The 40,705-nt window shown below is 58.5% G+C and carries 44 protein-coding genes (1 of these 44 running past the window's edge); 27 read left to right on the top strand and 17 right to left on the bottom strand.

The window, feature by feature from the left end; genetic code table 11:
• Positions 1–91 precede the first annotated feature (91 nt).
• A complete protein-coding gene (locus GOW16_RS17580) occupies positions 92–1,375 on the bottom strand; it encodes a cytochrome-c peroxidase (protein ID WP_170417457.1) in 1,284 nt (427 codons plus the stop codon).
• A gap of 3 nt (positions 1,376–1,378) precedes the next feature.
• Between GOW16_RS17580 and GOW16_RS17575 the strand changes: the two genes are divergently transcribed.
• Positions 1,379–1,849 carry a tetratricopeptide repeat protein gene (locus GOW16_RS17575; RefSeq protein WP_170417454.1) on the top strand — a complete coding sequence of 157 codons (471 nt, stop codon included), beginning with the start codon at positions 1,379–1,381 and terminating at the stop codon, positions 1,847–1,849.
• Between the two features lie 34 nt (positions 1,850–1,883).
• Here the strand turns inward: GOW16_RS17575 and GOW16_RS17570 are convergent, their stop codons facing one another.
• The 6 genes from GOW16_RS17570 to GOW16_RS17545 are packed head-to-tail and all read right to left on the bottom strand — an operon-like array spanning position 1,884 to position 7,459.
• Entirely contained in the window at positions 1,884–2,945 is a 1,062-nt protein-coding gene (locus GOW16_RS17570) for a TRAP transporter substrate-binding protein (RefSeq protein ID WP_170417451.1), read from the bottom strand.
• Between the two features lie 24 nt (positions 2,946–2,969).
• The gene (locus GOW16_RS17565; RefSeq protein ID WP_170417449.1) at positions 2,970–4,259 is read right to left on the bottom strand and encodes a TRAP transporter large permease; all 1,290 of its coding nucleotides are present in this window, start codon (positions 4,257–4,259) and stop codon (positions 2,970–2,972) included.
• Positions 4,260–4,847 carry a TRAP transporter small permease gene (locus tag GOW16_RS17560; RefSeq protein ID WP_170417447.1) on the bottom strand — a complete coding sequence of 196 codons (588 nt, stop codon included), beginning with the start codon at positions 4,845–4,847 and terminating at the stop codon, positions 4,260–4,262.
• Positions 4,848–4,899: 52 nt separating this feature from the next.
• A complete protein-coding gene (locus GOW16_RS17555; protein WP_170417445.1) occupies positions 4,900–5,415 on the bottom strand; it encodes a flavin reductase family protein in 516 nt (171 codons plus the stop codon).
• Positions 5,415–6,305: an aldo/keto reductase gene (locus GOW16_RS17550; protein WP_170417443.1), complete on the bottom strand. Its 891-nt coding sequence runs from the start codon at positions 6,303–6,305 to the stop codon at positions 5,415–5,417. Before GOW16_RS17550 ends, GOW16_RS17555 begins: the two co-directional genes overlap by 1 nt.
• The gene (locus GOW16_RS17545) at positions 6,305–7,459 is read right to left on the bottom strand and encodes an LLM class flavin-dependent oxidoreductase (RefSeq protein ID WP_170417441.1); all 1,155 of its coding nucleotides are present in this window, start codon (positions 7,457–7,459) and stop codon (positions 6,305–6,307) included. The genes GOW16_RS17550 and GOW16_RS17545 overlap by 1 nt, the downstream gene beginning before the upstream one ends.
• A gap of 106 nt (positions 7,460–7,565) precedes the next feature.
• Between GOW16_RS17545 and GOW16_RS17540 the strand changes: the two genes are divergently transcribed.
• The 5 genes from GOW16_RS17540 (at position 7,566) to GOW16_RS17520 (ending at position 13,209) form a co-directional block, all read left to right on the top strand.
• On the top strand, positions 7,566–8,276 hold the full coding sequence (locus tag GOW16_RS17540) for a GntR family transcriptional regulator (protein ID WP_170417439.1): 711 nt from the start codon (positions 7,566–7,568) through the stop codon (positions 8,274–8,276).
• 12 nt (positions 8,277–8,288) lie between these two features.
• On the top strand, positions 8,289–9,386 hold the full coding sequence (locus GOW16_RS17535; RefSeq protein ID WP_170417437.1) for a Gfo/Idh/MocA family protein: 1,098 nt from the start codon (positions 8,289–8,291) through the stop codon (positions 9,384–9,386).
• A gap of 159 nt (positions 9,387–9,545) precedes the next feature.
• Positions 9,546–10,700 (top strand): phosphoserine transaminase, encoded by a 1,155-nt coding sequence (locus tag GOW16_RS17530; protein WP_170417435.1) that lies wholly within the window; start codon positions 9,546–9,548, stop codon positions 10,698–10,700.
• 57 nt (positions 10,701–10,757) lie between these two features.
• Entirely contained in the window at positions 10,758–12,353 is a 1,596-nt protein-coding gene (gene serA / locus GOW16_RS17525) for a phosphoglycerate dehydrogenase (RefSeq protein ID WP_170417431.1), read from the top strand.
• Between the two features lie 118 nt (positions 12,354–12,471).
• The gene (locus tag GOW16_RS17520; protein ID WP_170417428.1) at positions 12,472–13,209 is read left to right on the top strand and encodes a metallophosphoesterase family protein; all 738 of its coding nucleotides are present in this window, start codon (positions 12,472–12,474) and stop codon (positions 13,207–13,209) included.
• On the opposite strand, the gene GOW16_RS17515 is transcribed toward GOW16_RS17520, so the two are convergent.
• From GOW16_RS17515 to GOW16_RS17505, 3 genes are all read right to left on the bottom strand, one after another.
• The gene (locus tag GOW16_RS17515; RefSeq protein WP_170417425.1) at positions 13,196–14,713 is read right to left on the bottom strand and encodes a malonate--CoA ligase; all 1,518 of its coding nucleotides are present in this window, start codon (positions 14,711–14,713) and stop codon (positions 13,196–13,198) included. The two genes, GOW16_RS17520 and GOW16_RS17515, sit on opposite strands and share 14 nt — an antisense overlap.
• Before the next feature lie 83 nt (positions 14,714–14,796).
• Positions 14,797–15,501 (bottom strand): GntR family transcriptional regulator, encoded by a 705-nt coding sequence (locus tag GOW16_RS17510; protein ID WP_170417421.1) that lies wholly within the window; start codon positions 15,499–15,501, stop codon positions 14,797–14,799.
• A gap of 27 nt (positions 15,502–15,528) precedes the next feature.
• The gene (locus GOW16_RS17505) at positions 15,529–16,884 is read right to left on the bottom strand and encodes a formimidoylglutamate deiminase (protein WP_170417418.1); all 1,356 of its coding nucleotides are present in this window, start codon (positions 16,882–16,884) and stop codon (positions 15,529–15,531) included.
• Positions 16,885–16,965: 81 nt separating this feature from the next.
• Here GOW16_RS17505 and hutI point away from each other — a divergent pair, with 81 nt between their 5' ends.
• From hutI to GOW16_RS17465, 8 genes are all read left to right on the top strand, one after another.
• Entirely contained in the window at positions 16,966–18,171 is a 1,206-nt protein-coding gene (gene hutI, locus GOW16_RS17500; RefSeq protein ID WP_170417415.1) for an imidazolonepropionase, read from the top strand.
• A complete protein-coding gene (gene hutH, locus GOW16_RS17495) occupies positions 18,171–19,706 on the top strand; it encodes a histidine ammonia-lyase (protein WP_170417412.1) in 1,536 nt (511 codons plus the stop codon). The genes hutI and hutH overlap by 1 nt, the downstream gene beginning before the upstream one ends.
• Positions 19,706–20,524 carry an N-formylglutamate deformylase gene (gene hutG, locus GOW16_RS17490; RefSeq protein WP_170417409.1) on the top strand — a complete coding sequence of 273 codons (819 nt, stop codon included), beginning with the start codon at positions 19,706–19,708 and terminating at the stop codon, positions 20,522–20,524. The genes hutH and hutG overlap by 1 nt, the downstream gene beginning before the upstream one ends.
• Positions 20,521–22,203 carry a urocanate hydratase gene (gene hutU, locus GOW16_RS17485; RefSeq protein ID WP_170417406.1) on the top strand — a complete coding sequence of 561 codons (1,683 nt, stop codon included), beginning with the start codon at positions 20,521–20,523 and terminating at the stop codon, positions 22,201–22,203. The genes hutG and hutU overlap by 4 nt, the downstream gene beginning before the upstream one ends.
• Positions 22,204–22,271: 68 nt before the next feature.
• On the top strand, positions 22,272–23,150 hold the full coding sequence (gene serB / locus GOW16_RS17480) for a phosphoserine phosphatase SerB (RefSeq protein WP_170417403.1): 879 nt from the start codon (positions 22,272–22,274) through the stop codon (positions 23,148–23,150).
• A gap of 40 nt (positions 23,151–23,190) precedes the next feature.
• On the top strand, positions 23,191–23,520 hold the full coding sequence (locus GOW16_RS17475; protein ID WP_170417400.1) for an ArsR/SmtB family transcription factor: 330 nt from the start codon (positions 23,191–23,193) through the stop codon (positions 23,518–23,520).
• A complete protein-coding gene (locus GOW16_RS17470) occupies positions 23,508–23,936 on the top strand; it encodes an SRPBCC family protein (protein WP_170417397.1) in 429 nt (142 codons plus the stop codon). The genes GOW16_RS17475 and GOW16_RS17470 overlap by 13 nt, the downstream gene beginning before the upstream one ends.
• A 23-nt stretch (positions 23,937–23,959) precedes the next feature.
• Entirely contained in the window at positions 23,960–24,280 is a 321-nt protein-coding gene (locus GOW16_RS17465) for a YciI family protein (protein WP_170417392.1), read from the top strand.
• 2 nt (positions 24,281–24,282) lie between these two features.
• Here the strand turns inward: GOW16_RS17465 and GOW16_RS17460 are convergent, their stop codons facing one another.
• On the bottom strand, positions 24,283–25,281 hold the full coding sequence (locus tag GOW16_RS17460; protein ID WP_170417389.1) for an asparaginase: 999 nt from the start codon (positions 25,279–25,281) through the stop codon (positions 24,283–24,285).
• Between the two features lie 178 nt (positions 25,282–25,459).
• Here GOW16_RS17460 and GOW16_RS17455 point away from each other — a divergent pair, with 178 nt between their 5' ends.
• The 5 genes from GOW16_RS17455 (at position 25,460) to GOW16_RS17435 (ending at position 28,982) form a co-directional block, all read left to right on the top strand.
• Positions 25,460–25,993, top strand: coding sequence for an invasion associated locus B family protein (locus GOW16_RS17455; RefSeq protein WP_170417386.1), 534 nt, complete (start codon positions 25,460–25,462; stop codon positions 25,991–25,993).
• 170 nt (positions 25,994–26,163) lie between these two features.
• Entirely contained in the window at positions 26,164–26,331 is a 168-nt protein-coding gene (locus GOW16_RS17450; protein ID WP_170417383.1) for a hypothetical protein, read from the top strand.
• Positions 26,332–26,478: 147 nt separating this feature from the next.
• Complete coding sequence (locus tag GOW16_RS17445; protein ID WP_170417379.1) at positions 26,479–26,856, top strand: lysozyme inhibitor LprI family protein; 378 nt, start codon at positions 26,479–26,481, stop codon at positions 26,854–26,856.
• Positions 26,857–26,935: 79 nt separating this feature from the next.
• A complete protein-coding gene (rlmN, locus tag GOW16_RS17440; protein WP_170417376.1) occupies positions 26,936–28,123 on the top strand; it encodes a 23S rRNA (adenine(2503)-C(2))-methyltransferase RlmN in 1,188 nt (395 codons plus the stop codon).
• 232 nt (positions 28,124–28,355) lie between these two features.
• Positions 28,356–28,982 (top strand): cytochrome P460 family protein, encoded by a 627-nt coding sequence (locus GOW16_RS17435; RefSeq protein WP_170417373.1) that lies wholly within the window; start codon positions 28,356–28,358, stop codon positions 28,980–28,982.
• A gap of 7 nt (positions 28,983–28,989) precedes the next feature.
• On the opposite strand, the gene GOW16_RS17430 is transcribed toward GOW16_RS17435, so the two are convergent.
• Both GOW16_RS17430 and GOW16_RS17425 read right to left on the bottom strand, forming a co-directional pair.
• Positions 28,990–29,334, bottom strand: a complete 345-nt coding sequence (locus tag GOW16_RS17430; RefSeq protein WP_170417370.1) for a hypothetical protein — start codon at positions 29,332–29,334, stop codon at positions 28,990–28,992.
• On the bottom strand, positions 29,331–30,248 hold the full coding sequence (locus tag GOW16_RS17425; protein WP_170417367.1) for a DnaJ C-terminal domain-containing protein: 918 nt from the start codon (positions 30,246–30,248) through the stop codon (positions 29,331–29,333). Before GOW16_RS17425 ends, GOW16_RS17430 begins: the two co-directional genes overlap by 4 nt.
• A 158-nt stretch (positions 30,249–30,406) precedes the next feature.
• Between GOW16_RS17425 and GOW16_RS17420 the strand changes: the two genes are divergently transcribed.
• Positions 30,407–30,790 (top strand): hypothetical protein, encoded by a 384-nt coding sequence (locus GOW16_RS17420; protein ID WP_170417364.1) that lies wholly within the window; start codon positions 30,407–30,409, stop codon positions 30,788–30,790.
• Here the strand turns inward: GOW16_RS17420 and GOW16_RS17415 are convergent, their stop codons facing one another.
• Complete coding sequence (locus GOW16_RS17415) at positions 30,791–31,888, bottom strand: cystathionine gamma-lyase (RefSeq protein ID WP_170417361.1); 1,098 nt, start codon at positions 31,886–31,888, stop codon at positions 30,791–30,793. It lies immediately after the preceding gene.
• Between the two features lie 3 nt (positions 31,889–31,891).
• Positions 31,892–32,734, bottom strand: coding sequence for a TIGR00730 family Rossman fold protein (locus tag GOW16_RS17410; RefSeq protein ID WP_170417358.1), 843 nt, complete (start codon positions 32,732–32,734; stop codon positions 31,892–31,894).
• 79 nt (positions 32,735–32,813) lie between these two features.
• On the opposite strand from GOW16_RS17410, the gene GOW16_RS17405 reads away from it, so the two are divergent.
• The 3 genes from GOW16_RS17405 to dapD all read left to right on the top strand — a co-directional run bounded on the left by GOW16_RS17405 (position 32,814) and on the right by dapD (position 35,312).
• On the top strand, positions 32,814–33,731 hold the full coding sequence (locus tag GOW16_RS17405; RefSeq protein WP_170417355.1) for a serine/threonine dehydratase: 918 nt from the start codon (positions 32,814–32,816) through the stop codon (positions 33,729–33,731).
• Positions 33,732–33,775: 44 nt separating this feature from the next.
• Positions 33,776–34,375: a GntR family transcriptional regulator gene (locus GOW16_RS17400; protein ID WP_170417352.1), complete on the top strand. Its 600-nt coding sequence runs from the start codon at positions 33,776–33,778 to the stop codon at positions 34,373–34,375.
• A gap of 109 nt (positions 34,376–34,484) precedes the next feature.
• Positions 34,485–35,312: a 2,3,4,5-tetrahydropyridine-2,6-dicarboxylate N-succinyltransferase gene (dapD, locus tag GOW16_RS17395; RefSeq protein ID WP_170417349.1), complete on the top strand. Its 828-nt coding sequence runs from the start codon at positions 34,485–34,487 to the stop codon at positions 35,310–35,312.
• Between the two features lie 52 nt (positions 35,313–35,364).
• Here dapD and GOW16_RS17390 read toward each other — a convergent pair whose 3' ends face one another.
• Complete coding sequence (locus GOW16_RS17390; protein WP_170417346.1) at positions 35,365–35,700, bottom strand: cupin domain-containing protein; 336 nt, start codon at positions 35,698–35,700, stop codon at positions 35,365–35,367.
• Between the two features lie 116 nt (positions 35,701–35,816).
• Between GOW16_RS17390 and GOW16_RS17385 the strand changes: the two genes are divergently transcribed.
• On the top strand, positions 35,817–36,161 hold the full coding sequence (locus GOW16_RS17385; protein ID WP_170383855.1) for a hypothetical protein: 345 nt from the start codon (positions 35,817–35,819) through the stop codon (positions 36,159–36,161).
• Here the strand turns inward: GOW16_RS17385 and GOW16_RS17380 are convergent.
• Positions 36,158–37,216, bottom strand: a complete 1,059-nt coding sequence (locus tag GOW16_RS17380; RefSeq protein WP_170417342.1) for a transporter substrate-binding domain-containing protein — start codon at positions 37,214–37,216, stop codon at positions 36,158–36,160. The genes GOW16_RS17385 and GOW16_RS17380 overlap by 4 nt on opposite strands.
• Positions 37,217–37,423: 207 nt before the next feature.
• Here GOW16_RS17380 and dapE point away from each other — a divergent pair, with 207 nt between their 5' ends.
• The 3 genes in view from dapE to rnr are tightly spaced (at most 46 nt apart) and all read left to right on the top strand, a layout consistent with a single transcriptional unit that may run on beyond the window.
• Positions 37,424–38,563 carry a succinyl-diaminopimelate desuccinylase gene (gene dapE, locus GOW16_RS17375; RefSeq protein WP_170417337.1) on the top strand — a complete coding sequence of 380 codons (1,140 nt, stop codon included), beginning with the start codon at positions 37,424–37,426 and terminating at the stop codon, positions 38,561–38,563.
• 3 nt (positions 38,564–38,566) lie between these two features.
• Positions 38,567–39,142: a TIGR04282 family arsenosugar biosynthesis glycosyltransferase gene (locus GOW16_RS17370; protein ID WP_170417334.1), complete on the top strand. Its 576-nt coding sequence runs from the start codon at positions 38,567–38,569 to the stop codon at positions 39,140–39,142.
• A 46-nt stretch (positions 39,143–39,188) separates the two neighbouring features.
• Positions 39,189–40,705, top strand: the 5' portion of a protein-coding gene (rnr, locus tag GOW16_RS17365; RefSeq protein ID WP_170417331.1) for a ribonuclease R. Its footprint extends 742 nt past the window's final position; 1,517 of the gene's 2,259 nt are visible here — the first part of the coding sequence; its start codon is at positions 39,189–39,191; its stop codon lies beyond the right edge, outside the window.

Genomic DNA, 40,705 nt, shown 5'->3' with positions numbered 1-40,705 from the left:
AGAAACCTCATCTGCACATGCCCCCCAATGGAAGCATACGAAGAAGCCGCCGAGTGAAACAAAATAACCCCCGCCACAGCGGGGGTTTTTCTTACGGGGTGAACCCCTCAGGCACGCCATACGGCGGATTTTCCACGCTTGTCCCTGTCAGAGATTGCAGAAAGGCGACGAGGCTGTGGATTTCCTCGTCGGATAGTTCTACCGCAGTAATGTCGATTTTGGCGCGCTGACGCTCCATTTCGAACTTGTCATCCCACACCACAAAATCCGCATGCTGAAGCCAGGGCACGTCAGGCAAATCCGCCATGTCCCGGGTCCACTCCGACAGGCTCTGCTGCGGATTCAGATGATGGCGGATCATGCTTTCCAGATCTGGAAATGCTCCGTTGTGGCCATAAGGAGCTGTCAGGGCCACGTTACGCAGCATCGGCGTGCGAAAGCGATAGGCATCCTCTAGCCGGTCGCTCTCGCCCATACGGCCCACATCGCGGACGTAGGGATCCCATTGCCTTGTCCGGCCCGGTCCGAATGATGGCAGTGCTAGTGCGTGAAACTTCTGATCGGACATGAGCGGTCCGGAATGGCAGGCCGAGCATCGCGCCCTTCCATAAAATAGGCTCATGCCGTTCTGTTGGTCCTGTGTTAGGGCGGAAGTGTCCCCGGCCAGATACTGATCAAACGGGCTGTCAGTGCTGCGCCATTCGACCGCCATGAATGCCGCAAGCGCATTGGCGATCTGGGTGATCGAGATGTCTTCGGTCGTTTCGATTTCATCAAACGCTCCGACGATGGCCGGGCCATAATCCGGATTGGTGCGCACCCGTTTGGCGAGGATCGGCCAGCCTTTATCGATCCGGTCATGTACAGCGCCTGTGACCTGGTTCTCGGCCACGTTACCTGCCATTTCGAACTGCGAAGTCAGCGGGAAAAGCGCCTGCGCGGCCAGCAGGGAATTCAACCCCTCGGGCAACCATTCCTGCGCAGGCGAGTTGAAGCCGTTGCCATAAACATCCGAAATACTCAGGCGGCCATCGTGGAACAGGGTGTGAAGGTCCTTCGCCCCAAGGTTCCAAAGGCCCGGAGAATTTCGAGGGATACGTTTTCGAATCTTGTCGGCTCCGGTGCCCGGTGTGCGCTCAGGTCCCAGACCCTCACCGCCTTCGCCGATGCCCAATGACAATCCGTCCGACGTTCCAAAATCGGGGTGATGGCAATGGGCGCAGGCGATGTTCTGATTGCCCGACAGGATCGGGTCGTAAAACAGTTGATGACCGATGGCGGCCTGTTCCATATCAAAGGACAGGAAATCGTCATCTGTCAGCGGTCGTGGAAGTTCTTGCGCGATTGCCGCCCCGGCCCAGAGGAAAGCAGCCACCCCATGCGTCAGTATGTTTTTGCCCTTTGTCTTTTTGCGACTCCGGCGCTGGCCGAGTTGGAACAGGCCCGCGATATGATGGAGGCCGGGGAGTTCGCGGCTGCGCGCGAGGAACTTTGGCCTGCCGCGCGTTCTGGCAACGCCGAGGCCGAGGAACTGATCGGCGTGATGTATGGTCTCGGACTTGGAGTTGAGCAGGACTATGAAAGAGCGTTTGAGTGGTATCTGCGCGCCTCGATGAAAGGTCATCCCGGGGCGCAATCCGGCGTCGGCTGGTATTATGAACTGGGCCTTGGCATGCCCGCGCCTGATTTGGTGCGGGCTTACATGTGGTACACGCTCAGCGCCATTGGCGGCGATCCCGACGCGGCGATCAGCCTTGAGGAAGTGGTCAAGAAAATGTCGCCGGAGCAGATTGAAAGGGCGCATGTTCTGGTCAACGACTACAAAGGGTGGATGTACCCGTTTCGGTGAAAGGGCCGGGCCACAAGGCCCGACCCACAATTGATTAGTTCAGGTCTGCATCGCGCGACGCATTGATCTCGCCTTCTGCGATCGAAACGGCTTCGGTCAGCGCGGCAAAAATCTCATCACCGCGAGCCACGTTGGACTGGAACCACTCGTAAACAGGTGTAGCCGCATCTTTGAACGCGGCTTTCTGATCGGGTGTCGGGACGTAGAGGTCACCACCACCCGCAACGAAATCTTCATAAGCCTGGATCGACTTGCGCTTGGGCGAGGCAAAAGTGGCCTGCTGCAGGGCGTAGAAGCCGTCGACGACTACGCGGCGCAGATCTTCGGGCATCTCTTGGAACTTGGCGTTATTCATCCACCACAGCGCACCCATATAGGCGTGGCCGTCCAGCGTGACGTATTGCAGACCCGCATCCGGGAATTTCATGCCCATGATATCGGTGATGCCGTTCTTGGATCCTTCAACAACGCCGGTCTGGAAGCTGGTGAAAAGTTCGGGCCACGGGATCGGGGTGGGCGAGGCACCCAGCGCCTTGACCAGTTCCTGCGGCAGGTCGGCGACCACGGTGCGGATCTTCAGCCCTTCCATGTCTGCGGGTTCGGCAATGCGGCGCTGCGTGTTGGCGAAGTTACGCCAGCCGCCGGTGTTGCCGATGGTCATCAGACGGATCGCACCGCCGGAATCTTCCAGCGCCATTTCGCGCATTGTGCGGGTGAAATCACCTGATAGTACACGCTCGGCCACGCGGTCATCTGCCATCAGGTAGGGCAGGTCGAGGACCTGAACGTAGGGGAAGATCCCCGAGGCACCGCCCGAGGTAGAGATGTAGATGTCGATGGTGCCATCAGCCACGCCCTGCAGGCATTCCGCGCCGTTTGAACACAGCTGCGTGCCAATGAACAATTCGACTTCGATCGCTCCGTTCGAGGCAGCTTCGACGAAGTTCTTGAAAACGATCAGACCGTCATAGTCCTCATCGTTTTCATTAGAGTTTGCAGTCGCGCGCAGCGTATAGTCAGCCGCAGTAGCCGCGATGGCGGACGCGGCAACCAGCGATGTCGCTAGGGCTGCTGTTTTGATAAATCTTCCGAGCATGCGTTTCCTCCCTGTGATACTCAGTCAGTTTGCAAATCCCGTTATGCGTGGGATCGTCATTGATAATGCGGGGACATAGGTGATCAGAAAGATCACGATGATTTCGACGGCCAGGAATGGCAGGATTGCCTTGGCGATGGTTTCAACTTTTTCGCGCGACACGGCGGCGGCCACAAACAGGACCAACCCCATAGGCGGCGTAGCAAGGCCAACGGTCAGGTTAACGCTCATGATGATGGCAAAGTGGATCGGGTCCACGCCAAGGCTGGTGAAGATTGGGGCCAAGATCGGACCAAGGATGATAATCGCGGGGCCTGCATCAAGGAACATGCCGACTATGAACAGCAGCAAGTTGATCAGGAACAGCAGGATCAGCGGGTTTTCCGACAGGCTCAGGATCAATTGGGCCAGTTGTTCCGGCGCATGGCTTAGGCTGACGACTGTCTTGAACGCCATCGCGGCACCCACCAGCAACAAAACGACGGCCGAGGTCAGACCTGCATTGCTGAGAATTTCAGGCACTTCTTTTATTGTCAGCGTGCGCAGGACAAAGAACCCGATGAGGAATGCGTAGCCGACAGCAACCGCCGCAGCTTCGGTCGGTGTGAAAATACCGCCCAGAATACCCCCCAGAATGATCACCGGGGTCAGCAGGGGGAAGAATGCTTTAAGGCTGGCCTGACGCCGCTCTCCCCAGGTGTATTTTCGGCTGGCGACAGGGAAGTCGTATTTGTCCGCCATGAACTTGATCATCAGCATCAGGCCAACGCCCACCATGACGCCCGGCACGATGCCCGCAAGGAACAGCGCTGCAACGCTTTCGCCCATGACATAGGCGTAGATGATCATGATGCCCGAGGGTGGAATGATCGGTCCGATCACCGAACTGGCCGCTGTGATCGCGGCAGCAAAACGGCGGGTATAGCCCTGTTTTTCCATCGCCGGGATCAGCATTGACCCCAGCGCCGATGTGTCGGCCACGGCCGAACCCGAAAGCCCGGCAAACAGGATCGAGCTGAGCACGTTCACATGGGCCAGACCGCCCCGAAAGTGACCCATCAGCGCCTGACTGAATTCAACCAGCCGCAGGGTGATGCCGCCCCGGTTCATCAGCTCTCCGGCCAGCATGAAGAAGGGGATCGCCATCAGCGGAAAGCTATCCATGCCGTTATAGACATTGCGATAGAGCAGCGTGATGTCGTTGGTCTGACCGTTAAGCCATAGCAGAATGCCGGGCGCGGCCAGCAACGCGAAAAAGACCGGCAGGCCGATCAGCAGGAACACCAGAAATGTGGGTAGGAACCATATCAACATTTATTCGGCCCCCACAGGTGCATCAGCAATTTCAGGCAACAGATGTCCGCCGCCCAGAAGCGTCACGATCGCGCGCAAGATCAGCTCGATATTGACTGAAATCAGCAGGATGACGCCAACCAACAGCGATGCCATCATCCAGCTGCGCGGGATGCGATACCACTCGTCAAATCCAAAGGATGTTGGCAGATACAGCGCCGCTGTCGCGAATTTGCCGCCAAACCCGGTCACCTCGGACCAACCGATATTGACGGCGACCAGCAGTACGGCCAGCGAAACCAAAAGAAGCAAGATATTCAGGGTCTGCCCGATCCCACGCGGCAACATCAGGGGCACCATGTCGATGGCGACGAACCCGCCACGCCGAAATGCCGTAGGGGCCATTAGGCCCGTCATCCACAACATACAGAACCGCGCAGCCTCATCCGGCCAGGGCAGCGCGTTGCCCAGAACGTATCTGAAAAACACCTGAATCAGGATAGCGATCACCATAAGCGCAATCGCAACGACACCAACCGCGCGGCCCAATCGCAGCACGGTTTCATTCACAAACGCGATCGGCGCAAGCACCGATGTCAATCCGCCCATGCGGATCCTCCCTTTTCAGCCGCGGGCCTTCACCGCGACAGTTATTCCGCGCTTACTGGTGCGCGAATTGGCCGAGCTTTCCGGCGTAGAAGGTCAATGCGTCTCCGTCCGCCATACTGGCACGCAGGACCTTTCCAATAACGATAACGTGGTCGCCAGCGTCGTGATAAGCGTGTTGCTCACATTCGAAACGGGCTAGGCAATCGGGCAGCAGCGGGGTTCCGTTTTCACAGCGCTCGTGGTCGATATCCTGAAGCGCAAACGCGTCTTTCGAGCATCCAAAGCACAGCTCGGCCTGTTCCGCTGAAAGGACGTGAACACTGAAATGCCGTGCTTCTTGGAAATAACGGAACCTGCGCGAGTTGCGATCGCCTGCCCACATAACAAGTGGTGGGTCCAGCGAAAGGGACGAGAAACTGTTGGCGGTGATGCAGACCGGCCCGTCTGTGCTGTCACAGGTGACGACGGTGACACCGGTGGCAAAACGACCAAAAGCGTCGCGCAAGGTTCGGGTGTCGTCTCTGTGGGGAACGAATGTGTAGGTCATGTCCTTTGAGATTGCATTCATCATGGTACCTCATGCCCCAGTGCCGCCTCATACAGGCGGTACCAGCTCTCGCGATCCAGGTTGACTTTCAGCGCGTCAGAGATGCGCTTGATCCGGTCCAGATTGTTGGTGCCCAAGACCGGAAGAATGCCAGCAGGGTGGGCCAGCAGAAACGCCACCGCCACAGCGGCGCGATCCACGCCGAATTCCTCGGCGATTTCGTCCGCTACAACCCCGACCGGAGGGTTTCCAGCCATCAGCAACCCGCCACCCAAGGGTGACCACGCCATCACCGGCTGGCCATGCTGCTGATGAAACGCCAGATCACCGTTGGTGAAGGGGCCGATTTCGCCCAGAGAAATCTCGATCTGGTTGGTCACCAATTGGGTTTTCATCGCCGATTGCAGCAAGCTCCAGTCCCATGGGCGGAAATTCGACACGCCAACTGCGCCGACCTTGCCGCTAGCGACAACTTCGTCCAGCGCGGCACCTGTTTCGTGATGATCCATGAATGGATCGGGGCGGTGAATCAGCAGCAGGTCGATATGATCGATGGCCATTTCGGACAGCGATGTCTCAACCGATTTCAGGATATGCGCGCGTGAGGTGTCATAGTATTTGCACTTGGCGTCCGCATACCGACCCGTCGGCGCGACGATGTCACATTTGGTGACGATTTCCATCTGCTGACGCAGGCCTGGATTTGCGCGTAAGGCGTTGCCGAGAACAGCCTCGGCCGCGTAGCCGCCATAGATATCGGCCTGATCGAAGGTGGTGATGCCCTGATCCAGACAGGCCTGAATCTTGGCTTCGACATGACCCGTCGAAGTGTCGTCGTCGTCGCCCAGCCGCCACATGCCGTACACAATGCGGCTCATGTCCAGCGAGTCAGATAGTTTCACACGTTGCATCAGCGACGAACTCCATTGCCCAGCGGCGTGGCCGGGGTATTTGCAGGGACCCTTCCGTAGGCTTCGGGAAGGGAACAGGTTTTCAGTTTAGGCATAACACGGCTGCCAAAATGGCGGGCTTCGTCCATGTGGGGATATCCCGAGAAGATGAAGGCGCGAATGCCCATCTTTTGATATTCCTCGATCTTGGACATAACCTGATCGGTCGATCCGACCAGAGCGGCGCCGCACCCGGACCGCGCGCGGCCAACGCCGGTCCAAAGGCCGGGTTCGACATAGCCATACTCATCCGCAAGATCGCGGTTCTTGGCCTGATGCGCGACGCCCAATGATGTCGAATCCAAAGCTCGCTCACGGATGGCGCGACCGTATTCGTCATCCAGTTTCGAGACGATGTAGTCGGCGTATTCCTGCGCTTCGGCCTCGGTATCGCGGACGATCATGTGCACGCGTAGGCCGTAATCGAGTGTGCGGTTATAGTTCTCGGCAACCGCGTGGACGGCTTTCATCCGTTCGGCAAGTTGATCCTTGGTTTCGGGCCACATCAGGTAGACGTCGCAATGCTCGCCACACAGATCCAGAGCGGATGGGGAATAACCACCAAAGTACAGCAGTGGGCCGCCGGTCTGATATGGCTTCGCCGGGTCGGTCGTCAGCCCAGAGAAGTTATACACTTCGCCCGCATGATTGATCTCATCCTGCGTCCATGCCTGTTTCAGTATCTCCACCACTTCGCGAGAACGCTGATAGCGATAGGCGCTGTCGGCTTTCTCTCCGGGGAAATCGGATGAGATGATGTTGACCGTCAAACGCCCCTGCAGCATGTGGTCCAGCGTTGCGATGGTGCGGGCCAGCATGATGGGTTGCATCTCACCGCAGCGCACAGCAGCCAGCATGTTGATCTTTTCGGTGATCGGTGCGCATCCCGCAACAAAGCTCAGCGTGTCCTGACCCACCTGATAAGACGACGGGCAGAGGATGTTTCTAAACCCTTGCGCCTCGGCCTCTTTCACGATGCCCGAGCAGTGGTCCCAGCTGGATCGTAGATCGCCATCAGGTATTCCAAGAAACTGGTAATCGTCGGAACACAACGCCGCAAACCACGAAACCTCGGCCGCATTCAGATCGGGTGAGGTGATGGGGACGATGGTCATCTGATTCGCTCTCCACGTGGCTGTGACTTTCCTCTTGCGTAGCAATCACATTGATGTAGATCAATGGTGTATCAATTTTTCCTGCGACCGAGTGAAGCGCCCAAAGATGTCGTCAGCCAACCGAAACCCGAACGCCCTGCCGGTTTACGTTCAGATTGCCGAGCTTCTGATCCGCGACATAGCTGCTGGTCGCCTGATCGATGGCGAGCGCTTGCCGCCCGAACGAGACCTTGCCGCGGAACTGAAAGTATCAGTCGGAACTCTGCGAAAATCGCTCGCCGAGCTTGAGAAAAAGGGGATGCTGGAGCGTATTCAGGGTTCGGGCAACTATGTACGCGAGACCGGAACGCAGAACAGCGTCTATGCAATGTTCCGACTGGAGCTGCCTGAAGGCGGTGGGTTGCCGCGGGCGGATATCCTGTCAGTAGACCATCTGAAAAAGCCTGCAGATTTGCCGCGATTTGGTGCTTCGGACATGGGCTCGCGGGTGCGTCGAATGCGCTACCTGAATGATACAATTATCGCGGTTGAAGAAATCTGGCTGGATGAGTCTGCTGGTTTGATTGATCGACAGCTGCTGTCCGACTCGCTTTATCGGTATTACCAGCACCAGTTGGGGTTCTGGATCACGCGTGCTGAAGACAGGGTTTCCCTCGGGACGTTGCCGGATTGGACGCCCCCTGATTTCACCAGACCAGCCGGAGAAACGGTTGGGTACATCGAACGGTTCAGTTGGTCAGAGCGACCCGAACCCGTTGAGTTTTCAAAAACATGGTTCGACCCGGATCGGGCCACCTATGTCCAACGACTGAAGTAAAAGGAACTGCGCATGACCCGGACCATTCACTACGGGCTGATCGGATGCGGTATGATGGGGCAGGAACACCTGCACAATATTGCCCTGCTGGACGACACGCGCGTTTCAGCGATTTTCGAACCGGATGCCGAGATGGCGAAGGCTGCGCAGGCGATTGCGCCTGATGCGGTGATGGTGTCTTCGGTCGAAGAATTGCTTGCGGTCGACGATCTGGACTGCGTTGTCATCGTTAGCCCCAACCACCTGCATGTGGATCAGATCGAAGAGATTGCCCGGACGCGCCCGTTGCCGTTGTTGGTAGAGAAACCTCTTTTCACAGATCCGGTGGATGCGGCGCGGCTTGAGGCGCTGCAGCGTGACTATCCGCACCCGATCTGGGTTGCGATGGAATACCGCTATATGCCGCCGATCGCTGCGTTGATCGCCGAGGCAGAGGCCACGGGCGGTGTTAAGATGCTGTCGATCCGAGAACACCGTTTTCCGTTTCTGGAAAAAGTCGGCAATTGGAACCGGTTCAATCGCAATACGGGCGGGACATTTGTCGAGAAGTGCTGCCATTTCTTCGACCTGATGCGGCTGATCCTGAAATCCGATCCGGTGCGCGTCACAGCAAGCGGTGGGCAGGCAGTCAATCATCTGGATGAAGACTACGAAGGGGAAACACCGGACATTCTGGACCATGGTTACGTGATTGTGGATTTCGCTTCAGGCGCGCGCGCGATGCTGGAACTGTGCATGTTTGCGGAAGGATCCCGGTACCAAGAGGAAATTTCGGCCGTGGGGCCGGATGCCAAGATCGAAGCGCTGGTTCCGGGACCAGGGCGATTCTGGCCAAAGCATCTGGGCGCGCCGCCCGTACCCCAGGTCATCGTCAGTCCGCGCGATCCCAAAGGGCCTGTTTCAAAAGACATCCCCGTCGATCCGCGCCTTTTGGAGGCAGGAGACCACAACGGCTCGACCTTCTATCAGCATCAGGGCTTTCTGGCGGTTCTGCGGGGTGAAAAGGCTCAACCGGACGTCACTCTGAACGATGGTCTTTGGGCCGTTCGTATGGGATTGGCGGCGCAGCAGGCATTGGAAACCGGAGAGGCTGTGCGCCTCTCGTCTTGATGCCGATAGGAAACCCGTGTTCCGGATACGCACATAATCGGGTGTCGTTTTTGGCGCCCGATGCGTCTTTTTCGCTTGCTGAGCGTCTTTCGAGGCAATAGCTCTGTTTGTGGGACACCCCTCCCCAACGAGGGGCGTGTATCTGGAAGGGTAATACACATGAGCATTGAACAACCGGCGACGCGGCCGGCGAATCCGCGTTTTTCCTCGGGCCCTTGCGCCAAACCCCCCACATTTGATCTGACCAAACTGGCCGATGCCGCGCTGGGCCGTTCGCACCGAGCCGCTGTTGGCAAGGACAAGCTGAAGGCTGCCATCGAAGGCACGCGTGAGGTTCTGGGCATTCCGGCAGATTATAAGATCGGCATCGTTCCCGCCTCGGATACCGGCGCGGTTGAAATGGCCCTGTGGTCGCTGTTGGGCGAGCGCAAGGTCGAGATGCTGGCCTGGGAAAGCTTTGGGTCCGGTTGGGTGACCGACGTCGTTAAACAACTGAAGATCGACGCTGAGGTGAAGACGGCAGACTACGGCCAGCTAGTTGATCTGGCCTCGATTGATTTCGCCAATGACGTTGTCTTTACGTGGAACGGCACGACCTCGGGCGTTCGGGTTCCCAACGGCAACTGGATCGCTGATGACCGTCAGGGTTTGACGATTTGTGACGCCACCTCTGCAGCTTTCGCGATGGACCTGCCGTGGGACAAACTGGATGTGACCACGTTCAGCTGGCAGAAAGTTTTGGGCGGTGAGGCCGCCCACGGCATGCTGATCCTGTCGCCTCGCGCTGTAGAGCGGTTAGAGAGCTACACCCCCGCATGGCCGCTGCCCAAGATTTTCCGCCTGACCAAAGGCGGCAAGCTGATCGATGGTATCTTTACCGGCGCAACGATCAACACGCCGTCCATGCTGGCGGTCGAAGATTACCTTTTCGCGTTGGACTGGGCGCGCTCGGTTGGTGGGCTTCAGGGCCTGATCGCCCGTGCGGATGCCAATGCTGGTGCTGTGCACGCCTTCTGCGACCAGAACAGCTGGATCGCCAATTTGGCCGAGGATGCGGCGACGCAATCCAACACCTCGGTCTGCCTAAAATTCACCGATCCGCGCATTCAGGACGGTGCAACATTCGCCAAGGCCGTCGCCAAGCGGCTTGAGATGGAGAACATCGCGCTGGATATCGGTGCCTACCGCGACGCACCTGCGGGTTTACGCATTTGGTGCGGTGGCACGGTCGAAACCTCGGACATCGAAGCGATGCTGCCCTGGCTGGCATGGGCCTTTGAAGCCGAGATTGCAGCGCAGACAGAAGCTGCCTGACCCTTTTTACCGGGCCGTACTGGCCCGGATTTTCCATTATAGTCAAGGACCACAAACATGGCCCCCAAAGTACTCGTTTCCGACAAACTCAGCGAAACCGCCGTGCAGATCTTCCGCGATCGCGGTATCGACGTCGATTTCATGCCAGATCTGGGCAAGGATAAAGAAAAGCTGGCCGAATTGATCGGCCAGTATGATGGTCTCGCCATCCGCTCGGCCACCAAAGTCACACCGACGCTGCTGGAGAAAGCCGACAATCTGAAAGTCATTGGGCGCGCCGGGATCGGCACCGACAATGTCGACAAAGAAGCCGCGTCGAAAAAGGGTGTGATCGTGATGAACACGCCCTTTGGCAACATGATCACAACCGCCGAACACGCGATTGCGATGATGTTCGCCGTGGCGCGACAGATTCCCGAGGCCAGCACCTCGACCCATGCGGGCAAGTGGGAAAAGTCCAAATTCATGGGGATCGAGCTGACCAACAAGACCCTCGGCGTCATTGGCGCGGGCAACATCGGCGGTATTGTTTGTGAACGCGCCTTGGGCCTGAGAATGAAAGTGGTGGCCTACGACCCGTATCTGAGCGAGGAAAAGGCCGCCAAGATGGGTGTCGAAAAGGTTGAACTGGACGAGCTGCTGCCGCGCGCCGATTTCATCACCTTGCATGTTCCGCTGACCGATCAGACCCGCAACATTCTCAGCCGTGAGAATCTGGCAAAAACCAAGCCCGGAGTGCGTATCGTCAACTGTGCCCGCGGTGGCCTGGTCGATGAAGAAGCGCTGGCCGAGATGCTGCAATCAGGCCATGTTGCTGGCGCTGCCTTTGATGTTTTCAGTGTCGAACCGGCCAAGGACAACCCGCTGTTCAACCTGCCCAACGTGGTCTGCACGCCTCACCTTGGCGCGGCGACGACCGAAGCGCAGGAAAATGTCGCGTTGCAGGTGGCCGAGCAGATCTCGAATTATCTGCTGACCGGCGCGGTAGAAAACGCGTTGAATATGCCGAGCGTTACGGCCGAAGAGGCCAAGGTCATGGGGCCGTGGATCAAGCTGGCCGGTCACCTGGGCAGCTTCATCGGTCAGATGACCGATGAGCCAGTCAAGGCGATCAACATCCTGTATGACGGTGTCGCGGCCGAGATGAACCTGGCGGCCCTGAACTGCGCATCGGTCGCCGGGATCATGAAAAAGTTCAACCCCGAGGTAAATATGGTGTCGGCCCCGGTTGTCGCCAAAGAGCGCGGCATTCAGATATCGACCACCAATCAGGATAAGTCCGGCGTTTTTGACGGCTATATCAAGGTGACCGTGGTAACCGACAAGCGCGAGCGTTCGATTGCGGGCACGGTCTTCAGCGATGGAAAACCGCGCTTTATCCAGATCAAAGGCATCAACATCGATGCCGAAGTCGGTGCCCATATGCTTTATACCACCAACGAAGATGTCCCAGGCATTATCGGCGCGCTGGGTCAGACCATGGGTGAGAACGACGTGAATATCGCCAACTTTACACTGGGCCGTGCGGAAGCAGGCGGAGAAGCCATCGCTTTGCTCTACGTGGACGAACCAGTCCCTGCCGAAGCGCGGGCGAAACTGGCGGAGACGGGTCTGTTCACCCAGATCAAACCGCTGGAGTTTGACGTAGCCTGAGATTCTCTCGGAAAATTGTGACCTTGGTGATGCCCGTGCAAATAATGTGCGGGCATTGTCTTTTTTCTGCAACCGAGTTGCTGCACAAGGTGTTTGACACATTCAACGAGGCCCCGTTTTGAGCACTCCTATTTACGCAGTCGGCGATATTCATGGTCAGTTGGACATGCTGCACGCCGCACTGGCCCGGATTGAGGCAGAGGGTGGTCCCGATGCGCGGATCGTTTTTCTGGGCGACTACGTGGATCGCGGTCCTGACAGCCGCGGCGTGCTAGATCTGCTTATCGAAGGGCAGCGCGCTGGGCGGAACTGGATTATGGTTAAGGGCAACCACGACCGCATGATGACCCGTTTCGTGCAGGATTGCGAGATTGCGGACGGCCGATTGCCGATCACCCTGAATTGGCTCGACCCCCGTTTGGGTGGGCGGACGACTCTGGCATCCTACGGTGTCGAAGTCGCCGACAATGACCGTATCCATCAGGTTTATGACCGCGCCCGGGCGGCCGTTCCGCAGGCACATATAGATTTTGTGAACGGCTTGCCTTTGTATCATCAGGAAGACGAGTTGTTGTTCGTACATGCGGGCATTCGACCCGGCCTTCCGTTGGAACATCAGGTCGAAGACGATCTTGTTTGGATACGGCAGGAATTCCTGCACGATGCGCGTGCGCATCCCTGGCTGATTGTGCACGGGCATACTCCGGTGGACAGGGCCGAGCATTGCGGGAATCGCGTCAATTTGGATGCGGGGGCAGGCTACGGTCGGCCTCTGGCCACCGCTGTGTTCGAAGGGCCCCGGTGCTGGTTGCTGACAGACGCCGGTCGGGTCCCGTTAGTGCCTAATCCGCGGTAAACAGGTCTTTGTAGCGCTCGCGTAGGGCGTTCTTCTGGACTTTCCCCATGGTGTTTCGGGGCAGTTCATCCAGCACGATCAGTTTACGTGGGTGTTTGAAACGCGCCAGTTCGCTCTGTACGCTGGCCAGAATGCCATCAAGGTCGGGTGAGCGATCCGGTTCGGCAACCAGAATCCCCAGAACGGTTTCGCCGAAATCCGGGTGCGGCACACCAATCACGGCGCTTTCCAGAACGCCGGGCTGGTCGTCCAGCACCAGTTCGACCTCTTTGGGGTAGATGTTGAATCCGCCCGAGATGATCAGGTCTTTGCCGCGCCCGACGATGTGCACGTAACCATCTTCGTCCACGCGCCCCAAGTCGCCAGTGATAAAGAACCTGTCCTCGCGCAGTTCAGCGGCGGTTTTCTCGGGCATTTGCCAATAGCCTTCGAAGACGTTTGGTCCGCGCACTTCGATCATACCGATCTCTCCTTGCGGTAGTGGCTCGCCAGTTTCCGGGTCGGTGACCTTCAGCTCAACACCCGGCAGAGGAAACCCGACGGTCCCTGCGCGACGTTCTCCGTCATAGGGGTTCGAGGTGTTCATGTTGGTTTCTGTCATGCCATAGCGTTCCAGGATGCGGTGTCCGGTCCGATCCTCGAACCGTTCATGGGTCTCGGCCAGTAGCGGGGCCGAACCCGAGATGAACAGCCGCATGTGTCGGGCAGGATCGCCGGTGAACCGATCGTCCGCCAGCAATCGGGTATAGAATGTCGGCACTCCCATCATCGTAGTTGCGCTGGGCATCAGTCGCAGGAGGTCATCCAGATCGAATTTTGGTAAAAAGATCATCGACCCGCCTGAAGCCAGAATGATGTTTGTCGCCACAAATAGCCCGTGCGTATGAAAGATCGGCAAGGCGTGCAGCAGCACGTCCTCCTGTGTGAACCGCCACTCCCGCACCAATGTTTCGGCATTGGACAGCAGGTTAGCCTGGGTCAGCATCGCACCTTTTGAGCGCCCGGTCGTGCCAGAGGTGTAAAGGAATGCGGCAAGGTCATCCTCGGTCCGCTTGACCGGTTCGAAAGCCGGCAACATGCCCAAGGCCCGTCGCATCAGGCTGCCCGAGCCATCGGCATTGAGTGTCTCTAGCCTTGCGTTTTGCGCCTGGGCTATAGGCGTCAGTTCCACTTCACTTCTGGCATCGCAGACAACCAGCGCCGCGCCGGCGTTTTCAATGAAATAGCTGAGTTCGCCGGATGTGTAGGCGGAGTTAAGCGGCAAGAAAATCAACCCGGTCTGAACGCAGGCCGCGTAGAGGGCCAGCGCTTCTGGCGACTTTTCCACCTGAACGGCAACACGGTCGCCGGGCGAAAGCTCGTACCCGTTCAACGCATTTGCGATCCGCGACGCCATGTCCAGAAAAGCCGCGTGGGTAATCGCTTGGCCGTCGGGCAGGTGAAGGAATGGTGTATCCTTGCCCGCGTGGATGCCAAACAATCGATCATAGAGCGGGTTACCCATCCCAATTTCCCTTCGCGCAGGACCAGAATGTGCTGAATCTGGCTTGGATTAGAGACACGGTAAAGCAGAAATCGTGGTCGGGCTTAGTACTGAGTCGTCATGCGATACCCGGCGGCAAAGTACATCTTCGCGAAAGTGACTGGCTGGCCCTCAAGCCAAGTGATCCGCTCACCTGTAAACACCGGCTCACCGATGGGCAAGTCGAGGAACGCCGCCATCGATTCATCGGCGCGACTGGCCAGAAAGCTCAATTCGACATTGGTGAAGGGAACGGTTTGTATCAGCCATTCATTCGGACCAATTGAGGCGAAGTCTGCATTCACGACCTGAGGAACCGAGTCTACGACGATCCATCGGTTCTCGTACTGAAACGGAGTGTTGCCGTTAAAGTGCATGCAGCGCACATGCATGACGTCTTGGTCCGGTTTCAGCGCCAGCCGCGCGCACAGCCAATCCGGAGCCCGCTTGGTGGCTGACGAAACAAGGGCATAGCGGTACGTGCCGCCCAAAGCCTCAACCTCGTCCCGTACCATGGGGATCGTGAAGCGGGCCTGCCTTTGCGGAGCGCTTAGCACCCGCGTTCCGGCTTTGCGCCGACGTTCCAGAAACCCTTCATCGGCCAGCTCGCGTAGCGCTCGGTTGACGGTCGTCCGCGTGCACGAGAATTCGACGGCAAGCTCTTGTTCGTTCGGCAGCAGCGAGTCTGGCTGCCACTGTCCCGACCGAATGCGCGCCAGCACAGTTTCCTTGATGTCCCTGTAGCTGGTGGTTTCGTTCGATTGGGTCATTGTGCCTGCTTTCCTTGGAGGGTCGGTTTAGACGTCGGCCAGCAGATCGGCAATTGCCGACCTGTACGCGGGAATTATCCGATCCCGTTCGATATGGCGGCCTTGGCGCACCATGTGGCGCCCGGCTGACCAAAGATCCGTTACCAGCCCGTCTGGCGCTGCAAAACACAGGCCGTCCAGCAGTTGTTCGTCAGTCAACGCGCAGATCGTTGGATGGGAACGGTCGATTGCCACGAGATCGGCCAGCTTTCCGATAGCGATATCCCCGGCGTTTCGACCCAAAGCTTGCGCCCCCCCCTGCGCTGCCCCTGTATAAAGCGCGCGACCAACAGAGCCTTCATCTTTGACCAAAACTGTCCGTGCATGGTCGCGCAGCCGTTGGGAATACTCTAAAATCCGCAGCTCTTCGGGCAGGGAAATCCGCACATTAGAGTCTGATCCAACGCCAAATCGACCGCCCTCTTCAACGTAGACAGCACCGTTGAAAATGCCATCGCCCAAATTCGCCTCGGTAATCGGGCACAGTCCGGCAACAGCGCCCGAATGCGCAAGGCCGCGTGTTTCGGAGTCTGTCATGTGAGTTGCGTGAATAAGGCACCACCGGTCATCGACGTCGACATTGTTCAGCAACCATTCAATCGGCCGCCGACCCAGCGCAGCCTCGACATCGGCCACCTCCCTGAGCTGCTCGGCAATGTGGATGTGGACGGGGCCATCAGGGGTGGCCCCCAAAACCCCGTGCAAATCGGCGGGAGATGTCGCGCGAAGGGAGTGCGGGGCGATGCCGATCATTGAATCGGCATGCGGCTGGGATGACCGGCATTCCTCAACCAGTTTCAGGAACTGGTTTGCGGAATTACCAAAGCGCAATTGGCCACCCGACAATGGCTGCTGATCGACACCGCCATAGGTGTAGAGAACCGGCAGATGCGTCAGGCCAATCCCGGTTTTGGCGGCCGCAGCAAAAATGCGCTGGCTCAGTTCCGACACCTGGTTGTAAGGCGCTCCGCCAGGCTGGTGATGGACATAGTGAAACTCACCGACGGAGGCATATCCGGCCTCTTGCATCTCCAAATAGACCTGCGCGGCTATGGATTCGATATGATCCGGTGTCAGCCTGTCAAGAAACCGGTACATCAGGGTGCGCCAGGTCCAAAAGCTCTCGCGCCCGGCGGCGCGCATTTCGGTCATTCCGGCCATTGCGCGCTGAAAGGCATGGCTGTGTAGATTCCCTAAGGCAGGCAGCAAGACGTCAACCTGGGTGTCACCGGACAGCGCGGATGTCTCGGAAGCCAAGCTTTGGATATGTCCGTGCGCAACTTCTACCCGAAGATTACTGACCCAATCAGAGCCTATCAAAGCTGTTTTCGCATGGATCGTCATCGTGTTTCCATTTTGTGTAGACTTTAAACTTTTATACGTATACGAAAAATTCAACAACAAAGGGAGCCCAAAAGAATCGTCATGGCCAAAAAATCTGTCCTTTTGAGCAAGTGGGTGGCGACCATGACCGACGGTCCCGAACCTTATGGGATGGTTCAGGACGGGGCAGTTGCCGTAGATGGTGAACAAGTTGCCTGGGCCGGACCGCGAAACGCCCTGCCAACAAACTACGCTGACTGGCCGACTGTCGAATATGGTGATCGGCTGATGACGCCTGCCTTGATCGACCCCCACACACATGTCGTGTTTGGCGGCAACAGGGCGGTCGAGTTCGAAATGCGCCTGAACGGAGCGTCATATGAAGCGATCGCGCGCGCGGGTGGTGGCATTCTGTCAACTGTCACTGCGACTCGTGAAGCCAGCGAAGAAGCGCTTTTGGCGGATGCCCTGACGCGGGTGGACGCCCTTATGGCCGAAGGCGTGTCGTGTATTGAGGTCAAGTCGGGCTATGGGTTGGACGCCGACACGGAACTCAAGATGCTGCGCGTCGCGCGGCGGATCGGGCAGGTTCGTCCGATCCACGTGAAAACCAGTTTTCTGGGTGCCCACGCGGTGCCGCCCGAATTCGATGCACGACCGGATGCATACGTTCAGGACGTTTGCATCCCGACCCTGCGCCTTGCCCACCAAGAGGGGTTGGTGGATGCGGTTGATGGCTTTTGCGAGGGGATCGCCTTTGACCCGTCCCAAATCGCTCAGGTCTTCGATGTGGCGAAGGAGTTGAGCCTTCCGGTCAAGCTGCACGCAGAGCAGCTTTCGAACCTCGGAGGGGCAGCTTTGGCGGCTTCGTACGGGGCGTTGTCTGCAGATCATATCGAATATCTGGACGAGGCGGGCGTGTCGGCCATGGCGCAGGCGGGAACCGTTGGTGTGCTGCTGCCAGGGGCGTTTTATACGCTGCGTGAAACGCAGGTGCCGCCGGTTGAACTGCTGCGTCAGTATGGTGTGCCGATCGCTCTGGCGACGGATTGCAACCCCGGCTCATCTCCTCTGACGTCGCTGCTGCTGACCATGAACATGGCCTGCACCTTGTTCCGCATGACACCCGAAGAAGCATTGGCCGGTGTGACCCGCCACGCGGCACAAGCCCTGGGTCTGACCGATACTGGAACAATTGCCGTCGGACAGCGCGCGGATCTGGCCGTTTGGGACGTCGCACACCCGGCCGAGCTGTCCTATCGGATCGGCTTCAACCCATTGCACGCCCGCGTATTTGGAGGAATGTGATGAAGACCCTCTCGCTTGTGCCTGGTCAGGTCACGCTGTCGGATTTGGCTGAAGTGTACTGGTCAGAATCCGCGGTCATGCTGGATGAAGGATGCAGACCCGGCGTTGAGGCCGCGGCAAAACGCATTCTCGAAGCTGCAGCCGGGGAGGCCCCAGTTTATGGCGTCAACACCGGGTTCGGCAAACTGGCCAGCCACAAGATCGCGGCAAAAGACACGTCGACCCTGCAGCGCAATCTGATCCTCAGCCATTGTTGTGGAGTCGGATCGGCCGTTTCACGCCGTGTAACCCGTCTGATGATGACGTTGAAGCTGTTGTCCTTCGGGCGCGGGGCATCGGGTGTACGTTGGGAATTGGTTGAGCTGCTGCAACAGATGCTGGCCAAGGGTGTGACCCCGGTTATTCCAGCGCAGGGATCGGTCGGGGCATCGGGCGATCTTGCGCCCTTAGCACATATGACAGCCGTGCTCATTGGCGAAGGTGAGGCCGAGATCGGCGGGGCCGTTTTGCCAGGGGAGAAAGCCCTAATTTCAGCCGGATTAGAGCCTATTTCGCTAGGCCCAAAGGAAGGCTTGGCCTTTATCAATGGCACGCAGTTTTCAACCGCATTTGCTCTGGCCGGCCTGTTTGATGCCTGGCGTGCTGCGCAAAGCGCGCTGGTCATCTCGGCGCTGTCGACGGATGCGATCATGGGGTCAACGGCACCATTGCAGCCCGAGATTCACACGTTGCGCGGGCACCGCGGCCAGACCGAGGCCGCCAGCGCCATGCGTGCTGCGCTGGCTGGGTCAGAGATCCGTGAAAGCCACCGGGACGGCGACACGCGTGTTCAAGACCCTTACTGTATCCGCTGTCAGCCGCAGGTCACGGGGGCGGCGATGGATGTCATGCGGCAGGCCGCTGCTACCCTTGAGATCGAGGCGAATGCGGCCACGGACAATCCTTTAGTTTTGACCGAGGCGGGGTCTATCGTTTCAGGTGGTAACTTCCACGCCGAACCGGTGGGTTTTGCCGCTGACATGATCGCACTGGCCCTGTCCGAAGTCGGCGCGATTGCACAACGGCGCATTGCCTTGATGGTCGATCCGACGCTCAGCTTTGATCTGCCGCCGTTCCTGACGCCAGATCCTGGTCTGAATTCCGGCCTGATGATTGCCGAAGTTACGACCGCCGCTTTGATGAGCGAGAACAAACACCTCGCTAATCCTTGTGTGACAGACAGCACACCGACCTCGGCCAATCAGGAGGATCACGTATCCATGGCCGCACATGGCGCGCGGCGTCTAACGCGGATGGTCGAGAACCTGAACTACATTCTGGGTGTTGAACTGCTTTGCGCGGCGCAAGGGGTAGAATTCCGCGCACCATTGGCAACCAGCGAACCGTTGCAACAGGTGATCAGCAGGCTGCGGGGAGACATCCCTCCTTTGTCCGAAGATCGTTATCTGGCGCCTGAACTGGAGGCATCCAAGTGTTTGGTAGCCGACGGTGAAATCCTGCGAGCCGTGCGAACCCCTATGCCGGGATTGTTCTGATGCAGGTGTTTAGCGTTCAGCGCGGAGACGGGCCAATTGTGCTGGGACAGCCTCATGGGGGCACTTATGTGCCCGACGAAGTTATGACCCGTCTGAACGATAACGGGCGAGCTCTGGCAGATGCGGATTGGCACATAAATAGACTCTACGAAGGGCTTTTGGACGGCGCAACTGTCGTACAGTCCCACGTCCACCGTTATGTCATCGACGCCAACCGCGATCCAGAAGGGGCCTCGCTGTATCCCGGGCAGAACACAACGACCTTGGTACCTTTGACCGACTTTGATGGGCAACCGATCTGGCAACAGGGCCAAGACCCGTCAGAGGATGAGGTCGAAGACCGACGCCGTGCTTACCACACCCCGTACCACGCTGCTTTGCGGAACGAATTGAACAGGGTACGGGATCGGCATGGCGTGGCGATCCTGTTCGACTGCCACTCGATACGGTCGAATATTCCGTTTCTGTTCGAGGGCGAGCTGCCGGTGTTCAGCACCGGAACAAACAGTGGCCAGAGTTGTGATCTGGCAATTGAGCAAATTGTGCATGAATGTGCAACAAATGCCGACGGTTTCACGGCTGTCCTGAATGGTCGTTTTCGTGGCGGCTGGACAACCCGCCACTACGGTCGCCCGGCTGAAAGTACCCATGCCATCCAGATGGAGATCGCCCAGCGCGCCTACATGGATGAAACGCCCCCATGGGTATGGTGCGAAGATCGTGCTGCGAAACTTCGCCCGCATTTGGAAACCATGCTGACACGCCTCAACGATCTCGCCCTGTCGGGCGCACTGACCTCACAAGGAGCCCAGAAATGAGCGATCCGCGCAAAAACACCCGCGACATCTATCCGCCGACCGGTCCCGAGTTGAACGCAAAAAGCTGGGTGACCGAGGCACCGCTGCGGATGCTGATGAACAACCTGCACCCGGATGTGGCCGAAAACCCGCACGAGTTGGTGGTTTACGGCGGCATCGGGCGCGCAGCACGGACGTGGCAGGATTTCGACACTATTGTTGCTGGTTTGAAGGATCTGGAGGAAGACGAAACGCTAATCGTCCAGTCCGGCAAACCCGTGGCGATCATCCGCACGCACAAGGATGCGCCGAGGGTGCTAATTGCCAACTCGAATCTTGTTCCGCATTGGGCAACCTGGGACCATTTCAACGAGCTCGATAAGAAGGGCCTGATGATGTACGGCCAGATGACGGCCGGTTCGTGGATCTACATCGGCACGCAGGGCATTGTTCAAGGCACGTATGAGACTTTTGCTGAGGCCGGGCGTCAGCACTATGACGGTGACTTGACCGGTAAGTGGATCCTGACCGGAGGGCTGGGCGGCATGGGCGGCGCGCAACCGCTGGCTGCCGTGTTTGCCGGTGCCTGTTGTCTGGCCGTTGAATGCAACCCGGACAGCATCGATTTCCGCCTGCGTACCAAATACCTCGACGAAAAGGCCGAAACGCTGGACCAAGCGCTCGAGATGATCGACCGCTGGACCAAGGCCGGAGAGGCGAAATCAGTCGGCCTGCTGGGCAATGCGGCCGAGATCTTCCCCGAGATTTACCGCCGGATGGCCGCAGGTGGCATGCGCCCCGATATCGTCACCGACCAGACCAGCGCGCACGATCCGATCAATGGTTATCTGCCATTGGGCTGGACTATGGGCGAATGGCGTGAAAAGCGTGAAACAGACCCTAAAGTGGTAGAAAAGGCCGCGCGGGCCTCGATGAAGCAGCATGTCGCGGCGATGGTGGACTTCTGGAATGCAGGTGTGCCGACGCTGGATTACGGCAACAACATCCGGCAAGTTGCGCAGGATGAGGGGCTGGAGAATGCTTTTGCATTCCCGGGTTTTGTTCCCGCCTATATCCGTCCGTTGTTCTGCAGAGGTATTGGACCGTTCCGCTGGTGTGCTTTGTCTGGCGACCCCGAGGACATTTACAAGACCGATGCCAAGATGAAGGAGCTGTTCCCCGAGAACGAACACCTGCATCGCTGGATTGACATGGCGCAAGAGCGGATCGCGTTTCAGGGTCTGCCCGCGCGGATCTGCTGGATCGGGCTTGGTGACCGGCACCGCGCTGGACTGGCCTTCAATGAAATGGTGGCCAATGGCGAATTGAAAGCGCCGGTTGTGATCGGTCGCGACCATCTGGACTCGGGGTCCGTGGCAAGTCCCAACCGGGAAACTGAGGCGATGTTGGACGGTTCGGATGCCGTATCAGACTGGCCCTTGTTAAACGCGCTGATCAATACGGCAAGCGGAGCAACGTGGGTGTCCCTGCACCACGGCGGTGGTGTCGGAATGGGTTTCAGCCAACACGCGGGCGTCGTGATTTGCGCCGATGGAACCGAGGATGCCGCGCGGCGGTTGGAACGGGTTCTGTGGAACGACCCGGCCTCAGGCGTCTGGCGCCATGCGGATGCGGGGTATGACATCGCCAAGGATTGCGCGCGGGCGCATGGGCTGCGTCTGCCGGGTATTTTGGGCTAGTTCGAAACTGTCTCTGGCGAAAATGCTGCACCTGCGATATGCGCAGGTGAGCTTGCCGGAGATCGAATATGTACGTTGCCACCTTGTTGACCAACCCCAACGCACCGACGCTGGAACTCTCGCTGGTCGAGTCCTTGCGGAACGCCTGGGGTGGGGATGAGATCGTTTGGCTCAGCCCGAACGAGGCAGCAGAGTTCAGACTGGCCGAGATGCCGGACAACCGGTGGGATGTCTGGGCAGACCTGCAGCAGATGGGCGTGGATCTGGTTGTCCAACTGGCCGAGGGGCGCCGCAAAAAGATGCTGCTGGCCGATATGGACAGCACCATGATCCAGCAGGAATGCATTGACGAACTGGCAGATGAGGCGGGTGTTGGCGACCGCGTCAAAGACATCACTGCGCGTGCGATGAATGGAGAGCTGGACTTCGAAGGCGCTCTGACCGAACGGGTCGGTTTGCTGGAAGGTCTTGATGAGACTGTGATCGGGAAAGTTCTTGAGGAACGTATCACCCTCATGCCCGGCGGCAAGGAACTGGTAGCCACGATGCGCCACAACGGAAGCTATGCCGCGCTGGTATCCGGCGGGTTCACCGCGTTCACGGCGAAAGTGGCCGAAGTGCTGGGCTTTGACGAAAACCGTGCCAACACTCTGCTGGCGGAAGACGGGAAACTGACGGGTGATGTGCTGCGGCCCATTCTGGGACGGCAGGCCAAGGTTGATGCGCTGGAACAAATCACGGTGCGTTTGGGTCTGGCTGAGGCAGATGTTCTGGCGGTCGGAGATGGGGCGAATGATCTGGGGATGCTGCATCGTGCGGGCACTGGCGTCGCATTACATGCCAAGCCCACGGTGGCCGAGCAATGCGAGGTTCGGGTCAACCATGGGGACCTGACGGCGTTGCTGTATGTGCAAGGCTATTGTCGCTCGGAATTCGTGATTGGCTAAAGGTCTTCCTATTATTTAACGCATGTGTTAAATAATGGTCATGAACACACTATTGAACGCTTTTTCCGCCTTGTCCGATTCCACTCGGTTCTCGATTGTCGAGCAACTGATGCAGGACGGAGAGCTTCCTGCCGGTGACCTGATCCAGGGACGGGGCATGTCGGGGGCCGCCATTTCGCGCCATCTGAAAGTTCTGCGCGAGGCCGGGTTGGTGCAGCAGCGCGTCCAAGGCACCCAGCGGATGTATTCCATCCAGTCCGACGGTTTGCGGGCGATCGCGGAATGGACCATCTCGAAACGTCAGTTTTGGGAGCACAGCCTCGATCGTCTGGGCGACCTCATTGAAAGGGAGAATTCATGGCCGACCTGAAACTGGAACGTGAGTTCCCGACTACGCCCGAAAACCTTTTTGCCTGGATCAGCGATGGCGCAAAGCTGCTGCAGTGGTGGGGGCCTGAAGGGGTTCATGTGCCGGAACATGATCTGGATTTCTCACGCATCGGGCCATGGTATTCCGTGATGAAGAACGCGGAAGGTCAGACATTTAAAGTGTCCGGCCATGTGACCCATGTTGATCCGCCAAACTCCGTTGGGTTCACCTGGGCCTGGCATGATGACCGAGATCAACGCGGGGCGGAAAGCCATGTGACCTTTTCGGTGGTCTCAACGGAAAATGGTGCACGGTTGGTCGTGGATCACCGCGAACTGGCCGATGCCGAGGCTGCGGCGAACCACAACATGGGCTGGACATCGTCACTGAGCAAGCTTGAGGCGCAGTTGGGATAAGTTTTCATTAGGGAGGAAATAAAATGCCACAATTTTTGTTTATCTATCATGGCGGAAGCACGCCGACGGACCCGGCAGAAGTCGAAGCAACAATGGCTGCGTGGGGCGCATGGTTCCAAGGCATGGGAGAGGCGCTGGACATTCCCGGCAACCCGGTTGGCCAGTCCTATACGGTCAGTAACAGTGGTGTGGTCGATAGCGGCGGCGCAAACCCGGCCTCCGGCTTTACCGTTGTGAAGGCCGACAGCATTGATGCCGCGACCGAAATGGCCAAAGGGTGTCCGATGGTGGTCAACGGCTCAGGCTCGGTCGAGGTGGCCGAGGTGCATGAAATCGAAATGTAACCTTAGCCGGGGAACCCCGGTGCCGGTCTGATTACGCCGCATTCCAGCCCGCGACGACTGTATTGGGTGGCGTTCATGAATTTGCGGGTGGCCGGGTGTTCGGCCTCCAGCACGCCCAGGCTGACCAGAATGGCTGCGATGGCGCATTCGCTGGCACGGGTCGTGCCGTCGGTGATCTTCAACGCAACGCCCATTCGTTTCTCTGGAATGATGGCGATGAACACCGCCTCGGCCCCGGTCTTGATCGCGGCCCGGCCGCCCATGGCGCGCATCAACTCGGTGCAGGCGCGGCTTTCGCCCGCCACCAATTCTGGGTGCTTGATCATCGCAGCCGTCAATTGTTGTGCCGCGTCGCTGGCGCGGTCCGACCGATCTGCGGCTGAGGCAAACCACGCCATTGATCGCGCCAGCCCCACCAGCGAAGTGGCAAAATTCGGGGCAGAACATCCATCGATCCCGTAGGCTGGGCTGTTTTCGCCAGTTGTCTCTTCGAGGGCCGACAGGCAAGCCTGCTGTACTGGGTGGTCGATCTCAAGGTATTCCGGCCCGGCGCCCATATGCTGTGCTACCGTCAGAAACCCGCAATGTTTGCCCGAGCAATTGTTGTGGATCTGGCAGGGCGTGTCATCAGCAAGAATCAGCCCGTCGCGCGCGGCCATGTCCTGTGGCTCTTGCGGACCACATCGCAGATCGTGCTCGGTCAAACCCAAGTGATCCAGCCAGGCCGTTACCCGATCTGTATGAATATGTGCGCCGCTGTGTGAGGCGCAGGCGAGCGCTAGGTGCTCGCTATTCAAACCATATTTGGCGGCTGCGCCCGACGTAATCAGCGGCAACCCTTGGATCATTTTTGCTGATGATCGGGGATAGATAACTGCATCCGGATCGCCCCAGCTTTGAACAATCTGGCCGCTGTCGTCGCAGATCACCGCATGGCCCAGATGCAGGCTTTCCAACAAGGGCCCACGCCATAGTTCTGTCATTGGTACCGGCTGCGTCATCTGGCCCCTCCATAATATGCGCAAAATTCTGCCAATCGCCCTTTCGCCTGTGGCGAAACCTGCGTTAGTGTGTGTATGTCGACAATCATCGGAATACGCAACTTACAGACGAACCGACAGAGTTCGAATGCGGTCTCGATGGGTATGAGGTATTAGGTCGAGCTAGGAGGCTGGACAGATGGGATCAAAACTCGTCCGCGCAATTGCGGGTCTGTGCATGGCAGGGATGGCCACAACCGCAATCGCTCAGCAGGCGACTAGCACAAATCGCGTGGCGGCAAAGACGGATTGGAGCGTTTTCGTCGAAGACGACCCCACCGAATGCTGGAGCGTTTCAGCCCCCAAGGAAACTGTCAATACGCGCGGTGGACGCGTGGTCTCGGTACGCCGCAGCGATATCCTGTTGTTCGTATTCTACCGCCCGAATGCCGAAGTGAAGGGTCAGGTGACCTTTACCGGCGGCTATCCATTTGCGGCAGGATCGACAGTCACCCTTGAGATCGACGGCAATGAGTTCGCATTGATCACCGAAGGCGAGTGGGCCTGGCCGGCAACTGAAGGCGAAGATCTGAAAGTCGTTGCTGCGATGAAGCGTGGCACCGAGGCCGTGCTGACCGCTCGGTCCGAGCGTGGAACCCAGACCAAGGACACATTCTCGTTGCTGGGGTTCACTGCGGCGATTGAAGACGCCGAAAAACGCTGCACCAAGTAAGCTGCTGCAACAAATGTATCCAGCCCCGTCTTTCGGCGGGGTTTTTTCATGGATGATCGTGCGATCTATCTAAACCTTACGCCACGTCTGCCGCCCGAATTGATCCGCATCAAGGCCAGCGCTCCATATTTCTGAACTAATCAGTTCAAGAGTATGGAAGGAGCTTACTCATGCTGAACAAACCTCTTGTCGCCTTGTTGCTGGCCGCTGCCGCGTTTCTGAGTGCATGTGAAAAAGACAGCGAAACCTATCCGTTATCCGGTGAACAATGCGGTCCGGAAGATCCAGTCAAAACTCTGGATGCTGCGGATTGCGTTATCCCGCCTGCCGGTGTCTGATACATACACCTGATCTGATTTCTCGCATTCGTAATGCGGGTGGTTCGGTCGCAGCGGCTTGGCCATTGCGGCCGACTTGCAATTGGGACCCGGGCCCGACGCATGCTACGGTGGCCAAATGCAGTGGTTCACATGTGGAAACGGATAATGCGTTACGTCTTGATAGCAGTGCTTTTCTCATCAGCCGCGTTGGCCGACCCCAGTCTGGAATGTTCCGACGCAGGTACGCAGGTGGAAATCGGGTCCTGCGTGGGGGAAATGGAAAAACGCGTAAGCATGGCACTGGACGCAAGCTACGGCTTCGCCATGCAGTCGGCTGTCGAGTTGGATGAGGTGACAGGCCGCGTGGTCGCACAACCGGCACTTGAGGCGGCACAAGAGGCTTGGCGCAGATATCGCGATGCGCAATGCGAAGCGGTTGGGGCCTCCTTTGGCGGTGGCTCGGGCACCGGTATCGCCATTGCGTCCTGTCGCGTCGATATGGGTCGGGCGCGTGTGGACGAATTGCTGCGTATGGCAAATTAAACGATACGAATTCTTTTGATCTTTGCGCACGATCCTATATAGAGGCGCATCCCAAGCCAGAATCCGTTGAGATAGCCACATGTCGCCCAAAGCGCCGATCACTCAAGATGTCATGACCATCCCCCGCAAATTGCCTGAGGGGAAGATCAACCTTGTCGGGTTGACCCGTGATCAGTTGCGTGACGCTCTGATCGAACATGGCACGCCGGAAAAGCAGGCCAAGATGCGGACCGGGCAGATCTGGCAATGGATCTATCAGTGGGGCGTGCGCGATTTTGCCGAGATGACCAACCTCGCCAAAGCCTATCGTGCCCAGTTGGCCGAGACGTTCGTCATCGAAATCCCCGAAGTGGTGACGCGGCAGGTGTCCGAGGACGGCACCCGCAAATACCTTTGCCGCATCGCTGGAGGCCACGAGGTCGAGGTGGTGTATATCCCCGAAGAAGACCGGGGAACCCTGTGCATCTCATCCCAGGTGGGCTGCACGCTGACCTGTTCCTTCTGCCATACCGGCACACAGAAGCTGGTGCGCAACCTGACGGCGGCAGAAATCGTTGGCCAGGTGATGATGGCCCGCGACGATCTGGAAGAATGGCCGGTTCCCGGTGCGCCCAAGGATGAAACGCGCCTGTTGTCGAACATCGTTTTGATGGGCATGGGTGAGCCGCTGTATAATTTCGAAAACGTGCGTGATGCGATGAAGATTGCGATGGACCCCGAGGGGATTTCTCTGTCGCGCCGCCGGATCACTCTGTCGACCTCCGGTGTAGTGCCCGAGATTGCACGGACCGCAGAGGAAATCGGCTGTCTGCTCGCAATCTCGTTCCACGCGACCACGAATGAAACCCGCGATGTTCTGGTGCCCATCAACAAACGCTGGAACATCGAGGAACTGCTGCAGGCGCTAGCCAGCTATCCCAAAGCGTCGAATTCCGAGCGGATCACCTTTGAATACGTGATGCTGGATGGTGTGAACGACAGCGATGAGGACGCGCACCGTCTGATTGACCACATCAAGCGCCACAATATTCCGGCCAAGATCAACCTGATCCCGTTCAACGAATGGCCGGGTGCGCCTTACAAGCGCAGTTCGAATAATCGCATCCGGGCGTTTGCGAATATCATCTATCAGGCGGGCTATGCCTCTCCCATTCGCAAAACACGGGGCGAGGACATCATGGCGGCGTGTGGCCAGTTGAAATCGGCCACGGAACGGGCGCGCAAGTCGCGAAAACAGATCGCAGCCGAAGCGGGATTGCAGAGCTGACACGCCCAGCTGTCGGGTGCAGCGCTCCAAGAATTTAATGTTCTGGCCGCTGTTATTTGTATGCACAATTTGATATGTTTTGGGGGCCGAAATCGGGCGTTTCAGCCTCACGCCTGCGCACAATGCGGTGAGAGTCGCGTTCCGGTTGTGGCGCGTTTGTTCACGGCCGCTATCATTTTCAACGTAACTCGCGGCGTTCAGGCGAACCTTTTGAATCAGGTGGGCCAATTAAATGTTTTTACGATTTAGACGACTGTTTCCGACATCTCTTACGGCTTTGTTTTTGGTGGGTCTTGCTGTGCAAGGCGCCAGTGCGCAATCCGGTGGAGAGGATGCACACATTGCCATTGAAAACCCTGCCGAACTGTCCAAGGAAGAGGCGTTAAGCATCTACAAGTCCCTGCAGCGTCGGATGGAACGTGGTTATGCCGCCGCGCAGCTGGATCTGCTGATGAACTATCAGGCTTGGCCACTATTCAATGATGCGCCTTACATCTCTGCAACTCACGGTCAGCGTTATGTAAACAGCTATGCCAACCGCATGGCGCACAACTATGGCACACTGGCCGAAGGGGAAAAATTGCCGATGGGGTCGGTTTTGGCCAAAGACAGCGTTACGGTCACGGATGAAGGTAATGTCCACCCCGGCGCGCTGTTCGTGATGGAAAAACTGGCGGAAGGCACCAGTCCGGAAACGGCAGACTGGCGCTACATCATGGTGATGCCGGACGGGTCATTGTTTGGTGACACTATGGGTGCGCGTTCGGACGCCGTCGGCTACTGCCATGAGTGCCACGAAGCGGTGGCTGACCGGGACTACACCTTCTTCGTTCCAGACGAATACGTTGTCGGCAACTAGGCGTGATTCACTTGTGGCCGAACCGTGCGGCGCCTATCACTTCGATCAGCGTTTGACGGACCGGTTCCGGTTGCGATTCCACCGCATTGAGAACCTCGCGTAACTCGGCCCGCAGGCCGTGCATCTGGTCGATCAGTGAGATCATCATCGACAGCGCATCAGGTTCCATCTCGTATTGCTCGTGCAACTCGCATGCCAGTTCCAAACGCGCCACGTCGAGGGTGTGATAGACAAGCCCGTCTTCGGTTTGTTCCGGGATGACGATCTCAGCTGCCAAATATTCTGTCAGGCGGGAAGCGGTCAGGCGGGTGACAGTCGCGATCAGCTGCTCTTCGGTCAGGGTGCGGGTCATGACGGCATTCCTTTCCGCGGATCATAGCTGTGGCTCTCGCGCCATGTCTCCATGAATTGATTCAACTCATCGTCAATCTGGTCCGGCATGGCCACGGTTAGTTCAATCAGCTGGTCGCCGCGATCGGACGAGCCGCGCTTCTTGACCCCCTTGCCGCGCAGGCGCAGCGTCCTACCGCTGCTGGTGCCTGCGGGGACACTGACATTGACGCCGCCATCAATGGTGGGGGCGGGTACCTTGCCGCCCAGAATGGCCTCGTCAATCGTGATCGGCAAGGTGATATGGATGTCGTCGCCCTGACGATCGAACACCGGGTGCTTCGCCACTGATACAGTCACCAACGCATCACCCGGTGGTCCTTCGCCAAACCCTGGATCGCCTTTACCGCGAAGGCGGATGGTCTGCCCGTCGGTGATGCCCGCAGGAATCTTGACTTCAATCCGATCACCATCGGGGAGGGTCAGTTTTTGGCTGGCGCCGAACACTGCATCCAGAAAACTGATCTGTAGATTGTAAGCGCGATTGTGGCCCGGCGCGTGGAATTCGTGCGTGCGCTGCTGGTATCCACCGCGCCCTCGCATGAACTCGGCAAAGATGTCGGACATGTCGTCCGGGTCTGCTGCGCGCCCACGGTAAGGATTCCCGGCGGCCTCGGCATATTCGCGATAATACTGCTGCTGCGGCCGTTCCTGGCCTGAGGCATCAATTTCGCCATTGTCATACCGCGCACGCGTGTCCGGGTCTTTCAGTAGATCATAGGCGGACGCAGCCGCCTTGAACTTGGCCTCGGCCTCGGCGTCCCCGGGTTTCAGGTCCGGGTGGCATTCCTTGGCGATGCGCCGATAAGCCTTTTTGATCTCGGCGGCGCTGGCGTCTTTGGCGACGCCAAGAACGGTATAGGGATCGTCGCTCATCTCATCTCTCGTCGATGGGGGTGGGTCTGATCTTGATGAATGTGTTTTATCATGCGATTTCAATGACCCAAAAGGAAGTGGCTTTTGAAACCGCTCGCAAAATCCCCCGGGCCTGTTAATATCTGCATGTTTCTAATTGATCATTCTCGGAGAACCCCATGACGCGCAGAATCAAGTCCGCACTGGCCCTTTTGGCCGGGAATGCCATTGGGTTATTGCTTGCTACGCTGTTGTTGTCGGGGTTCGCGATCAAACCGATTTCATTCATCGTCGTGGTGATCGTGTTCACCCTGGTGCAGGTGGTGGCAGAGCCACTGATCCTGAAACTGGGTGAGAAAAAAGCCCCCTCGATCAAGGGTGGGATTGCCCTGATCGTGACATTTGTCGGTCTGCTGGTGACGGATCTGATTACGGCCGGGCTGACCGTCGGCGGCATTGCCAACCTGTTGGCGGCAACACTGCTCGTTTGGCTGGGCGCATTGGTCGCCAGCATCGTGCTGCCGATCTACGTGTTCACTGAACTTCGCGAGCCTAAGAAGTAATCACAACGCATTTAGGCTGGTCTCAATCGCCTGCCACAATTCCTCTACCGGTTCGCAACCTACCGACAGGCGGATGAACGCAGGGTCGACATCGTCGCCCCAGCGCGCACGACGTTCGGCCGAGCTGTGAACGCCACCGAAGGAAGTGGCGGGGCGCAGCATCGGGCAGCTGTTGATGAAAGCTTCGGCCTTTTCTTCCGAATCCAGCGTGATCGACAGCAGGAATCCGAACCGCACGGTCTGTGCCTTTGCCAGCGCATGCGAAGGATCGCCGGGCAGGCCGGGATAGCGGATCTGCCTTACAGCCCCATGCTGTGCCAGGCGTTCGGCGAGCACCTGCGCCGAAGCGCACATACGGTCGAACCGCACATCCAGCGTTTCTAGCCCGCGATGAAGCAGCCATGCCTCATGGGGGCCGGGGATCGAGCCTGAGACGCGCCGCCATTCCTCGATCCGCTCCATGATTTCGGTACTGCGGCTGGCAACATGACCCATCAACAGGTCCGAATGGCCGCCCATAGCCTTAGTGTCCGAGGCCACCACCACGTCGATGCCCATATCCAACGGGCGTTGGCCCAGTGGCGTCATCGTCGTGTTGTCGGCAATCGTGAGGCCGCCCGCCGCGCGAACGGCGGTGGCGATCGCGGGCAGGTCCATCATGTCCAGCCCTGGATTCGAAGGGCTTTCCAAAAAGACCACGTCGAACCCGTCAAAGCCACCTTCTGCGAACGCTGTCGTCGGACGCTCAGTAACCGAGACGCCAAGATTGGACAGAAACCTGTCAGCCAGCAGACGTGTCACGTAATAGCCATCAGACGGTATCAGTATACGTGATCCGGCTTTCACCGTTGCGAACAAAGCAGCTGAGATCGCCCCCATGCCCGAAGGAAAGGTCAGGCAGGGCGCGTCTTCCAAATGGGACAGGACATGTTCCAGATGCACCCAAGTCGGGTTGTCGACCCGGCCATAGGTCGGATGCCCGTCTGGTGCGCCGGGGAGATGATACATACTGCTTTGCGTCAAAGGCAGCGCCACCGGGTCGCCCTTGCTCAACGTGTTCCCGCGCAGGTGCAACATCTGACCGGTCTTCGGGGCCATGGCTCAGCGCCCCGGTATTTCGTCGCGGGGCGGGGCCGGTTCCCAGTTCTCGATGATGTCGACCGCCTCTTGCGCGGTGTCGACAAAGCGGAACAGGTCCAGATCCTCGTCCGAGATGGTGCCCGCGTCAGCCAGAGCCTCCCAGTTGATGACCTTTTCCCAGAATTCACGGCCGAACAGCAGGAAGGGTACCCGCTCCATCCGGCCGGTTTGAATCAGGGTCAGGGATTCAAACAGCTCGTCCATCGTGCCAAAGCCGCCGGGGAAGATGGTGATGGCGCGGGCGCGCATCAGGAAGTGCATCTTGCGGATGGCGAAGTAGTGGAAGTTAAAGCTGAGGTCTGGTGTTACATAGAGGTTCGGTGCCTGTTCATGCGGCAGCACGATGTTCAGGCCGATGGAGCAGCCACCGGCATCCTGTGCGCCGCGATTTCCGGCCTCCATCACCCCGGGACCGCCGCCGGTGACGATGACGTTCTCGCGGCAACCGGTTTCGTTGGATTTCTCGGTCATCAGCCGGGCAAACTCCCGCGCCTCGTCGTAATATTGCGACAGATTGGCCAGCGTCTGGGTGCGCGCAGTGTGTTTCTGAGACGGCTCAGGAATGCGCGCGCCACCGAACATGACGATGGTCGAGGTGATCTCACGCTCTGTCATGATCATCTCGGGCTTCAGCAATTCCAGCTGCAGACGCACGGGGCGCAGCTCATCCCGGCACAGGAAATCATCGTCCGCAAAGGCAAGGCGATAGGCGGGCGAGCGCGTCTGCGGCGTGTCCGGAACCTCACTCGCGGTCGAGCGATCGGTCTGTGCGTCGCGGAAAGGGCTGAGGCGGTCTTCTCTCATGGATGATGGTTCCCTGCTTGCGTGTCCCTAAAACAGCTATAGGGTTCGCGGGCAGAGTGCCAGTCACGGAAGAACAAGAATGAATTGGAAGAATGAAATTTCTGCCGCCGCAAACCGGATCAATGGTTATGCGCAGGTGACTCCGGTGATCGAAAGCCGTGTATCTGGGTTGGATCATCCGATTGAAATGAAGCTGGAGCATATGCAGCATACCGGCAGCTTCAAGGCGCGCGGGGCGTTCAATACGCTGCTTAGTTTGGGCGTGCCAGCGGCTGGGGTGGTGGCGGCCTCGGGCGGCAATCACGGTGCGGCGGCGGCGTATGCGGCTCAAGCGCTGGGCTATCCTGCCAAAATCTTCGTGCCCGAGCTTGCTGGCTCGTCCAAGATTGCCCTGATCAAACAAACGGGCGCAGATCTGACAGTGGTGCAGGGTGAATACGCCAATGCACTGAACGCAGCGAAAGAGCACGAGGCCGCAACCGGCGCGATGCAAATCCACGCTTATGATGCTCTGGCAACTGTGGCCGGGCAGGGCACTTGTTTTGCCGAATGGGAAGCGCAGGGACTGCAGGCCGACACCATACTGGTTGCTGTGGGCGGGGGTGGGCTGATTGCCGGGGCCTTGGGTTGGTTTGGCGGGTCTCGCAAGATCGTGGCGGTGGAACCGGAAACCTCTTGTGCATTACATGCCGCGTTGCAGGCAGGCGCGCCGGTAGATGTCTCTGTGTCTGGCATCGCAGCCAATGCGCTGGGCGCGCGGCGGATCGGATCCATCTGTTTCGATCTTGCACAGGGAATGACCTCAGTTCTTGTGTCAGACAAGGCAATTGCGGCCGCGCAAATATCACTGTGGCAATCCCATCGCATGTTGGTTGAACCGGCCGGGGCAACCGCATTGGCGGCACTGGCATCGGGGGCCTACGCTCCGGAACCGGGCGAGCGCGTGGCGGTTCTGGTCTGCGGTGGCAATATCGCCCCGGACCCGTTTCTGAAGTGAATTATCGGCTTGTGGAAAGCGGTTAAGGTTTTTATCGATAATCTATGACCGCAACCATCGCCGATACAATTTACCAGAATCTAAGCCACAGAATAATTACCGGCGAATTGCCTGCCGGTGAAAAGCTGCGTCAGGATCACATCGCCAAGGCGTTTGACACCAGCCATGTTCCGGTGCGCGAGGCTTTGCTGCGTCTCCAGGCGCATGGTCTGGCCCAAAGTGAACCTCGCCGCGGTACACGCGTCACCGCGCTGGACCCGGCAGAGGTTCGCGAGGTTGTCGAAATGCGTGTCGCACTGGAATCTCTGGCATTGCAACATTCAGTGCAGAACATGACCCCCGGAGCGCTTAAAGAAGCCGATGACGCAAGAATTGCCTGCGACGCGGCACAAACGATGCCGGAATGGGAGACCCGCAACCGCACCTTTCACCGGTCGATCCTGACGCCATGCGGGTTGCCCCGCCTGCTGCATGCCATTGATGACCTGCACATCGCAGGTGCCCGTCACCTGTTTGCCCACTGGCGTCCCAAGTGGGTGCACCGTGCAGATGGTGATCACGCAGCGATCGTTCAGGCGCTCAAGCGTAAGGATGCGGCTACGGCAACAGCCATCCTGACACGACATATCCGCCGCGCAAGCTGATCTCAGATAAACTTGGCCGCAAATAGTACCTTCTGCGTCGCATTGCACCGCGAGGTGCAGTTGCGTATAGGCCAGACAAACGTGAACAGATTCTGCAGGGAGCCCTCCGATGTCCAACGCGCAACTGGAAACCGCTATCGAAGCCGCCTGGGAGGCGCGCGACACCATCACGCCCTCCACCACTGGGGAACAACGTGAAGCGATCGAAGATACGCTGAACGCGCTGGACAGCGGCTCACTACGGGTTGCGGAAAAGTTGGAAAGCGGTGACTGGCACGTGAACCAGTGGGCCAAGAAGGCCGTTCTGCTGGGCTTCCGCATCAAGGACATGGAAATCCAGACCGGTGGCCCGCAGGAAGGCGGCTGGTGGGACAAGGTGGACAGCAAGTTCGCCGGTTGGGGTGAAAACCAGTGGCGCGCCGCCGGTTTCCGCGCGGTTCCGAACTGTGTCGTCCGCAAGTCAGCCTATGTTGCGCCGGGCGTGGTATTGATGCCGTCCTTTGTGAACCTTGGTGCCTATGTCGACGAGGGCACCATGGTCGATACATGGGCAACCGTCGGGTCCTGCGCCCAGATCGGTAAAAACGTTCACCTGTCGGGCGGCGTTGGTATCGGCGGCGTGTTGGAGCCGATGCAAGCTGGCCCCACGATCATCGAAGACAACTGCTTTATCGGTGCCCGGTCCGAGGTGGTCGAAGGCTGTATCGTTCGCGAAGGTTCGGTCCTGGGCATGGGCGTGTTCATCGGCAAGTCGACCAAGATCGTCGATCGCGAAACCGGTGAAGTCATGTATGGCGAAGTACCACCATATTCGGTGGTTGTCGCGGGTTCGATGCCGTCGAAGAACAACGTCAGCCTGTACTGCGCCGTGATCGTAAAGCGGGTCGATGAAAGAACCCGTTCGAAAACCGGGATCAACGAATTGCTGCGCGACTAAAGTAAGCACAGATGTGAAAGGGGGCTGCAGCGTAACTCGCTGCGGCCCTTTTTTATCCTTTGACCGGATATCGATCGGGCTCCTCAAACACGTCGATCACCCGAGAACCCGCCTTGATTTTTCCGCCATGTTCGACACCAGACGGGATCGAGTAACTGTCGCCGGGGCGATAAGTCCTGGTTTCTCCGCCAATAGTTAGTTCAATCTCGCCTTCAACCACCGTGCCCCATTGGGCTTTGTGCGAATGCGGCGGCAGTTCGAAATCCTGCAGGAAGGTGAAGAACGCCACCAATCCCGCATCTGACCGGATGACTGCGGTTTGAACTACGTCCTCGGGGAAAGGTACGTCGAGGCTTGGGAAATCTGTGATGAAATCAGGATAGGTCATAGAAACGTCCTTTGGTGTGTCGGCGAAAAAAGCTACGCCACTATGGCCATCCATTCATCGTCTTGCAATTGGCTGGCTGCTTGACCACGGACAGGTGCACGGCTATGGCCCCCTGCATGGAAAAGCAAAAGAAACCGTCCCGCCAGCAAGTTTATACGTTGCTCGTTCAGATTGGCCGCAAAGACGGTGACGGTCTGCCTGAAGGTGCGACCGGAGCGGCGCTGATGTGCTTTGCCAGCGGGGTGGATGAGGCCGAGGCCGTGCGCGAAACCGTCGCGATCCTGAAGCAGGCCGACACAGCGCCGCTGGACGTGACCGGATATGGTACTCTGGCCGAGCGCGAGGCGCAGGGGCATGAAATTGATCCTGATGAGCGCGCCCTGATGCAACGGGCTTTGGACGAAAACGCCGTTATTGTTGCGCAGATGACCCCGTTTTTCGGGGATGAAGAACCAGCTTAGTTCCGCACCCCGAACCACTTACGATAAATCTCGTCATAGGTGCCATCTTCGCGCAGCGCGAGCAGGGCTTGGTTCACGTCTTCGACCAATGGCGAACCGGTCGGGAATGCAATCCCGTAGTTCTCACGCAGGAAAACGCCACCTGTCATTGATGCGATCCGGCGCCCTTCATGGGCGGCATAGTAGGACAGGATCGGCGCGTCAAAGACGACGGCGTCCAGTTCCTTTTCCTGGAAAGCGGTCAGCATATCGTCCAGGTTTTCATAGCCGGAAAACTCGACCTCGCGCCTAGTCAAGAAGTTTGCCGCGGTCGAATTCGATATCGTCCCCACCTGTTTGCCATAAAGGTCGTTGACCGAGTTCACGCTGCCGCTGATGGCATCCACGGTCATGACCGAGGTGATACGCGCCGTGAAGACCGATACGATGAACAGCGAGGACACGACAAGGACGACGCCTAGCAACCGCCCGAACGGCGTGCGCGGCATGCGCTCCTCGAACCCGCCATTGACCACCAGGTTCAGCGCCCACCAGAAGGACGGAAACCATGCTTCGTTCAGCTTGCGGTCAAAATAGGGTTGAGCGCGACGCTCAAACCCCCACATCAGCATCCCGCCGCCAAGCAGGATCGCGAAGGCCAGACCAATTGCAATGAACAGCTCAGTCGATAGCAAGGCGTGTAACAGCGAAGGTCTGCGTGCGGCATCCGAGGGCACCATGATCTGCAAGCCGGCCTCGAATATCGGTTGGCTGAAATCCATCCGTGTTTCCCGCGCAGCCGTGATCGAGATATTCGCCACGGCCATGTCGGCAGCTCCATCCTGCACGGCGCTTAGCATATCGCCGAACGCCTCGACCCTGTTGACCGAGTAGTCCCAATTCAGCGCCTCGGCCAACGCCTGCAGCAAGTCCATGGAAAAACCAGTTTGTGCTCCGTCCTCGACATAGGAAAACGGGGGGCGGGTCACCGTCGTGACCGAAAGCGTCTGCGCCTGGCTTTGCTGTGCAAGAACGGCGAAAGTCAGGCAGACCCATACGAGAAGCGCGCGTATCATCCAATTCACCTGTTTCGCGGCCCTCTAACGCAGATTTGAAAGGCACGGCAAGGTGGTCGCTAGGTAAACCACCATGTTTTATTAGTGTATCGATTCGAGAGGTGCGAAAAAAAGCGCCCGGATTCCGGTGGCCAGGGGTTGGCAATTGGCCCAATTCGTTGAATCTGTGCATGATCCTGCGAATGAACCAACCAAAAGGGCCTGGAAATGACAGATCCGGTGAAGTTGACGGCGGACCTGATCCGTTGCCCATCAGTCACACCTGTTGAAGGTGGCGCGCTCGTATTACTGGAAAACCTACTGTCAGGCGCAGGCTTCGACTGCGCCCGCGCGGACCGGGGCGATGTCAGCAATCTGTATGCGCGCTGGGGGCCGAAAGGGCATCCGCGTAGCTTTGGGTTCAACGGACATACCGACGTAGTACCGGTCGGGGACGAAGCAGCTTGGACGATGCCCCCGTTTGGTGCAGAAATCCGCGAAGGCGTGATGTACGGGCGCGGGACCACGGACATGAAATCCGGCGTGGCAGCCTTTGCTGCTGCTGCTGTGGACTTTGTGCGCGACACACCACCGGATGGGGCGATCATTCTTGCGATCACGGGCGACGAAGAGGGTGACGCCGTGGATGGCACAACGGCACTGCTTGATTACATGTTTGAGGTCGGGGAGCGCATGTCCGCCTGTTTGGTAGGAGAGCCGACCTGCCCAAACACAATGGGCGAGATGATGAAGATTGGGCGGCGCGGCTCGATGACCGCCTGGTTTACCGTGACCGGGGTGCAGGGACATTCGGCTTATCCGCATCGGGCCAAGAACCCTCTGCCCGCCATGGCGAGGTTGATGCATCAGTTGGCCAGCCACGAGTTGGACCAGGGGTCGGACCATTTCGATGCCTCAACCTTGGCTGTTGTGAACATTGACACGGGCAACGCAGCAACCAACGTTATCCCCGCGCAATGTTCCGGGGCGGTGAACATTCGTTTTAACGATCTGCATTCGGGTGCCAGCCTCAGCGAGTGGTTGCAGGCCGAGGCGCGCGCCGTGGCCGACGCCTATGGGGTCGAGGTCGACGTTCGCATCAAAATCTCAGGCGAAAGCTTTCTGACCCCGCCCGGTCCCCTGTCTGATCTGGTCGCGCAAGCGGTCGAAGCCGAAACCGGTGTTCAGCCCGAAATGTCGACAACAGGTGGCACTTCGGATGCGCGGTTTGTCAAAAACCACTGCCCGGTTGTTGAGTTTGGCCTCGTCGGTCGAACAATGCATCAGGTCGATGAATGCGTCGAGGTCGCGCAGATCGAACAGCTCAAGGCGATCTATACACGCATCCTTCGGGACTATTTCGCCTGATCCATGCAACGCACATTGGTCATTATGGTGAAAGAACCCCGCCCGGGCCGGGTCAAGACACGGCTGGGGCGCGACATCGGCATGGTTGGTGCTGCATGGTGGTTCCGCCATCAGACACGCGCGCTGATCCGGCGTTTGCGGGACCCGCGCTGGCAGATTGTGCTTGCTGTCGCCCCGGATCGGGAAGGCCTGACCAGCCGCGTCTGGCCCGCTGATCTGCCCCGCGCGGCGCAAGGGCGTGGTGATCTGGGCGATCGCATGGGACGCATGCTGCGCGGGATGCCGCGGGGGCCGGTTTGCCTGATTGGCGCTGACATTCCGGGGATCACGCCATCACATGTCGCGCGGGCGTTCAGGGAATTGGGTCGGTCGCAGTTCGTATTCGGTCCTGCGCCGGACGGTGGTTATTGGCTGGTTGGCGCACAGCGGTACAAGGCGTTACCGACAAGCCTGTTTCGCAATGTGCGCTGGTCTACCGAACATGCGCTGGCAGATACGCTGGCGTCGGTTCCTGGTTGCCGTGTGGGATTGCTGGACCATCTGCGCGACGTTGATACGGTGGCTGATCTGAATCCCTGAGCTTTTTGGTCATGACGCGGTCGCATACCCGTGATAGGCCGGAAGTATGACTCGGATACCCACCAAGCAGGAGGTCCTCGATTGGATCTCGGCGAACCCCACCCTGACCTCGAAACGCGATATCGCCAAGGCCTTTGGCATCAAAGGCGCGGATCGGATTGACCTCAAGCGCATCTTAAAAGAGCTTGAGGCCGAAGGGCATCTTGAAAAGCGCAAGCGCAGCTATCGCGACCCGGACCGCTTGCCGCCGGTCAGCGTGCTGCAGGTGAAAGCGCCGAACGCGGATGGTGACTTGTTCGCGCGGCCTTTGGAGTGGCATGGCGAAGGGGTGGAACCGATTGTTCTGATCGTCACCCGCGCCAGCGATCCGGCACTAGGCGAGGGCGACCGCATTCTGGCTCGCCTGACCGTGGTGCATGAGGAAGACCACAATTACGAGGCACGACTGATCCGCCGTATCGGAACCAACCCGCGCAAGATCGTGGGGATCTTTCGCAAAGGGGCCGAAGGCGGACGAGTCGTGCCCATTGACAAGGCCAGCCAGACCGAATGGCTGGTCGCTGATGGGGCCGTGCTGGGTGCCAGAGATGGCGAATTGGTCGAGGCTGAACAGGCCGGGCCAAAAAACCGCATGGGCCTGCCGCGTGCGCGTATCGTGGAACGGTTGGGTGATCCATCAGCGCCCAAAGCCGTGTCGCTGATCGCAATCCATCAACACGGCATTCCGGATGATTTCCCTGACAAAGTAATTGTCGAGGCTGACAAGGCAAAACCCGTCGGCTTGAAGGGACGTGAAGACCTGCGGGACATGCCACTGCTGACCATCGACCCTTCAGACGCACGGGATCATGACGATGCGTGCTACGCGCATACTGATGATGATCCCAAGAACCCCGGCGGGCATGTGATCTGGGTCGCCATTGCCGACGTCGCCGCCTATGTGCAACCCAGCACCGCGCTGGACCGTGAGGCGCGCAAGCGTGGCAATTCCAGCTATTTCCCTGACCGGGTTGTGCCGATGCTACCGGATCGGTTGTCAGGCGATCTGTGTTCGCTGCACGAAGGCGTCCCGCGGGCCTGTATTGCCGTGCGGATGCAGATTGATGCGGATGGAAACAAGATCGGCCATCGTTTTGTGCGTGGGTTGATGCGCTCGGCCGCGTCGCTGCACTATGCCGAGGTGCAAGACGCCATCGACGGCAAAACCAACGACCGCACAGGGCCATTGTTAGAGCCTGTTTTGAAGCCGCTCTACTACGCCTATGCCGCACTCAAGAAAGCGCGGGCGGAACGGCAGCCGCTGGAATTGGATCTGCCAGAACGCAAGATCGTTCTCAGCGACGCGGGCGAGGTTCAAAGTGTGGCCTTCCGTGACCGGCTAGATGCGCACAAGCTGATTGAGGAGTTTATGATCCTCGCCAATGTGGCTGCTGCCGAGACCCTGATTTCCAAACGCCGCCCGCTGTTGTTCCGTGTGCACGAAGAACCGGCGCCAGAGAAGCTGGAAAGCCTGCGAGAGACGGCTCAGGCTGCTGGATTGAATTTGGCTAAGGGGCAGGTCCT

This window comes from Ruegeria atlantica, assembly GCF_013033965.1.
Taxonomy (GTDB): Bacteria; Pseudomonadota; Alphaproteobacteria; order Rhodobacterales; family Rhodobacteraceae; genus Ruegeria; species Ruegeria atlantica_D.
Note: the sequence above shows the minus strand (reverse complement) of the source record. Positions and strands in the feature narration are given on the sequence as shown.

Excerpts from the sequence above, each read along its gene's own strand:
- GOW16_RS17575 (WP_170417454.1), top strand. The coding sequence starts at position 1,379 with ATGCGTCAGTATGTTTTTGCCCTTTGTCTTTTTGCGACTCCGGCGCTG.
- GOW16_RS17570 (WP_170417451.1), bottom strand. The coding sequence starts at position 2,945 with ATGCTCGGAAGATTTATCAAAACAGCAGCCCTAGCGACATCGCTGGTT.
- GOW16_RS17565 (WP_170417449.1), bottom strand. The coding sequence starts at position 4,259 with ATGTTGATATGGTTCCTACCCACATTTCTGGTGTTCCTGCTGATCGGC.
- GOW16_RS17560 (WP_170417447.1), bottom strand. The coding sequence starts at position 4,847 with ATGGGCGGATTGACATCGGTGCTTGCGCCGATCGCGTTTGTGAATGAA.
- GOW16_RS17555 (WP_170417445.1), bottom strand. The coding sequence starts at position 5,415 with ATGAATGCAATCTCAAAGGACATGACCTACACATTCGTTCCCCACAGA.
- GOW16_RS17550 (WP_170417443.1), bottom strand. The coding sequence starts at position 6,305 with ATGCAACGTGTGAAACTATCTGACTCGCTGGACATGAGCCGCATTGTG.
- GOW16_RS17545 (WP_170417441.1), bottom strand. The coding sequence starts at position 7,459 with ATGACCATCGTCCCCATCACCTCACCCGATCTGAATGCGGCCGAGGTT.
- GOW16_RS17540 (WP_170417439.1), top strand. The coding sequence starts at position 7,566 with ATGTCGTCAGCCAACCGAAACCCGAACGCCCTGCCGGTTTACGTTCAG.
- GOW16_RS17535 (WP_170417437.1), top strand. The coding sequence starts at position 8,289 with ATGACCCGGACCATTCACTACGGGCTGATCGGATGCGGTATGATGGGG.
- GOW16_RS17530 (WP_170417435.1), top strand. The coding sequence starts at position 9,546 with ATGAGCATTGAACAACCGGCGACGCGGCCGGCGAATCCGCGTTTTTCC.
- serA (WP_170417431.1), top strand. The coding sequence starts at position 10,758 with ATGGCCCCCAAAGTACTCGTTTCCGACAAACTCAGCGAAACCGCCGTG.
- GOW16_RS17515 (WP_170417425.1), bottom strand. The coding sequence starts at position 14,713 with ATGGGTAACCCGCTCTATGATCGATTGTTTGGCATCCACGCGGGCAAG.
- GOW16_RS17510 (WP_170417421.1), bottom strand. The coding sequence starts at position 15,501 with ATGACCCAATCGAACGAAACCACCAGCTACAGGGACATCAAGGAAACT.
- GOW16_RS17505 (WP_170417418.1), bottom strand. The coding sequence starts at position 16,884 with ATGACGATCCATGCGAAAACAGCTTTGATAGGCTCTGATTGGGTCAGT.
- hutI (WP_170417415.1), top strand. The coding sequence starts at position 16,966 with ATGGCCAAAAAATCTGTCCTTTTGAGCAAGTGGGTGGCGACCATGACC.
- hutH (WP_170417412.1), top strand. The coding sequence starts at position 18,171 with ATGAAGACCCTCTCGCTTGTGCCTGGTCAGGTCACGCTGTCGGATTTG.
- hutG (WP_170417409.1), top strand. The coding sequence starts at position 19,706 with ATGCAGGTGTTTAGCGTTCAGCGCGGAGACGGGCCAATTGTGCTGGGA.
- hutU (WP_170417406.1), top strand. The coding sequence starts at position 20,521 with ATGAGCGATCCGCGCAAAAACACCCGCGACATCTATCCGCCGACCGGT.
- serB (WP_170417403.1), top strand. The coding sequence starts at position 22,272 with ATGTACGTTGCCACCTTGTTGACCAACCCCAACGCACCGACGCTGGAA.
- GOW16_RS17475 (WP_170417400.1), top strand. The coding sequence starts at position 23,191 with ATGAACACACTATTGAACGCTTTTTCCGCCTTGTCCGATTCCACTCGG.
- GOW16_RS17470 (WP_170417397.1), top strand. The coding sequence starts at position 23,508 with ATGGCCGACCTGAAACTGGAACGTGAGTTCCCGACTACGCCCGAAAAC.
- GOW16_RS17465 (WP_170417392.1), top strand. The coding sequence starts at position 23,960 with ATGCCACAATTTTTGTTTATCTATCATGGCGGAAGCACGCCGACGGAC.
- GOW16_RS17460 (WP_170417389.1), bottom strand. The coding sequence starts at position 25,281 with ATGACGCAGCCGGTACCAATGACAGAACTATGGCGTGGGCCCTTGTTG.
- GOW16_RS17455 (WP_170417386.1), top strand. The coding sequence starts at position 25,460 with ATGGGATCAAAACTCGTCCGCGCAATTGCGGGTCTGTGCATGGCAGGG.
- GOW16_RS17450 (WP_170417383.1), top strand. The coding sequence starts at position 26,164 with ATGCTGAACAAACCTCTTGTCGCCTTGTTGCTGGCCGCTGCCGCGTTT.
- GOW16_RS17445 (WP_170417379.1), top strand. The coding sequence starts at position 26,479 with ATGCGTTACGTCTTGATAGCAGTGCTTTTCTCATCAGCCGCGTTGGCC.
- rlmN (WP_170417376.1), top strand. The coding sequence starts at position 26,936 with ATGTCGCCCAAAGCGCCGATCACTCAAGATGTCATGACCATCCCCCGC.
- GOW16_RS17435 (WP_170417373.1), top strand. The coding sequence starts at position 28,356 with ATGTTTTTACGATTTAGACGACTGTTTCCGACATCTCTTACGGCTTTG.
- GOW16_RS17430 (WP_170417370.1), bottom strand. The coding sequence starts at position 29,334 with ATGACCCGCACCCTGACCGAAGAGCAGCTGATCGCGACTGTCACCCGC.
- GOW16_RS17425 (WP_170417367.1), bottom strand. The coding sequence starts at position 30,248 with ATGAGCGACGATCCCTATACCGTTCTTGGCGTCGCCAAAGACGCCAGC.
- GOW16_RS17420 (WP_170417364.1), top strand. The coding sequence starts at position 30,407 with ATGACGCGCAGAATCAAGTCCGCACTGGCCCTTTTGGCCGGGAATGCC.
- GOW16_RS17415 (WP_170417361.1), bottom strand. The coding sequence starts at position 31,888 with ATGGCCCCGAAGACCGGTCAGATGTTGCACCTGCGCGGGAACACGTTG.
- GOW16_RS17410 (WP_170417358.1), bottom strand. The coding sequence starts at position 32,734 with ATGAGAGAAGACCGCCTCAGCCCTTTCCGCGACGCACAGACCGATCGC.
- GOW16_RS17405 (WP_170417355.1), top strand. The coding sequence starts at position 32,814 with ATGAATTGGAAGAATGAAATTTCTGCCGCCGCAAACCGGATCAATGGT.
- GOW16_RS17400 (WP_170417352.1), top strand. The coding sequence starts at position 33,776 with ATGACCGCAACCATCGCCGATACAATTTACCAGAATCTAAGCCACAGA.
- dapD (WP_170417349.1), top strand. The coding sequence starts at position 34,485 with ATGTCCAACGCGCAACTGGAAACCGCTATCGAAGCCGCCTGGGAGGCG.
- GOW16_RS17390 (WP_170417346.1), bottom strand. The coding sequence starts at position 35,700 with ATGACCTATCCTGATTTCATCACAGATTTCCCAAGCCTCGACGTACCT.
- GOW16_RS17385 (WP_170383855.1), top strand. The coding sequence starts at position 35,817 with ATGGAAAAGCAAAAGAAACCGTCCCGCCAGCAAGTTTATACGTTGCTC.
- GOW16_RS17380 (WP_170417342.1), bottom strand. The coding sequence starts at position 37,216 with ATGATACGCGCGCTTCTCGTATGGGTCTGCCTGACTTTCGCCGTTCTT.
- dapE (WP_170417337.1), top strand. The coding sequence starts at position 37,424 with ATGACAGATCCGGTGAAGTTGACGGCGGACCTGATCCGTTGCCCATCA.
- GOW16_RS17370 (WP_170417334.1), top strand. The coding sequence starts at position 38,567 with ATGCAACGCACATTGGTCATTATGGTGAAAGAACCCCGCCCGGGCCGG.